The sequence below is a fragment of the Streptomyces sp. NPDC002004 genome (assembly GCF_053593975.1).
This window is the reverse complement of record NZ_JBSFDP010000012.1, coordinates 172,083-213,387: the sequence shown is the minus strand read 5'-3', so window position 1 is coordinate 213,387 and position 41,305 is coordinate 172,083. Positions and strand designations below refer to the sequence as shown.

Annotated in this window: 31 protein-coding genes and 4 pseudogenes; 26 read left to right on the top strand and 9 right to left on the bottom strand. The window is 69.7% G+C overall.

Translation table 11 applies throughout. From position 1 onward, the window contains the following. Window positions 1-181: 181 nt before the first annotated feature. On the bottom strand, window positions 182-1,786 hold the full coding sequence (locus tag ACWCP6_RS20520; protein ID WP_450933890.1) for a CocE/NonD family hydrolase: 1,605 nt from the start codon (window positions 1,784-1,786) through the stop codon (window positions 182-184). A gap of 176 nt (window positions 1,787-1,962) precedes the next feature. On the opposite strand from ACWCP6_RS20520, the gene ACWCP6_RS20515 reads away from it, so the two are divergent. Next, window positions 1,963-2,679, top strand: coding sequence for a TetR/AcrR family transcriptional regulator (locus ACWCP6_RS20515; protein ID WP_450933880.1), 717 nt, complete (start codon window positions 1,963-1,965; stop codon window positions 2,677-2,679). A gap of 109 nt (window positions 2,680-2,788) precedes the next feature. On the opposite strand, the gene ACWCP6_RS20510 is transcribed toward ACWCP6_RS20515, so the two are convergent. From ACWCP6_RS20510 to ACWCP6_RS20495, 4 genes and pseudogenes are all read right to left on the bottom strand, one after another. After that, entirely contained in the window at window positions 2,789-3,652 is an 864-nt protein-coding gene (locus ACWCP6_RS20510) for an LLM class flavin-dependent oxidoreductase (protein WP_450933879.1), read from the bottom strand. Window positions 3,653-3,856: 204 nt separating this feature from the next. Then, window positions 3,857-5,137, bottom strand: a complete 1,281-nt coding sequence (locus ACWCP6_RS20505; protein ID WP_450933878.1) for an FAD-dependent oxidoreductase — start codon at window positions 5,135-5,137, stop codon at window positions 3,857-3,859. Window positions 5,138-5,499: 362 nt separating this feature from the next. After that, on the bottom strand, window positions 5,500-6,333 hold the full coding sequence (locus ACWCP6_RS20500) for an alpha/beta fold hydrolase (protein WP_450933877.1): 834 nt from the start codon (window positions 6,331-6,333) through the stop codon (window positions 5,500-5,502). Window positions 6,334-6,553: 220 nt separating this feature from the next. Beyond that, window positions 6,554-7,085 (bottom strand): annotated as a pseudogene (locus ACWCP6_RS20495) (pyridoxamine 5'-phosphate oxidase family protein). A gap of 723 nt (window positions 7,086-7,808) precedes the next feature. Here ACWCP6_RS20495 and ACWCP6_RS20490 point away from each other — a divergent pair. From ACWCP6_RS20490 to ACWCP6_RS20470, 5 genes are all read left to right on the top strand, one after another. Next, the gene (locus ACWCP6_RS20490; protein ID WP_450933876.1) at window positions 7,809-8,894 is read left to right on the top strand and encodes an S-(hydroxymethyl)mycothiol dehydrogenase; all 1,086 of its coding nucleotides are present in this window, start codon (window positions 7,809-7,811) and stop codon (window positions 8,892-8,894) included. Beyond that, entirely contained in the window at window positions 8,894-9,526 is a 633-nt protein-coding gene (locus ACWCP6_RS20485; protein WP_450933875.1) for an MBL fold metallo-hydrolase, read from the top strand. Before ACWCP6_RS20490 ends, ACWCP6_RS20485 begins: the two co-directional genes overlap by 1 nt. Before the next feature lie 254 nt (window positions 9,527-9,780). Next, complete coding sequence (locus ACWCP6_RS20480; RefSeq protein WP_450933874.1) at window positions 9,781-10,143, top strand: bifunctional 3-phenylpropionate/cinnamic acid dioxygenase ferredoxin subunit; 363 nt, start codon at window positions 9,781-9,783, stop codon at window positions 10,141-10,143. Continuing rightward, window positions 10,140-11,303 carry an NAD(P)/FAD-dependent oxidoreductase gene (locus ACWCP6_RS20475; RefSeq protein WP_450933873.1) on the top strand — a complete coding sequence of 388 codons (1,164 nt, stop codon included), beginning with the start codon at window positions 10,140-10,142 and terminating at the stop codon, window positions 11,301-11,303. Before ACWCP6_RS20480 ends, ACWCP6_RS20475 begins: the two co-directional genes overlap by 4 nt. Before the next feature lie 130 nt (window positions 11,304-11,433). Then, entirely contained in the window at window positions 11,434-12,567 is a 1,134-nt protein-coding gene (locus ACWCP6_RS20470) for an aromatic ring-hydroxylating oxygenase subunit alpha (RefSeq protein WP_450933872.1), read from the top strand. Between the two features lie 15 nt (window positions 12,568-12,582). On the opposite strand, the gene ACWCP6_RS20465 is transcribed toward ACWCP6_RS20470, so the two are convergent. Further along, entirely contained in the window at window positions 12,583-13,329 is a 747-nt protein-coding gene (locus tag ACWCP6_RS20465) for an IclR family transcriptional regulator (protein WP_450933889.1), read from the bottom strand. Between the two features lie 203 nt (window positions 13,330-13,532). Between ACWCP6_RS20465 and betA the strand changes: the two genes are divergently transcribed. After that, window positions 13,533-15,203 carry a choline dehydrogenase gene (gene betA, locus ACWCP6_RS20460; protein ID WP_450933871.1) on the top strand — a complete coding sequence of 557 codons (1,671 nt, stop codon included), beginning with the start codon at window positions 13,533-13,535 and terminating at the stop codon, window positions 15,201-15,203. A gap of 3 nt (window positions 15,204-15,206) precedes the next feature. After that, window positions 15,207-16,043, top strand: a complete 837-nt coding sequence (locus ACWCP6_RS20455) for a 5,10-methylenetetrahydrofolate reductase (protein ID WP_450933870.1) — start codon at window positions 15,207-15,209, stop codon at window positions 16,041-16,043. A 68-nt stretch (window positions 16,044-16,111) separates the two neighbouring features. On the opposite strand, the gene purU is transcribed toward ACWCP6_RS20455, so the two are convergent. Continuing rightward, window positions 16,112-16,984, bottom strand: a complete 873-nt coding sequence (gene purU / locus ACWCP6_RS20450; protein ID WP_450933869.1) for a formyltetrahydrofolate deformylase — start codon at window positions 16,982-16,984, stop codon at window positions 16,112-16,114. Between the two features lie 219 nt (window positions 16,985-17,203). On the opposite strand from purU, the gene ACWCP6_RS20445 reads away from it, so the two are divergent. The 11 genes and pseudogenes from ACWCP6_RS20445 to ACWCP6_RS20395 all read left to right on the top strand — a co-directional run. After that, window positions 17,204-18,673: an aldehyde dehydrogenase family protein gene (locus ACWCP6_RS20445; protein ID WP_450933868.1), complete on the top strand. Its 1,470-nt coding sequence runs from the start codon at window positions 17,204-17,206 to the stop codon at window positions 18,671-18,673. Window positions 18,674-18,693: 20 nt separating this feature from the next. Next, window positions 18,694-19,782 (top strand): quaternary amine ABC transporter ATP-binding protein, encoded by a 1,089-nt coding sequence (locus tag ACWCP6_RS20440; RefSeq protein WP_450933867.1) that lies wholly within the window; start codon window positions 18,694-18,696, stop codon window positions 19,780-19,782. Further along, entirely contained in the window at window positions 19,782-21,800 is a 2,019-nt protein-coding gene (locus tag ACWCP6_RS20435; protein ID WP_450933866.1) for an ABC transporter permease, read from the top strand. The genes ACWCP6_RS20440 and ACWCP6_RS20435 overlap by 1 nt, the downstream gene beginning before the upstream one ends. Window positions 21,801-21,812: 12 nt before the next feature. After that, the gene (locus ACWCP6_RS20430) at window positions 21,813-22,775 is read left to right on the top strand and encodes an ABC transporter substrate-binding protein (protein ID WP_450933865.1); all 963 of its coding nucleotides are present in this window, start codon (window positions 21,813-21,815) and stop codon (window positions 22,773-22,775) included. A 214-nt stretch (window positions 22,776-22,989) separates the two neighbouring features. Further along, window positions 22,990-25,428: a GcvT family protein gene (locus tag ACWCP6_RS20425; protein ID WP_450933864.1), complete on the top strand. Its 2,439-nt coding sequence runs from the start codon at window positions 22,990-22,992 to the stop codon at window positions 25,426-25,428. 60 nt (window positions 25,429-25,488) lie between these two features. Next, window positions 25,489-26,349: a bifunctional methylenetetrahydrofolate dehydrogenase/methenyltetrahydrofolate cyclohydrolase gene (locus tag ACWCP6_RS20420; protein ID WP_450933863.1), complete on the top strand. Its 861-nt coding sequence runs from the start codon at window positions 25,489-25,491 to the stop codon at window positions 26,347-26,349. Further along, the gene (glyA, locus tag ACWCP6_RS20415) at window positions 26,346-27,632 is read left to right on the top strand and encodes a serine hydroxymethyltransferase (RefSeq protein ID WP_450933862.1); all 1,287 of its coding nucleotides are present in this window, start codon (window positions 26,346-26,348) and stop codon (window positions 27,630-27,632) included. Before ACWCP6_RS20420 ends, glyA begins: the two co-directional genes overlap by 4 nt. Then, complete coding sequence (locus ACWCP6_RS20410) at window positions 27,629-28,861, top strand: sarcosine oxidase subunit beta family protein (RefSeq protein ID WP_450933861.1); 1,233 nt, start codon at window positions 27,629-27,631, stop codon at window positions 28,859-28,861. Before glyA ends, ACWCP6_RS20410 begins: the two co-directional genes overlap by 4 nt. Window positions 28,862-28,872: 11 nt before the next feature. Then, the gene (locus tag ACWCP6_RS20405; RefSeq protein ID WP_450933860.1) at window positions 28,873-32,100 is read left to right on the top strand and encodes a sarcosine oxidase subunit delta family protein; all 3,228 of its coding nucleotides are present in this window, start codon (window positions 28,873-28,875) and stop codon (window positions 32,098-32,100) included. Beyond that, entirely contained in the window at window positions 32,093-32,695 is a 603-nt protein-coding gene (locus ACWCP6_RS20400; protein ID WP_450933859.1) for a sarcosine oxidase subunit gamma, read from the top strand. Before ACWCP6_RS20405 ends, ACWCP6_RS20400 begins: the two co-directional genes overlap by 8 nt. Window positions 32,696-32,961: 266 nt before the next feature. After that, a pseudogene (locus ACWCP6_RS20395) lies at window positions 32,962-33,789 on the top strand (phosphorothioated DNA-binding restriction endonuclease); the annotation flags it as partial. On the opposite strand, the gene ACWCP6_RS20390 reads toward ACWCP6_RS20395, so the two are convergent. Next, entirely contained in the window at window positions 33,745-34,263 is a 519-nt protein-coding gene (locus tag ACWCP6_RS20390) for a hypothetical protein (protein WP_450933891.1), read from the bottom strand. The pseudogene ACWCP6_RS20395 and the gene ACWCP6_RS20390 overlap by 45 nt on opposite strands. 211 nt (window positions 34,264-34,474) lie before the next feature. On the opposite strand from ACWCP6_RS20390, the gene ACWCP6_RS20385 reads away from it, so the two are divergent. From ACWCP6_RS20385 to ACWCP6_RS20365, 5 genes and pseudogenes are all read left to right on the top strand, one after another. Continuing rightward, window positions 34,475-34,714 (top strand): hypothetical protein, encoded by a 240-nt coding sequence (locus ACWCP6_RS20385; RefSeq protein ID WP_450933858.1) that lies wholly within the window; start codon window positions 34,475-34,477, stop codon window positions 34,712-34,714. A gap of 8 nt (window positions 34,715-34,722) precedes the next feature. Continuing rightward, window positions 34,723-35,472 carry a polysaccharide deacetylase family protein gene (locus ACWCP6_RS20380; protein ID WP_450933857.1) on the top strand — a complete coding sequence of 250 codons (750 nt, stop codon included), beginning with the start codon at window positions 34,723-34,725 and terminating at the stop codon, window positions 35,470-35,472. A gap of 190 nt (window positions 35,473-35,662) precedes the next feature. Continuing rightward, the gene (locus ACWCP6_RS20375) at window positions 35,663-36,250 is read left to right on the top strand and encodes a hypothetical protein (RefSeq protein ID WP_450933856.1); all 588 of its coding nucleotides are present in this window, start codon (window positions 35,663-35,665) and stop codon (window positions 36,248-36,250) included. Between the two features lie 298 nt (window positions 36,251-36,548). Next, window positions 36,549-37,487 (top strand): NAD-dependent epimerase/dehydratase family protein, encoded by a 939-nt coding sequence (locus ACWCP6_RS20370; protein WP_450933888.1) that lies wholly within the window; start codon window positions 36,549-36,551, stop codon window positions 37,485-37,487. Continuing rightward, window positions 37,484-37,805: pseudogene (locus ACWCP6_RS20365) on the top strand (sigma factor); the annotation flags it as partial. The gene ACWCP6_RS20370 and the pseudogene ACWCP6_RS20365, both read left to right, overlap by 4 nt. 210 nt (window positions 37,806-38,015) lie before the next feature. Here the strand turns inward: ACWCP6_RS20365 and ACWCP6_RS20360 are convergent. After that, window positions 38,016-38,675 carry a helix-turn-helix domain-containing protein gene (locus ACWCP6_RS20360; protein WP_450933855.1) on the bottom strand — a complete coding sequence of 220 codons (660 nt, stop codon included), beginning with the start codon at window positions 38,673-38,675 and terminating at the stop codon, window positions 38,016-38,018. A 198-nt stretch (window positions 38,676-38,873) separates the two neighbouring features. Between ACWCP6_RS20360 and ACWCP6_RS20355 the strand changes: the two genes are divergently transcribed. Together ACWCP6_RS20355 and ACWCP6_RS20350 are read left to right on the top strand one after the other, a co-directional pair. Continuing rightward, a complete protein-coding gene (locus ACWCP6_RS20355; RefSeq protein ID WP_450933854.1) occupies window positions 38,874-40,064 on the top strand; it encodes a cytochrome P450 in 1,191 nt (396 codons plus the stop codon). A 289-nt stretch (window positions 40,065-40,353) separates the two neighbouring features. Further along, a pseudogene (locus ACWCP6_RS20350) lies at window positions 40,354-41,305 on the top strand (hypothetical protein); the annotation flags it as partial.

Here is a 41,305-nt window from a genome sequence, read left to right as displayed (position 1 = left end):
TCACCCCCCCGGGGGGGCGCTTTTGTGCTGCCCCCCCCCCCCCCCCCCGGCCCGGATCGTTTTTTTTTTTACTCCCTATCCGGGGGGGGGGGGGGGGGCCGCCCGGCGGGGGGGGGGGGGGGGGAGAGAGAGCCGGGCCGTGCGGCCCGGCTCGTCAGCCGTTCCTCGCAGGGCAGAGGAATCACGTGAGCCCGGAACTGCGGGGAAGCATCAATGCCGAGTCCGTGTGGAGCGTGATCCGCACCGGTGCGAAGCTGGTGGCGTCCACCGGCGACTCTCCGGTGCCGGGGCTGCGGGCATAGCGCGGATGAGCTCCTCCGCTGATCTGCCAGCGAATGCGGTGGCCGGCGGGGAAGCGGTGGGCGGTGGAGCTCATCGGCACGGTGAGCTGTGAGGGTGCCTGTTCGGTCGTCCTCAGTCGGCCGAGTCCGTCGCAGACGTTGACGGAGCGGCCTTGCGGGTCCACGTCGCAGAGGCGGGTGAAGATGTCGGCGTACCCGGTGTCCGTGGAGATGCTCAGCTGTGCGGAGACCGGGCCGAGGGTGTCCACGGGTTCGGTCAGTGGGGCAGTGGTGAAGGTCAGGACGTCGTCCCGGGCTTCCAGAGTGCGGTTGTCGCGTGGGCCGGCGGTGCGGGAGAGCAGTGGGCCGCCGAGGGACGGGGTGGGGTCGGCCGGGTCGTAGCGGAACGTCGTCAGTGGTCCGGAGTCCGTGGGGCCCTGCTGGATGAGATGTCCGCCGGGGGCGGGGTACCACGAGGCGGCGGACGCGGACGGCGGCCAGTCGTCGAGGTCCCGCCAGGTGTTGTCGCCGCCGATGTGCACGCGCACCGCGGTGGGGCGCAGGCCGGAGGGGTCGGCGTACAGGTGGGCGCGCAGCCACGCGAGGCTCTCGGCGAACACCGCGGGCCATCCCTGTTGCAAGGCGGAGGTGTGGGTCCAGGGGCCGACGAGCAGGGACGTCTCACATCCGGCCTGACGCAGCCGGTGGTACTGCTCGAAGGTCTGGTCGGCCAGCGCGTCGTGCCATCCGGTGATCAGACTCGTCGGTACGTTGAGCCGCTTCGCCGGTTCCGCCAGCGATGCGCCGCGCCAGTACGCGTCCTTGGCGTCCGGGTGTGTCATCACGTCGTCCAGCCAGGGCACTTCGCTCCCGAGGGCGGGCAGGTACGCCCCACGCAGGGGCTGCGCGGTGGTGACGGCGCGCAGGCGGCGCTGCAGGCGCAGCGTCGCCCTCAGGAACGGTGCCATGCCCTGGTGCTGATAGGTCATGCCCATACCGACGGCGAGGGCGTTCTCAAGGCGCAGCGCACCGTCCGCGTGGAACAGGGCGTATGGATCGTGCAGGCCCACCTGCACCACCATTGCCTTGAGTTCTGGCGGCGGATCCAGGGCGAGGGCCCATTGCACATAGCCCAGGTAACTGGGGCCGACGGTCCCCAGCGTTCCGTTGAACCAGGGCTGCTCGCGCAGCCAGGACACCGTGGCCTGGCCGTCGGCGGCCTCGTTGCGCCACAGGTCGAACGCACCGCCCGATCCGCCGGTGCCGCGGCAGCTCTGCAGGATCACGTGGAAGCCCTGTTCGGCGAAGAGCAAGCCGTACATGGGAGACCACGGCAGGCCCCGGCCGTACGGCGAGCGGACCAGGAGGGTGGGGAAGTCGCCCTCCGCACGTGGGAAGTAGTGGTCAGTGATCAACGGGCTGCCGTCGGCCGCCGGCACCACCAGCCCCGGCTCCCATCCGACCTCATGCCGTCTGGCCGGGAGACCTCGCCAGATCGCCCTCATCATCCGTGAGGACAGCGGGGGCTTTCCAGCAGGTGGCACCCAGGTCGGCCCGGCCACGATGTCGGGCATATGTGATGGCATCGTTCCCCTCCTTCATTCCGTACGATGTACGAGAATAGAGGATGCTTGGATGGCCTACGCAAGAGCCGTCGACAATCAGGGAAGGAGCGCGGACCGTGCCTCATGACGCAGGGCCCGGCGCGGCAGGCGTCGACCCCGAACAGCTCTGGCTTCGTCCTGCCGAGCCCCGCAGGGGCCGCAAGCCCTCCTTCAGCCGTGAGGCGATCACCACGGCGGCCGTCACCCTTGCGGACGCAGAAGGAATCGAAGCGGTCACCATGCGCCGGGTCGCCGCCGAGGTCGGAGCCGGCGTCATGTCCCTGTACAGCTACGCCCCTGACAAGGAGACGCTGCTGGAACTGATGGTGGACCACGTCGCCGGCGAACTGACCGTCACGGACCCACCCACAGGCGACTGGCGTGCCGACATGAAGGCCATCGCCCACCTGCAGCGCGCCCACATGCTGCGCCACCCCTGGCTGCCCGCCGCCCTGTCCACCCGTCGCGTTCCTGGCCCCAACACGCTGGCCTTCCTGGAACACGCGCTCGCCGCCCTGCGGCCCGCCGGTCTGGACGGTGCCGCGAAGCTGGAGGTCTTCTCCCAGCTCACCGCATTCGTGGCCGGGCAGGTTGCCCACGAGATCGCACAGTCCGCGGCGTCACGCTCCCGGGACCGGGCCGCAGCCGAGGCCCGCTACCTCGCCGCTGTCGCCTCGGACGGCCACCACCCGGAACTCGCCGAAGCCCTCTCCGCCCCCGGCCGCCCCCTCACCCCGGAAGCCATCTTCACCCGGTTCCTCAACCGCCTGATCGACGGCCTCGACACGGACTGATCCCACTCCATCGGTCACGGCGTCGGTTCCGACAAGCGCGGCTCGAGCCGGAGAAGGCGCCGAAGCCGGCGTACGACATCAAGGAGGCCGCCCCTGGCCGGGAGGGTGGTCAGAGCACCGGCGGCCCCGCCTCGATGCGGCGTAGCACCGGGGCCAGACGATCCAGGTCGGGGCCGGTCTGCACCTGCCGCTCGTCCCACCATGTGGCGCCGGCGTCGTGCAGGGGACCGATCACGTCCTTGGCCTTGGCCGCGTCCGGGGGCGTGGCACCGCCGAGCACGAACTCGAAGGGGCGCGCGGCCCCGGACGTACGCTGCTTGCGCACGTAGCCGACCAACTCCCGTACCTCCGTCGCATCCGGCACATGGCCATGCCGGGCCGTTTCGAACAGCGGCACCGCGCCGTTCCACCGCGCTGCCCGTCGCATGGGCGCACGACGCGGCCAGAACCCGCCGATCCACACCGGGGGACCAGGCCGCTGCACGGTGGCGGGCTCCAGCGTCACGTCCCGGACCTCGTAGTGCCGACCGTGGTGGTTCACCGGCTCGCCGGACCAGAAGCGACCCAGCAGTTCCAGTCCCTCGTCCAGCCGCTCCGCGAGGAGGCGCGGCTCGGTCGTGTCGCCGAAACTGCGGTATTCGTCCTCGAGCGGACCGCCCAGGCCCGCGGCGAAGATCACCCGGCCGCCACTGAGGTGGTCCAAGGTGGCCACCTGGCGGGCGAGTTGCTGCGGGCGGTAACGCGGGACCGGCGTCAGCAGGGTGCCCAGTCGAATCCGGGAGGTTGCCAGCGCGGCGGCGGTCAGCAGCATCCAGGGGTCCCCGAAGGGGCGCCCCTGGTGCTGTCGGTGCAGTACGTGGTCCCAGACGAAGAGTCCGTCCCAGCCTGCCTGTTCGGCGGCTGCCGCTACGGTGGCGACGTTACGGGGGTCGGCGAAGTCGCCGAAGTTTGGGATGTTGATGGAGAAGCGCACCTCAGCAGGATGCACAGCGGGCCGTGAAGGGGCAATCGAGTTCGGAACCAGGCGGCTTCACGGCTGGTCGCCGACAGGCAGGCCCCCATCGAGGAAGGCTCGGCGGCCTCGACCATGCTCGCCGGACTGCTCGACGAGGCGAGCGGCATGGACGAGTTGTCCACGCGCCGTCGGACAGCCGTCCTCGGCGCGTGCTCGGGACGGTCAGGGCGTGTCGGCCCTTCGTGCGGCGTGCCGGGCGATGCGTGTGGCGGCGAAATCCGTGCCGGCCACGAACCGCATCATCGGGCCGAACGTCGGCGCGGCGAGCGATCCGGTGAAGTACAGGCCGGGCACGGACGACTCGAACCGCGCCGAGAGGCGGGGCGCTGTCGAGCCCGGCACACAGGCGAGAGCGTGGCGCAGGGAAGGGGACAGGAAGGGCACGGCGTTCAGATCGAGCCGGTAACCGGTGGCCGCGAGAACGTGGTCGACGGTCAGGGTCCTGGGTTCGCCGGGTCCGTCGAGTTCCAGGCGGACCGTGGACCCGGCCGTCTCGGCCCGGGTGACGCGGCACGACGTGCGCACCGGCACGATGCCGTCGACCCGGTCCCGCAGCCACCATCCGCCCGAGGGCCCCAATGCGCGCCGGAACAGCATCATCCGGGCCGGTGCGGGCAGCCACCGGACCGATCCCGGAGCCCTGCAGACCGCTGCCAGGACCCAGCCCGTGCCCAGGGGCGATGCGGGCTTGGCGAGACGCTGCCTCCAGGGGCGTGCCAGGTCTGGCACCGTTCCCCACAGCACATCCGGCTCCCGGACGAGGACCTGCACGTCGGCGCCGGCCTCGTGCAGCAGTGCTGCGCTCTCCAGGGCGGACTGGCCACCGCCGACCACGGCGACGCGCCGGCCCGCGTACGGCGACAGGTCGGTGTGGTGACTGGTGTGGGACACCAGGGCTCCGGCGCCGGCCCCCTGCGGGGCCAGGCTCCGCAACTCCTGTGGAATGTGGGCCAGGCCGTACAGTCCGGTGGCCACCACCACGGCCGCGGCCGCGAGTTCCTGCCCGTCGTCCAACCTGACGACGAACCCCGGGCCGGGCCCGGCCCGGTCGACGTTCACGACGCGCAGGGAGTCGACCGCGCCGACGTACCGCTTCTGGAACCACTGCCCGTAGCGGACGAACACGTCGCACGGGATCGGTGTCAGCTCGGTCAGCTCCGGTTCACCGTGCTCCCTGCGGAAGTCCGCCAGCCGTCCGCCGGGCTCCGGCGCGGACAGGTCGGTGGCCGCAGGGGTCGACTTGAGGAACATCCCGGTCGCCATGGCGTGCCGCCAGCTGCCCAGCACCGCGCCGAAGATGCGGACCGGCACCCCCGCCGCCCGCAGATGCGCCGTCACCGACAGTCCGTACGGCCCGGCACCGATCACGACCACCGGATGTCCCGCCCGCTCGGTGAACGCCTCCTCGTGGGCAGGGCGCTGCCCCGGAAACGACTGTGTCATCCATCCCCCTGCTGGTTCTCGCGCCGCCTTCCCCAAGGCGGCGCGACCGTTCGGGATGGCGCGCCGGCACAGCGCCGTCGCGCTCGTTCCCCCTCCGGCGCACAGTGTTACCCATTCGGCGGTACCGGAATGCGAGATCGATCCATCTTGCCCAAGAGATGGTCGAACCGAGTACGGGTGCCGCCGCTGTCGCCAGGTGAACGCCCACTGAGATCGGCTCGGGCCGTCGCCACCCGCCTCGACGAGCGTGCCGGCTGCCATGTCGCCGACCTCTCACTCACCCTCTGGCTCTGCGGACACTGTTCTTTCGTCGGACAGAACTGGTGCTGTGACCGCGAAGGTGCCCCATGCGGCCCTGGGTGTCAGCGCGGCTGCCGGAGGAAGGCCAGGAGTGCGGCGGTGAGCTCGGCAGGCGCGTCCTCTTGTACGAGGTGCCCCGCACCGACAATCGGCTCAAGTCGCGCGCCCGGGATACGAGCCACGAGCTCCCGTCCCTTCGCCGGGGGGATCCAGGTGTCGTCCTGGCCCCAGCACACCAGCGTGGGGAAGCCGATCTCGCCGTACCGATCCTGCACTTCGTCGGTGTGCAACTGGTCGGCATGGGCGATCTGCCGGTAGAAGGCCGCTTGACCGAGGTCGCCGAGCCATGGCTGCACGAGACGGTCGAGGACGACGGGGTGCAGTCCAGGGCTGCTGGCTGAGCTTATGTACTCGCGCACCAAAGCGTGGTGCAGTGCGGGCGGCAGCTGTTCGAAGACCTCGAAGTGCTCGCCGACCAGCCGGAAGAACGGTGAACCCCACGGGGCCAGCGCGACCGGGTCGACCAGCGCGAGCGCACGATAGCGGGCCCCGTGCAGCAGATGCGCCCGCAGGGAGACCGCACCACCGAAGTCGTGGGCGACCACCAGGGGTTCCTCAAGGCCCCAGTGCGCCAGCAACTCGGTGAAGACCCTGCCCTGGGCGGCCAGGGAGACGTCCTGGCCGACGGACTTCTCCGATGCCCCGTAACCGGGCATGTCCCACACGAACACCTGATGGCAGCGGGCAAGCGCGCGGGCCACCGCGCGCCAGACGTACGAGGAAAAGGGCGTGCCGTGCAGAAGCACGACCGGATCCTGGCCGGGCTGTCCGAGGCTGTCCCAGCGGACGCCGCCCGATGTGCTGCGAAATGTCTGGGGCAGCCGCCAATCACTCACGGGTGCTGGTCCTCTCCGTTGTGTCTGTGGTCCGAGCGGGTGATCAAGCCTCCTCATCAGCCTGGAGGTGCTGCGTGATCACCGAGAAGCGGTTCCCGCAGACGGACTCCGGCCGCACCATCGCCCGGCCATGGCGCACTGAGCTCGCACTGCCCTGGGCACACGCTCCGCTGCGCCTCCTGTCCTTCCGCGCCGGTCAGTCGGCGCACCCGCTCGGCCATCACACCTGCGTGCGGTGGGCGCGGATGTCCCGGCCCGTCCCCCCTTCTGCCCGGCGAACCTGTGCGGCCGCAGAGCCGTCGATGTCGAGCGCCGTTCCGTACAGCCGGTCCACCTTCAACCGGATGACCACCCGGCGCTCGGCAACCAGCTGCTCCAGGAACGCGCGTTCATCGTCGGGCCTCGCGGCCTGCGGGATCATCTCGAGCAGTTCCCGACCAACTGCGTCGCCCGGGACCGTCGTGATCTCCGAGACCTCGGCTTCGCCTTCGGCGACGGCGAACGACCACACATCGCCGCCCTGCATATGCAGGGCCGCCCGCGGGTCCCGTCGCAGATGCCCGATCTTGATGCGGTCGGCCGTCGTCGAGAACCGCACCATGCGGGCGTCGGGGTCCCAGCTGTACATCATGGCGGTCAGGGTGCGGGTGGCCACTGCGCTTGACGGTGGCGAGGGCTCCGAACCGTTGCTTGCCGAGCAGGCCGGGGAGGGCTTCGTCGGACAGTGGTCGAGGCGCGGGTCCCTGAGTCATGACGTGATCAACGTCGCTGGAGCCCCGACGATTTCCTGTACACAGGGCATCCTGCAGGGAATGGGGGCACCCTCTGGCGGCGGCCGCCCGGGTGCCTGGCAAGGCCCTACTGGTCCTGACCCGCCTGTGGGGCGGGAGCACCTCTACGGCCGCCTGGCGGCCGGGGCCGCCGGACACGGCCGGGCCGTTTGCCGCAGGTGAGGCCGTCCCACTGCATCCGGCAGCGGTCGCGAACCGGCCGGCGGCCGTCGAGCAGGACACGCGGATGACCTGATCAGCGCGGACAGCGAAGCTCGTCACCGGATCACGGCCCGCCTCTCGCGTGCCCATGGGCGAACACGCGACCGACATTGCCGCGCTCGGCGATCACCGGTCTGATGCCTCTCACCCACAGCAGGTGCCGGTCACCGTCGGATGCACGGTCGCGACGTGCCCGTGGAGCAGCGCCGCCGCTGGCGCGAGGTTCCGGCGTGCCGGCAGCCGGTCCACCGGGCCGGGAAGGGCGTCGGCGCAGCAGGCCCGCAGCGGCCCGGAGTGCCGCTGGCCTGCAGGGGGCGCTTCTCGGCCAAGGTGCGTGCCTGCCGTGTCCGGCCCCTGAGCAGGGTGCTGTGCGTGGAATCCTTGACCCCTAGTCGGCGCTCCAGGATGCTGTGTTGCGGCACATGAGATGTGTGCCGTAATGAGGAACGCCGACCCAGACCTCACACCAGCCGAGGAGTGGCCATGACGCACCAGGTCCGTGCAGTCGTCGCGCGGGGGAAGGGCGCCCCCGTCAGCCTGGAAACGATCATCGTGCCCGACCCGGGTCCGGGCGAGGCACTGGTGAAGGTCGAGGCTTGCGGTGTCTGCCACACCGATCTGCACTATCGCGAGGGCGGCATCAGCGACGAATTCCCCTTCCTGCTGGGTCACGAGGCCGCGGGCGTCGTGGAGTCGGTGGGAGAGGGCGTCACCGACGTCGCCCCGGGCGACTTCGTCATCCTCAACTGGCGTGCGGTGTGCGGGCAGTGCCGGGCTTGTCTGCGCGGACGGCCGTGGTACTGCTTCAATACCCACAACGCGAAGCAGAAGATGACCCTGCTCGACGGGACCGAGCTGTCTCCGGCGCTGGGAATCGGCGCGTTCGCGGAGAAGACGTTGGTGGCCGCGGGGCAGTGCACGAAGGTCGACCGGGCCGCTTCGGCTACGGCCGCAGGCCTGCTCGGGTGCGGGGTGATGGCGGGCCTCGGCGCCGCCATCAACACCGGCAACGTCGGACGCGGCGACAGTGTGGCGGTCATCGGCTGCGGCGGCGTCGGGGACGCGGCGGTCGTCGGGTCGAGCCTGGCGGGCGCGGGGAAGATCATCGCGGTGGACATCGACGACCGGAAGCTGGCCACCGCCAAGAAGCTGGGCGCGACTCACACCGTCAACTCCAAGGACAGCGATCCGGTGGAGGCGATCCGCGAGCTGACCGGCGGCTTCGGCGCTGACGTCGTCATCGAGGCGGTCGGCCGCCCCGAGACGTACAAGCAGGCCTTCTACGCCCGCGACCTGGCCGGCACGGTCGTCCTGGTCGGTGTACCGACCCCCGAGATGAAGCTCGAGCTGCCGCTGCTGGACGTGTTCGGCCGGGGTGGCGCGCTCAAGTCCTCCTGGTACGGGGACTGCCTGCCCTCCCGCGACTTCCCGATGCTCATCGACCTCTATCTGCAGCGCCGGCTGGACCTGGACGCCTTCGTCACGGAGACGATCGCGCTGGACGAGGTGGAGAAGGCTTTCGAGCGGATGCACGGCGGCGACGTCCTGCGCTCGGTGGTGGTCCTCTGATGGCCGTCGCCCGCATCGAACACCTCGTCACTTCGGGGACGTTCTCGCTGGACGGCGGCACCTGGGACGTCGACAACAACGTCTGGATCATCGGCGACGACACCGAGGCCGTCGTCGTCGACGCCGCGCATGACGCCGAGGCCATCGCCGAAGCCGTCGGCGAGCGTACCCTGCGGGCCATCGTGTGCACCCACGCCCACAATGACCACATTGACGCCGCACCCGAACTCGCGGCGCGCACGGGTGCCCCGATCCTGCTGCACGGCGACGACCTGCCGCTGTGGAAGCAGACCCACCCCGACCGGGCGCCCGACGGCGAACTGGCCGACGGCCAGGTGCTCGCGGTGGCGGGTGTCGAGCTGACCGTGCTGCACACGCCCGGCCACGCCCCCGGTGCGGTCTGCCTGTACGCGCCGGCCCTCACGGCGCTCTTCAGCGGTGACACGCTCTTCGCGGGCGGTCCGGGGGCGACGGGGAGGTCGTACAGCCACTTCCCCACCATCGTCGACTCGATCCGGCACCGGCTCCTCACTCTGCCGGGCGACACCGTCGTCCATACCGGACACGGGGAGGCGACCACGATCGCCGCCGAGGCTCCGCACCTTCAGGAGTGGATCGACCGAGGCTTCTGACGACCCGGCCTGCACAGGGCAGTACGCGCCCGTCTCCTCGTCCCTCGTGGGGCGAGGAGGCGGGCCGCCTTCATGTGCCCTGCAGCGGATCGGGTTTCCTTCTTGCTTCGTTGTTTATTACGCATGACGTTGCGTAAAGAGCAACTCCGATACTGGGCTGCCTCGGCTCGGGAATGCCTTGACAAGGGTCCGGGGCGACCCCAGACTGATGTTGCGCTTACCGCAATCCGTTTCGCTATACGCACCGAGGTGTCATGATGATTCCCGCGTGCCGTCTTGCGGATCTCCCGCGAGGCGAGGCCCTCCGGCTCGACATCGATCCGCCGGTCTCCGTGTTCCACACCGACGACGGCGAGCTCTTCGCCATCGACGACACCTGCACCCACCAGGACGCCTCGCTCGCCGACGGCTGGCTGGAGGGCTGCGAGGTGGAATGCCCGCTGCACGCCTCGAAGTTCGACCTGAGGACCGGCGCCGTCGACGCCCCGCCGGCCAGGCTTCCGGTCCGGACGCACGAGGTCGTCGTCGAGGACGGCACGATCTACGTCCGCGTGTCCACGGAGGCCCCCAACCTGCCGCCCTGCGTCGCTGCGCGGCTCGCCGCGGGTCCCGCGTGAGGACCGTGGCCGTGGTGGGCGCTTCGCTGGCCGGTCTGTCGGCGGCGCGCTCACTGCGGAAGCAGGGTTACGACGGGCGGCTGGTCGTCATCGGTGACGAGCTCCACCGCCCGTACGACAGGCCGCCGCTGTCCAAGGAGTTCCTGGCCGGAGCCGTCGGTGAACCGGACCTGGCGCTGGAGACGGACGACGAGGACCTGCAGGCGGAGTGGCTGCTCGGCACCCGCGCCACCGGACTCGACCGTACGGACCGCTCCGTCCGGCTCGCCGACGGACGAGGGGTCCGCGCCGACGGCATCGTCATCGCCACCGGCGCCGCCGCGCGCACCCTTCCGGGCACCGAGGGCCTCGCCGGAGTGCACGCCCTGCGCACCCTGGACGACGCCCGCGCCCTGCGCGACGAACTCGCCCTGGGCGGTCGGCTGGTCGTGATCGGCGGCGGATTCATCGGTGCCGAGGTGGCCTCCACCGCCTCCGCCCTCGGACTCGACGTGACGGTCGTCGAAGTGGCTCCGACGCCGCTCGCAGGACCGCTGGGCGAGACCATGGGCGGCATCGTCTCCGCCCTTCATGCGGACCACGGCGTACGGCTGTTGTGCGGCGTGGGCGTCAAGGGGTTGAGCGGGGAGGCCCGGGTGGACGCCGTCCTGCTCGAGGACGGCCGCAGCGTTCCCGCCGACATCGTCGTCGTCGGTGTGGGGGCACGCCCGTGCGTCGAGTGGCTGGAAGGTTCCGGCATCGCGCTCGACAACGGCGTGAAGTGCGGCGCGGACGGCCGCACCAGCCTGGCCGGCGTGGTCGCGGTCGGGGACTGCGCCAACTGGTACGACCCCCGAGCGGGCGCCCATCGCCGCGTCGAACACTGGACCGGTGCGCGGGAGCGTCCCGATGCCGCAGTCGCCACGCTGCTGGCGGGGGGTGCGGTGGAACCGGGTGTGCCCCGGCCGCCGTACTTCTGGTCGGACCAGTACGGCGTGAAGATCCAGTTCGCCGGCCACGCGGCCGGCGCCGACAGTGTGACGGTCGAGGAGGGCGCCCCGGGCGACCGCAACGTCCTGGCCGTCTACCGGCGTGCCGGTCACCCGGTCGCCGTGCTCGGGATGAACCAGCCGCGGCTGTTCACCCGGTGGCGCAAGCAGCTCACCGCCGCTATGTCTTGACACGGCCTCTGCGGCATCCCATGCTGCGGTTGCCCATGGCACGCAGCGTTGCTCCATACACAACGCCGTCCGGAGTCGCTCTTCCCGGCGCGTGAATGACCCCTCCACGACGTTCCCCGAGGAGTGCACCGTGACCTCGACCAGCCTGCCGGGCAGCCTGATCGCCACTCTCCCCGGCTCCTCCTACACCGATCCAGGGATCTTCGCCCAGGAGCAGGAGCGCATATTCGAGACCATGTGGTTCTGCGCCGCGCGCTCGTCCGACCTCGCGAAGCCCGGCGCCTTCCGCACCGTCGACGTGGGCCGCGAGAGCATCCTCCTCGCCCGCGCCCGCGACAACGCGATCCGCGCCTACTTCAACGTGTGCCGGCACCGCGGAGCCAAGCTCCGAACCGAGGAGAGCGGCGAGGTCAAGCGGGCCTTCCAGTGCCCGTACCACGCCTGGACGTACGACCTGAACGGCAAGCTGGTCGCGGCGCCCAACCTCACCAAGATGCCCGACGTGGGCCGCACCGAGTACGGCCTGGTGAGCGTCGCCGTCCGGGAATGGCTCGGCTACGTCTGGGTCTGCCTGGCGGAGAACCCGCCCTCCTTCGAGGAGGAGGTCATCGGAGAGGTCGTCGCGCGCCTCGGCGACGTGGAGTCGATCGAGCGCTACGGCATCGAGGACCTCGCGGTCGGCAAGCGGATCGTCTACGACGTCAAGGCGAACTGGAAGCTGATCATCGAGAACTTCATGGAGTGCTACCACTGCGCCACGATCCACCCCGAACTCACCGAGGTGCTCCCGGAGTTCGCCGACGGCTATGCCGCCCAGTACTACGTCGGGCACGGCGCCGAGTTCGGTGAGGAGGTCCAGGGCTTCACCGTCGACGGCTCCGAGGGCCTGGAGCGCATCCCAGGGGTCTCCGAGGACCAGGACCGCCGCTACTACGCGATCACCGTCAGGCCGCAGGTCTTCATCAACCTCGTCCCCGACCATGTGATCTTCCACCGGATGTACCCGGTGGCCGTGGACCGCACCATCGTCGAGTGCGACTGGCTCTATCTCCGGCAGGTCGTCGACGGCGGCAAGGACGTCAGCCGGTCCGTGGAGCTCTTCGACCGGGTCAACCGCCAGGACTTCGACGCCTGCGAGCGCACACAGCCAGCCATGAGCTCGCGGCTGTACGCCAAGGGCGGCGTGCTGGTCCCCAGCGAGCACCACATCGGTGCCTTCCACGACTGGGTGACCGAACGCCTGGGCACCCGGCAGCCGGAGTAGCGGCGCACGGGCCGCTCAGCCCAGGTAGCCCATCCGGTGGCTGATCTCCTCGGCGCCCTTGAGCAGCACCGGAGCGAGCTCGTGCAGGCGCTCCTCGGTGAGCCGGTACGAGGGCCCGGAGGCGCTCAGCGCCGCCACGACCTCGCCGTCCCGGTTGCGGACCGGTGCGGCCATGGCGTGCAGGCCGATCTCCAGCTCCTCCAGGGCCCAGGCGTACCCACGCTCCCGGGCCTCGGCGAGGTTCTTCTCGAGCTTCGTCTTCGCCGTGATGGTGTGCGGGGTGACCTTCTTGAGGCCGGCCTCGGCCAGCAGCGCCGCGCGCTCCTTGGCGGGCAGATGGGCCAGAAGGATCTTGCCGCTCGAGGTGGCGTGCAACGGGGTCAGCTGGCCGACCCAGTTCTGTGCGGTGACGGCCCCCGGACCGCGCACCTGGTAGAGGTTGACGGCGTAGCGCTCCTGCAGCACGGCGATGTTGACGGTTTCGCCGATCTCCTCGGCCAGGCCCTCGCAGACCGGGCGGCCCTGCTGGGTGATGTCGATGCGTCCCGTGACCGCGCCGGCCAGGCGTACGATGCCGAAACCGAGCCGGTACTTGCCGCGCTCGCCCGCCTGCTCCACCAGGCCGCGCGCCTCCAGGGCACCGAGAAGGCGGAATGCGGTGGACTTGTGGACATCGATCTCGGCGGCCACCTCACTGACGCCGGCCTCGCCCCGTTGGGCCAGAATCTCCAGGACGCTGATGGCTCGGTCGACCGACTGCACGCCGCCGGCCTGCTGATTTGACGTTTCGGTGTCTTGGCTGTGGTTGCTCACAACGAAACTATACGCGTAGTAAACAACATGAGCGCAAGCAACCGGGGTGGATCGAAGGCCCTGGAAGGTTGCGTGGCGCGCAACCTGGTGCGTATAGCGCTACTCGTACTAGCATGCCTCGCGTATCTACGGCGCGAGCGAGACGAGACACCATGGCTCCCCTGCAATACGACTTCGTCATCGTCGGCGGCGGATCGGCCGGCAGTGCACTGGCGAACAGGCTCTCCGCGGATCCGGCGAACCGGGTACTGGTCCTGGAGGCCGGCCGGTCCGACTACCCGTGGGACGTCTTCATCCACATGCCCGCGGCCCTGACCTATCCGATCGGCAGCCGCTTCTACGACTGGAAGTACGAGTCCGAGCCCGAGCCCCACATGGGGGGCCGGCGCGTCTACCACGCACGCGGCAAGGTGCTGGGCGGCTCCAGCAGCATCAACGGCATGATCTTCCAGCGCGGCAATCCCATGGACTACGAGCGCTGGGCGGCCGACCCGGGCATGGAGACCTGGGACTACGCGCACTGCCTGCCGTACTTCCGGCGGATGGAGAACTGCCTGGCGGCCGATCCGGACGACGAGTTCCGTGGCCATGACGGGCCCCTCGTCCTCGAACGCGGCCCGGCGACCAATCCGCTCTTCGGCGCCTTCCTGGAGGCCGTGCAGGAGGCCGGCTACGCCCGCACCGACGACGTCAACGGCTACCGGCAGGAGGGTTTCGCCCCCTTCGACCGCAACGTCCACCGAGGGCGGCGCCTGTCGGCCTCCAAGGCGTACCTCAAGCCCGCCAGGAAGCGGCCCAACCTCACGGTCAGGACCCGGGCCCTCGTCACCCGCGTCCTCTTCGAAGGCAAGCGCGCCGTCGGGGTCGAGTACCGGCGCGGCCGCGGTGCGCCCCAGCAGGTCCGCGCCAAAGAGGTCATCCTCTGCGGCGGTGCAATCAACTCCCCGCAGCTGCTGCAGCTCTCCGGCGTCGGCAACGCCGAGGAGCTGAGCGCACTCGGCATCGACGTCGTCCACGATCTCCCGGGCGTGGGCGAGAACATGCAGGACCATCTGGAGGTCTACGTCCAGTACGCCTGCAAGCAGCCGGTCTCCATGCAGCCGTACATGGCGAAGTGGCGCGCCCCCTTCATCGGGCTGCAGTGGCTCTTCCGCAAGGGCCCCGCCGCGACCAACCACTTCGAGGCCGGCGGCTTCGCCCGCAGCAACGAGGACGTCGAGTACCCCAACCTGATGTTCCACTTCCTGCCGGTCGCGGTCCGCTACGACGGCTCCTCGCCCGCAGGCGGCCACGGCTACCAGGTGCACGTCGGGCCCATGTACTCCGACGCCATCGGTTCGGTGAAGATCAAGAGCAGGGACCCGCGCGAGCGCCCGGCACTGCGCTTCAACTACCTCTCCACCGAGCAGGACCGCCGTGAATGGGTCGAGGCGATCCGCGTCGCCCGCCAGCTCCTCAACCAGCCCGCGCTCGCCCCGTACAACGGCGGGGAGGTCTCGCCCGGTCCGGCGGTGGAGACGGACGAGGAGATCCTCGACTGGGTCGCGAAGGAGGGCGAGACCGCCCTGCACCCCTCCTGCACCTGCAAGATGGGCACCGACGAGATGGCCGTCGTCGACCCGACCAGCATGCGTGTCCACGGGCTGGGAGGCCTGCGTGTGGTGGACGCCTCCGTCATGCCCTACGTCACCAACGGCAACATCTACGCACCGGTGATGATGATCGCCGAGAAGGCCGCCGACCTGATCCTCGGCAAGGAGCCGCAGGCGCCGTCGAAGGCCGTGTACTACCGCCACCGTGACGCCCAGAAGCAGGCCGGGTAGACCTTGGGCGCCGCAGGGCTCCGGGCGCTTCTCCACAGCGTCCGCTACGAGGTGCTGCCCGCGAAGTCGACCGAGGACAAGGTCCTCGCCCACGTCCCGCGCGACGTCGCCGTCACCGTGACGGCGTCGCCGGTGAAAGGCCTGGATCCCACGCTCGATCTCGCCGGGCGGCTTGCAGCGCACGGCTACCGCGTCGTCCCGCACGTACCTGCGCGGCTGCTCAGGGACGACGCGCACCTGAAGGAGGTCGTCGACCGGCTCCGTGCGGCAGGCGTGGAGGACCTCTTCGTCCCGGCGGGCGACGCCGACCCGCCCGCCGGGGTCTACGACGGGGCGTTGCCGGTGCTGCGCAGGCTGACAGAGCTGGGCAGGCCCTTCGCCCATGTCGGGGTCACCGGCTACCCCGAGAGCCATCCGCTCATCCACGACGACGTGACCGTCCAGGCGATGTGGGACAAGCGCGAGCACGCCACGTACATCGTGAGCAACCTCTGCTTCGATCCTCGTGTGCTGGGGGAGTGGGTCGCCCGGATCCGGCACCGGGACGTCACTCTGCCCGTGTACCTGGGCGTCGCCGGGCCCGTGCAGCGGGCGAAGCTGCTGGCCATGGCGACGAAGATCGGCGTGGGGGAGTCGGCCCGCTTCCTGACGAAGCACCCCTCATGGTTCCTGCGCTTCGCGACGCCCGGCGGATACTCGCCCGAGAGGCTGCTGACCAGCTCCCATGAGGCCCTCGGCGCGCCCGCGGCGGGCGTGGCCGGCCTGCACTTGTTCACCTTCAATCAGATCGCCGAGACGGAACGGTGGCGCCGCGCGCTGCTGGACCGATGGGGCGACTGAAGGCCGCTGAGGTCGTATACGGCGGTGGGCGGGCCGGAGATCCTGCCCGCCCACCGATTCCGTGCCGCTCAGCGGAAGACCACCGTGCGGTTGCCGTCCACCATGACGCGGCTCTCGCTGTGCCACTTCACCGCATGCGCGAGGACCTGTGCCTCCACGTCCCGGCCGACCGTGACCAGCTCCCCGGGGTCGAGCGAGTGGTCCACCCGGACCACGTCCTGCTCGATGATCTGCCCCTCGTCCAGGTCGGGCGTCACATAGTGCGCCGTCGCGCCGACGAGCTTCACTCCGCGGTCGTAGGCCTGCTCGTACGGTCGCGCGCCCTTGAAGCTGGGCAGGAAGGAGTGGTGGATGTTGATGGCTCGGCCCTCGAGCTGCTTGCACAGGTCGTCGGAGAGGATCTGCATGTAGCGGGCCAGCACCACCAGGTCGATGTCCAGTTCGTGCACCAGCTCCAGCAGCCGCGCCTCGGCCTCGGCCTTGGTGTCCTTGGTGACCGGGAGGTGGTGGAAGGGGATGCCGTAGGTTTCCGCCAGCCCCTCGAAGTCCCGGTGGTTGGAGACGATCGCGGGGACCTCGATGTTGAGGGAACCCGTGTGCCGGCGGAAGAGCAGATCGTTCAGGCAGTGGCCGAACCGGGACACCATGATGAGCGTCCGGGTCGGGGTCGAGGCGTCCCGCAGGGTCCAGGAGATCCGGTAGGCCTCCGCGACGGAGCCGAAGCGGTCACACAGGTGTTTCAGGCCGGTGTTCGGGTCGGAGACGTCGAAGTGGACCCTCATAAAGAAGCGGCCCTGGAGCCGGTCGTCGAACTGCTGGCTCTCCAGGATATTGCCCGAGTTCCTGACGAGAAAGCCGCTCACGGCATGAACCAGTCCCGCGCGGTCGGGACACGAGAGGGTGAGGACGTACTCACGGCCGGGTTGCGGACGAGGGGACATGGGCGGCCTCCGTCGGTGCGTATTGCACAACTCAGTGAGCGATACGCAACATGGTCGAGGTCGATGGGGTCGTGGGTCAAGAGTGGGGGGAGCGATGACCCCCGTGCGGAATCGTCATCCGTCAACCCCTTGACGTAGGTCTGCACATTCGCAAGGGTGTTCCACCACAAGCAATTGGATGCACGATGCGCAACGCATTTCGGCTGAAGGGCTTGGCGCGTGGCAGACCTGTATGTGGATGGAGAATGGCGGCATCCAGTGGCCGGAGGCCTACGGGAGATCCGCTGTCCCGCTGACGGCACGCTCTCCGCGACCGTATCGGAAGGGACGCGCCCCGATGCCGAGGCGGCGATCGCCGCGGCCCGCCGCGCCTTCGACGCGGGCCCCTGGCCGCGTACCCCCGAGCGGGAGCGTGGCGCGCTGCTCCTGCGGACCGCCGACCTGATCGAGCGCGACGCCAAGGAATTCGCCCGCGCCGAGTCGCTGGACACCGGCAAGCGACTCGTGGAGAGCGAGTACGACATCGCCGACGTCGTCTCCTGCCTCCGCCACTACGGAGGGCTCGGCGGCACCGACGCCGGCCGGGTGATCGACACCGGCCGCGACGACGCCGTCAGCCGCGTCGTGTACGAGCCGGTCGGCGTGTGCGGACTGATCACCCCCTGGAACTACCCGCTGCTCCAGGCGTCCTGGAAGGTCGCGCCCGCCCTCCTCGCGGGCAACACGATCGTCCTCAAGCCCAGTGAACTCACCCCCTCCACCTCGATCCTGCTGATGAGGGCACTGGAGGAGGCCGGGCTCCCGGCCGGCGCCGCCAACCTCGTCCTGGGGACCGGTCCCGAGGTGGGCGCACCGCTCGCCGAGGACCCCGCCGTCGACATGGTCTCCTTCACCGGCGGCCTGGACACCGGAAGACGGATCATGGCCACCGCCGCCAGGACGGTGAAAAAGGTGGCGCTGGAGCTCGGCGGCAAGAACCCCAATGTCGTATTCGCCGACGCCGACTTCGAGACGGCCGTGGACTTCGCGCTCACAGCCGTCTTTCTGCACTCGGGGCAGGTCTGCTCGGCCGGTGCTCGGCTGATCGTCGAGGACTCGCTGCACGACCGTTTCGTCGACGAGGTCGTCCGCCGCGCCCGGCAGATCCGCCTGGGCGGCCCCTTCGACCCCGAGGCCGAGACCGGAGCGTTGATCTCCGCCCAGCACCTGGAGAAGGTCGAGGCGTACGTCGCCGCGGGCCTCGCCGAGGGAGCCGTGCTGCGCTGCGGCGGCGAACGGCCCGGCGACCCCGCCCTCGCGAACGGTCACTACTACCCGCCGACCGTCCTCGACGAGTGCCGGCAGGACATGCGCGTGGTGCACGAGGAGTCCTTCGGACCCGTGCTCACCGTGGAGCGCTTCACCGACGAGGACGACGCCGTACGCATCGCCAACGACACCGAGTACGGACTCGCCGGAGCCGTGTGGACGCAGGACGCCGGAAGGGCCCAGCGGGTCGCCGGGCGGCTGCGCCACGGCACGGTGTGGATCAACGACTACCACCCCTATGTGCCGCAGGCGGAATGGGGTGGCTTCGGGCACTCGGGCGTGGGCCGGGAGCTGGGACCGACCGGCCTGGACGAGTACCGAGAGCCCAAGCACATCTGGCAGAACATCCAACCCCGGCCGCAGCGCTGGTTCCGCGGCTGAACGCCGAAAAGAGGTCGATCGTGACCCCCACACAGACCGAGGTGCCGCAGCGGCGCGGCACACCCCAGGACTCGGACGGCTCTCCGGTCATCTCCGTGCGCAATCTGTGGAAGGTGTTCGGGCCGAAGGCCGACCGGGTGCCGGGATCGAAGGAGCTGTGTGGCCTCACCCGCCGCGAGCTCATGGACCGTACGGGATGCACCGCCGCCGTACGCGACGTGAACTTCGACGTCGCGCCGGGCGAGGTCTTCGTCGTCATGGGCCTGTCCGGATCCGGCAAGTCCACGCTGGTGAGATGTCTGACTCGGCTGATCGAACCCACCGCAGGGGAGGTCGTCTTCGAGGGCCAGGACATCCGCGAGGCGGACGACAAACGCCTGCGCGAACTACGCCGCCGCAAGTTCTCCATGGTCTTCCAGCACTTCGGACTGCTGCCCCACCGCCGGGTGGTGGACAACGTGGCCTTCGGTCTGGAGATCCGTGGGATGAGCAAGGGCGAGCGCATGAAGCGGGCCCTGGATGTCGTCGAGCTGGTCGGCCTCGCCGGCTACGAGAACTCCTACCCCGACCAGCTCTCCGGCGGTATGCAGCAGCGGGTCGGCCTTGCCCGGGCGCTGGCCGGCGATCCGGACGTGCTCTTCTTCGACGAGCCGTTCTCGGCGCTCGACCCGCTGATCCGCCGCGACATGCAGAACGAGGTCATCCGGCTGCACCACGAGGTCGGCAAGACCATGGTGTTCATCACCCACGACCTCTCCGAGGCGCTCAAACTGGGCGACCGCATTCTGATCATGCGCGACGGAAAGATGGTCCAGTGCGGAACCGGCGACGAACTGGTCGGCGCCCCCGCCGACGACTACGTGCGCGAGTTCGTCAAGGACGTCCCGCGCGGCGACGTGCTCACCCTGCGGTGGATCATGCGTCCGCCGGAGGGTCATGACGCCCTGGACGGCCCCGAGCTGGGCCCGGACGTCGTGGTGCGGGAAGCCACCCGGGCCGTCCTCGCGGCCGAGAAGCCGGTCAAGGTCGTCGAGGGCGGCAAGCTGCTCGGCATCGTCGGCGACGAAGAGATCCTCGCGGTGGTCGCCGGGCAGGAAGGCGACATGTGATGACCGTCGCCATGGAGAAACCGGAGAAATCCCAGAAGGCGGCGAAGGCCGGGACGGTGAAGCAGACCGCTCCCGCCGCCCGCGTGCGCAAGGTCGGCCGGGCCATGGTGGTGGCCGCGATCCTGGTCGTCTGGCTGGTGCTCTTCGCCCTGCTGCGGGGGAAGCAGACCCTGTCCCTGGCCGCGGCGGACCTCACCGGTCTGCACCGCTGGCTCAACGACGTCAACGACTCAATCGGCGCCAACCGCAACTCCAACCCGCTCTTCCTGTACTTCTTCAACGAGATCCGGCTGGTCATCGACAACCTGGTGACGTTCGTGCAGGACCTGATCTCCCAGCCGTCCGGTACCCGTCCGGTCCCGCAGATCGGCTGGCTCGGAGTCGTCGGCCTCGCCGGGTACGTCTCCTGGGCGGTGGGCAATTGGCGGGTGGCGCTGCTGGCCGTGGCCGGCTTCACCTTTCTCGGGCTGCAGAACCTGTGGCAGGAGAGCATGGACACCCTGGCACTTACCCTCTCCGCGGTCTTCGTGGCGCTGCTGTTCGCGATCCCGCTGGGCGTGTGGGCAGGACTGTCCGACCGGGTCAACCGGATCATGACGCCCTTCCTGGACTTCATGCAGACGATGCCTACCTTCGTCTACCTGGCGCCGCTGACCCTGATCTTCCTCATCGGCGGGGCCTCCGCCACGATCGCCACCGTGATCTACGCGGCGCCGCCGGCGATCCGCATCACCGCGCACGCCATACGTTCCGTGCCGGAGACGACGGTCGAGGCGGCCGACTCGCTGGGCGCAACGCGCGGCCAGTCGCTGCGCAAGGTCCTGCTGCCGATGTCCAAGCGCACCGTGGTGATGGGCGTCAACCAGACCATCATGGCCGCCCTGGCCATGGTGACGATCGCGGCCCTGATCGACGCGCCCGGCCTCGGCAAGACCGTCGTCCAGGCCCTGCAGTCGCTCGACGTCGGTACTGCCTTCAATGCAGGCCTGGCCATCGTCGTCATGGCCATCGTCCTCGACCGGGTCACGACCGCGGCGAGCGCACGCGAGGAGGCGGCCCGGCGTTCGAAGAACCGCATCCTGAAGTGGCGTCGGCCGCTGCTGGGAGCGGGTGCGGCGGTCACGGCGGTACTGATCTACATGTCGCACACCTTCGTGTGGGCCGCGGAGTTCCCCGGCGACGGCGGCATGGGCAGCTCCATCGCGAGAGCGGCCGATGAAGTGACCACCTGGGCGCAGGACAACCTGTCGGGCCTGACGAACGCCTTCCGCGACGTGATCACCAACGGCCTGCTCAATCCCTTCCAGTCGCTGCTCACCGACTCCCCGTGGTGGCTCGTGGGTGCGGTCCTGATCGCACTCGGTGTGGTGCTCGGCGGCCCGCGTGCCGGGATCACCACGGCCGCGTGCGTGGGCCTGTTGGTCGGTACGGGCGTGTGGTCGGACGCCATGACGACGCTGGCGTCGACCGTCGTCGCGACGGTGCTCGTGTTGGTGCTCGGTGTCGTCTTCGGGGTGTGGATGGGGCGCAGCGTGCTCGTGGACCGGGTGCTGCGGCCCACGCTGGACGCGGCGCAGGTCATGCCGCCGTTCGTCTATCTCGTGCCGTTCCTCGCGCTGTTCGGCGCGACCCGCTTCACGGCCATCGTCGCCGCGATCGTCTACGCGGCGCCGGTCGCCATGAAGATCATCGCGGACGGGGTGCGGGACGTGCCCGGGACCACCGTCGAGGCGGCCACCTCCGCCGGGTGCAGCACCTGGCAGATCATCACCAAGGTTCAACTGCCGATGTCACGCAGTGCCCTGACGCTCGCAACCAACCAGGGCCTGATCTACGTGCTGTCGATGGTTGTTGTGGGCGGCCTGGTAGGCGCGGGCGCCCTCGGCTACGACGTCGTGGCCGGATTCTCGCAGGGAGAGCTGTACGGCAAGGGGCTGGCGGCGGGGCTCGCCATCGTACTGCTCGGAGTCATGTTCGACCGGATCACTCAGGCAGCGGCGAGACGCTCAGGCGCTTAAGGAGCACGAAACATGGCAAGACACTGGCGAGCCGGCGCGGCCGGCCTGGCCGTCCTCGGCCTCACCCTCACCGCGTGCGGCGGGGCGAAGGTCGGCGACAGCGCCTCCTCCGGTTCCAAGAGCTCCGGCAAGTGCGGCACCTTCAACCTTGCCGTCAACCCGTGGGTGGGCTACGAGGCGGACGCGGCGGTCGTCGCGTACGTCGCGCAGCACAACCTCGGCTGTACGGTCAACAAGAAGGACCTCAAGGAGGAGATCGCCTGGCAGGGCTTCGGCACGGGTGAGGTCGACGCCGTCCTGGAGAACTGGGGCCACGACGACCTGAAGAAGAAGTACATCACCGGGCAGAAGACCGCCGTCGAGGCCGGCCGGACCGGCAACAAGGGCATCATCGGCTGGTACGTGCCGCCGTGGCTGGCGAAGGCGCACCCGGACATCACCGACTGGAAGAACCTCAACAAGTACGCGTCCCACTTCAAGACCTCGGAGTCGGGCGGCAAGGGCCAGCTGCTGGACGGCGACCCGTCGTACGTCACCAATGACGCGGCGCTGGTGAAGAACCTGAAGCTGGACTTCAAGGTGGTGTACGCGGGCAGCGAGGCCGCGCTCATCCAGGCCTACCGGAAGGCCGAGAAGAACAAGGAATGGGTGATCGGCTACTTCTACGAGCCGCAGTGGTTCATGTCCGAGGTGCCGCTGGTCAAGGTCAAACTGCCCACGTACAAGACGGGTTGCGATGCCGACGCGGCCAAGGTCGCCTGCGACTATCCGGTCTACGACCTCGACAAGATCGTCAGTGCCAAGTTCGCCAAGTCGGGCAGTCCCGCCTATGACCTGGTGAAGAACTTCAACTGGACGAACGAGGACCAGAACACCGTGGCCAAGTACATCGCGGTGGACAAGATGTCGCCCGACGCGGCGGCGAAGAAGTGGGTCGAGGCCAACAAGGACAAGGTGGACGCCTGGCTGAAGTAGGCCAGGACCGAAAGCCGCTCGAACATGCCCGGCGGGCGGTGCGCATCCGTGCGCACCGCCCGCAGGGCATTGCCGTGTTTTCGGGCTTTTCTCCGACGCCACGGACCTCTTGACACCCCCTCCCCGGGACGGGCACATTGAGTTGCGCAACCTGAAGCATGTTGCGCAGACAGCAACTGAACCGGCTGGGCCGGTTCGATTCGGAGGTGCGGCGATGGCGGGACCCCGAGTGGTCATCATCGGAGCGGGCGTCGTGGGAGCGGCTCTCGCCGACGAGATCTCCGCCCGAGGCTGGACCGAAGTGACCGTGGTCGACCAGGGCCCGCTCCCTGCCACCGGGGGATCCTCGTCCCACGCCCCGGGCCTGGTCTTCCAGACGAACTCCTCCAAGACCATGACCGAACTGGCCCGTTACACCGTCGAGAAGTTCTGTTCCCTCGACGTGGACGGCAGTCCTTGCTTCCTGCAGGTCGGCGGCCTCGAAGTGGCCACCACCCCGGAGCGGCTGACCGAACTCCACCGTCGCCACGGCTGGATCACCGCCTGGGGCATCGAGGCCCGGCTGCTGAGCCCCGAGGATTGCGTCGCGCAGCACCCGCTGGTCAACCGGGACAGGGTCCTCGGCGGCCTCCTGGTCCCGACGGACGGCCTTGCCAAGGCCGTCCTCGCCGTCGAGGCGCAGATCCGTCGGGCCACCGAGCGCGGTGTGCGCTTCCTGGCCCGCCACGAGGTCCTCGACGTCCAGCAGAGCGAGGGCCGCGTCACCGGAGTGCTCACCGACCAGGGCGAGATCCCCGCGGAGATCGTCGTGTGCTGCGCCGGCATCTGGGGCCCGAAGATCGCCCGCATGGCCGGCATGAACCTCCCGCTCACACCGCTCGCCCACCAGCTCGCCTGGACCGGCCCGGTGCCGGCCCTCGCCGGCCAGACCGAGGAGGCGGTGCGCCCGATCCTGCGCCATCAGGACGCCGACCTCTACTACCGCGACCGCTTCGACACCCTGGGCATCGGCTACTACGGCCACCGCCCGATGCCCATCTCCGCCGACGACATCCTCTCCGTGGACGAGGCCGAGGCGATGCCGTCGGTCCTGAAGTTCACCGAGGACGACTTCGCGGACGCCTGGACCGAAACCCGGTCCCTGCTCCCCGCGACCAGGGACGCCAAGGTCGAGGAGGGCATCAACGGCCTGTTCTCCTTCACCACCGACAACTTTCCGCTGCTCGGCGAGTCCCCGGACCTCAAGGGCTTCTGGGTCGCCGAGGCCGTCTGGGTCACCCACTCCGCAGGCGTCGGGCGAGCCATGGCCGAATGGCTGGTCGACGGCCACTGCTCGTCCTTCGACCTGCACGAGTGCGACGTCAACCGCTTCGAGCCGCACCAGCTGGCCCCGGAGTACGTGCTGGCCCGCGACTGCCAGAATTTCGTCGAGGTCTACGACATCCTCCACCCCCTCCAGCCGTCCGGGAAGCCGCGCCCGATCCGCACCAGCCCCTTCCACGCCCGCCAACAGGAGCAGGGCGCCGTCTTCCTGGAGGCGGCCGGCTGGGAGCGCCCGCAGTGGTACGAGGCCAACGCCTCCCTCGTCGAGGGCCGCTCCATCCCGACCCCCAACGACTGGGCCGCCCAGTACTGGTCGCCGATCGTCGGCGCCGAGGCACAGGCCACCCGTGAGACCGTCGCGATGTACGACATGACGGCCCTGAAGCGGCTGGAGGTCAGCGGATCGGGCGCCGCCGCCTTCCTGGAGCGGCTGTGCACCGGCAAGGTCGCCAAGTCCGTCGGCTCGGTGACGTACACCCTCCTCCTCGACCACAACGGCGGCATCCGCAGTGATGTCACCGTCGCCCGACTCGCCCGCGACCTGTTCCAGGTCGGCGCCAACGGCAACCTGGACCTCGACTGGTTCGCCCGTCACCTCCCCGCCGACGGCTCGGTCCAGGTTCGCGACATCACCCCCGGCACCTGCTGCATCGGCCTGTGGGGCCCGCTCGCCCGCAAGGTCCTCCAGCCCCTCACGGACGCGGACTTCTCGGGGGACGGCCTGAAGTACTTCCGGGCCAAGCGCGCCCACGTCGGCAGCGTCCCGGTGACGGCGATGCGCCTGTCGTACGTCGGCGAGCTGGGCTGGGAGCTGTACACCACCGCCGACCTGGGCCGGAAACTGTGGGACACCCTGTGGCAGGCGGCCGAGCCGCTGGGCGGCATCGTCGCCGGCCGCGGCGCCTTCAACAGCCTCCGCCTGGAGAAGGGCTACCGCTCCTTCGGCACCGACATGACCTTCGAGCACGACCCCTACGAGGCCGGCGTCGGCTTCGCCGTCAAGCTCGACAAGGACGACTTCATCGGCAAGGCGGCGCTGGAGCGGCGCAGGGCCGACGTACGGCGCAGGCTCACCTGCCTCACCATCGACGACCCGCAGGCTGTCGTCATGGGCAAGGAACCGGTGTACGACGGCGACGACGCGGTCGGCTACGTCACCAGCGCCGCCTACGGCTACACGATCGGCAAGGGCATCGCCTACGCGTGGCTGCCCACGGAACTCACCACGCCCGGCACCACCGTGCACATCGGCTACTTCGGCCGACGCGTCGAGGCGGTCGTCGCCGCGGAGCCCCTGTTCGACCCCAGCATGTCCCGCCTCCGTGGCTAGGACACCATGTCCCGCCTCCGTGGCCAGGACACAGCGTCAACGACGGAAGGAGCACCGCCGATGACCGCAGAACTGCTCGACGGCAAGGCGACCGCCGCCGACGTCCGCCGCGAACTGGCCGAGCGCGTGGCCAAGTTGACCGCGAGCGGCGGCCGCCCGCCGGGACTCGGCACCGTCCTCGTCGGCGACGACCCGGGCAGCCGCGCCTACGTCGCAGGCAAGCACCGCGACTGCGCGCAGGTGGGCATAGCCTCCATCCGCCGCGAACTGCCCGCCGACGCCGGCCAGCAGCAGGTCGAGGACGTCATCGACGAACTCAACGCCGACCCGGCCTGCACCGGCTACATCGTCCAGCTCCCGCTTCCGCGCCACCTGGACGCCAACGCCGTACTGGAACGCATGGACCCGGCCAAGGACGCCGACGGGCTGCACCCCGTCAACCTCGGCCGGCTCGCCCTCGGCGTCGAGGCCCCGCTGCCCTGCACCCCGCGCGGCATCGTCGAACTGCTGCGCCGGTACGAGGTGCCGCTCGCCGGAGCCCGTGTGTGCGTGATCGGACGCGGCATCACCGTGGGACGGCCCATCGGCCTCCTGCTCACCCGCAGGTCGGAGAACGCCACCGTCACCCTTTGTCACACCGGAACCAAGGGCCTGGCCTGGCACCTGCGCGAGGCGGAGATCGTCATCGCGGCCGCCGGCTCGCCCGGACTGATCACCAAGGACATGCTGCGCCCCGGCGCGGCGGTCCTGGACGTCGGCATCACCCGCACCGAGCACGGGCTGGTCGGCGACGTGCACCCGGAGGCCGCCACGGTCGCCGGATGGCTCGCGCCCATGCCCGGGGGCGTGGGCCCCATGACCCGGGCCATGCTGCTCGCCAATGTCGTCGAGGCCGCCGAGAGGAACGCGAACGCCGTATGAACGCGCTGACCACACCCCTGGCGGACCTGGACCCCGAGGTCCACGCCGCGCTGCAGGCCGAACTGCACCGCCAGCAGTCCACCCTCGAAATGATCGCCTCCGAGAACTTCGCGCCCTCCGCGGTGATGGAGGCACAGGGCTCGGTCCTCACCAACAAGTACGCCGAGGGCTACCCGGGCCGTCGCTACTACGGCGGCTGCGAGCACGTCGATGTCACCGAGCGGCTCGCCATCGAGCGGATCAAGTACCTCTTCGGTGCGGGCTTCGCCAACGTTCAGCCGCACTCGGGTGCCCAGGCGAACACGGCTGTCTTCTTCGCACTGCTCCAGCCCGGCGACACCATCCTCGGCCTCGACCTCGCGCACGGCGGGCACCTCACCCACGGCATGCGCATCAACTACAGCGGCAGGATGCTCAACGTCGTGCCGTACCACGTGTCCGAGGCGGACAACCTCGTCGACCTGGACGAGGTGGAGCGGCTCGCCAAGGAACACCGTCCCAAGATGATCATCGCGGGCTGGTCGGCGTACCCCAGGCAGCTGGACTTCGCGGCCTTCCGGCGGATCGCCGACGAGGTGGGCGCCCTCCTCATGGTCGACATGGCGCACTTCGCGGGCCTGGTCGCCGCCGGGCTGCACCCCAACCCCGTCCCACACGCCCACGTCACCACCACGACGACCCACAAGACGCTCGGCGGCCCGCGTGGCGGGGTCATCCTCACCAACGATGCCGACCTCGCCAAGAAGATCAACTCAGCGGTGTTCCCCGGTATGCAGGGCGGTCCGCTGGAGCACGTCATCGCCGCGAAGGCCGTCTCCTTCAAGATCGCCGCCTCGCCCGCGTTCGCCGAGCGCCAGACCCGTACCCTCGCCGGCGCCCGTATCCTCGCCGAACGCCTCACCCGCCCGGACGCGGCCGCCGCCGGGGTGAAGGTGCTGACCGGCGGTACGGACGTCCATCTGGTCCTGGTCGACCTCCGCGACTCCGAACTGGACGGCAGGCAGGCCGAGGACCTGCTCCACGGGATCGGCATCACCGTCAACCGCAACGCCGTGCCCTTCGACCCGCGCCCGCCCATGGTCACTTCGGGCCTGCGCATCGGCACCCCGGCCCTGGCCACCCGAGGCTTCACCGACGAGGACTTCGCCGAGGTCGCCGATGTGATCGCGCTGGCGCTCCGGCCCGAGCCCGACATCGCCGCCCTGCGCGCCCGCACCGAGGCACTGGCGGCGAAGCACCCGCTCTACCCGCACCTCTCAGGTTCTTCAGGAGACACCCGATGAGCCCCCGCACCCCCGGCGCCGAACTCCCCGAACACCCCGACTGGCTGTGGCGCACGCCCGAACCGAAGCGGTCGTACGACGTGATCGTCGTCGGTGGCGGCGGACACGGCCTCGCCACCGCCCACTATCTGGCGAAGAACCACGGCATCACCAACGTCGCCGTGCTGGAGAAGGGCTGGCTGGCGGGCGGCAACATGGCCCGCAACACCACCATCATCCGCTCCAACTACCTCTGGGACGAAAGCGCCGGCATCTACGAGCACGCGCTCAAGCTGTGGGAGGGACTGGCGGAGGAGCTCGACTACCCGATCCTCTTCTCCCAGCGCGGGGTGCTCAACCTCGCCCACAGCCTTCAGGACGTCCGCGACAGCGTGCGCCGCGTCGAGGCGAACCGCCTGAACGGCGTGGACGCGGAATGGCTCGACGCCGAGCAGGTCAGGGAAGTCTGTCCGATCGTCAACATCTCTGCGGACGTGCGCTATCCGGTCATGGGCGGTACCTACCAGCCGCGGGCCGGCATCGCCAAGCACGACCACGTCGCCTGGGGCCTGGCCCGCTCGGCCGACGCCGCAGGCATCGACATCATCCAGAACTGCGAGGTCACCGGCCTGGACATCACCGGCGGCCGGGTGGTCGGAGTCCAGACCACACGGGGCCCGATCGCGGCGGGCAAGGTGGCGCTCTGCTCGGCCGGACACACCTCGGTGCTGGCGGCGATGGCGGGCATCGAACTCCCGCTGCAGAGCCACCCGTTGCAGGCACTCGTCTCCGAACTGCTGCAACCCGTGCACCCGACGGTCGTCATGTCCAACGCGGTCCATGTGTACGTCAGCCAGGCGCACAAGGGCGAGCTGGTGATGGGCGCGGGCATCGACTCGTACAACTCCTACACGCAGCGCGGCGCCTTCCACATCATCGAAGAGCAGATGTCCGCCGCCCTCGAACTCTTCCCCGTCTTCGCCCGCGCCCACGTGCTGCGCACCTGGGGCGGCATCGTCGACGTCAGCCCCGATGCCTCGCCCATCGTCGGACTCACCCCCGTCGACAACCTCTATGTCAACTGTGGCTGGGGCACGGGCGGGTTCAAGGCCACCCCGGGCGTCGGCTGGGTGTACGCCCACACCATCGCCCACGACACCCCTCACCCCCTCAACGCCCCCTTCTCGCTCGACCGTTTCACCACCGGCGCGCTCGTCGACGAGCACGGCGCGGCCGCGGTGGCCCACTAGGGAGCCGAACCATGCTGCTCATCCCCTGCCCGTGGTGCGGGCCGCGCGACGAGGCCGAGTTCCACTACGGCGGCCAGGCACACGTGCCTTATCCGGAGGACCCGGCGGCCCTGACCGACGAGGAGTGGGCCCGCTACCTCTTCTTCCGCGACAACCCGAAGGGCCCGTTCGCCGAGCGCTGGAGCCATGCGGCGGGCTGCCGCCGCTGGTTCAACGCGGTGCGGGACACGGCGACGAACGTGATCCTCGCCGTGTACCGGGCGGGGGATGAGCGTCCGGAAGCGGCTGAGCCGCGTCCGGTGATTCCAGCCCGTCTGGGGGTCCCCCCTCTGGGGGAGTTCGAGGCCGAGCCCGAAGGGCGGTCCACGACCACCGGCCCTCGGCCGGCATCGAAGCCGGTGTCCGCTGCGGTGGGCGTCCCGGGTCAACCGTTCCGGCTGTCGGCAGGTGGTCGGGTCGACCGCGGCCACCCTGTGCGCTTCACCTTCGACGGCACCGAATACCAGGGCTACCGAGGCGACACCCTCGCCTCCGCCCTCCTGGCCAACGGGGTCATCCAGGCCGGCACCAGCATCAAGCTCGGCCGCCCGCGCGGCATCTTCTCGGCCGGCGTGGAAGAGCCCAACGCCGTCGTCCAGATCGAGGCGCCCTTCCCGGAGCCCATGCTGCCCGCGACGACCGTCGAGCTCTACGACGGCCTGGCGGCGAGCAGCCTGCCCGGACAGGGACGCCTCGCCACCGAACCGGACCCGGCCCGCTACGACGCCGTACACGCCCACTGCGACCTGCTCGTGGTCGGCGCGGGACCGGCGGGCCTCGCCGCGGCGGCAGTCGCCGCCCGCAGCGGAGCACGCGTCATCGTCGCCGACGACCAGCCGGAACTCGGCGGCAGCCTCCTCGGCACAGGCGAACTCCTCGACTGGGTCGACGCGACCGGCGCGCAGCTCGACGCCGCTCCCGATGTGCGCGTGCTGCGCCGGACCACCGTCTTCGGCCACTACGACGACAACCACCTCCTCGCCGTCGAGCGCCGCACCAACCACCTCGGCACCGAGGCCCCGGACAATGTCTCCCGCGAGCGTGTCTGGCGCATCCGCGCCAGTCGCGTCGTCCTCGGCACCGGCGCCCACGAGCGGTCACTCGCCTTCGCGGACAACGACCGCCCCGGTGTGATGCTGGCTGCCTCGGCCCGCGCCTACGTCAACCGGTACGGTGTCCTGCCCGGCCGCCACGCCGTCGTCTTCACCACCAACGACAGCGCCTACGCGGCAGCACTGGACCTCACCGCGGCGGGCGTGGACATCACGGCGATCGTCGACACCCGCAGCAAGCCGGGGGAGTGGGCGGAGCGTGCCCGGGCGGCCGGCATCGAGGTGCTGACGGGGCATGCCGTCACCGGCACGGAGGGCGACACGCGACTGACCGCCGTGACCGTCGCGCCGTACGGACAGCCCACGGGGCAGCGGGAGTTCACCGCCGATCTGCTCCTGGTCTCCGGCGGCTGGAACCCGGTGGCGCATCTGTTCAGCCAGGCGGGCGGCAAACTGCGCTACGACGAGGAGCTCGGCTCCTTCATCCCCGACACCTGCCGCCAGGCGGTCGAGGTCGTGGGCGGCGCAAGCGGCGTCCTCGACCTGGCCCGGGTCCTCACGCAGGGGGCAGCCGCCGGCGCCCGCGCGATCGAGGCCGAGGGCTACACCCCCCGGACGCCCCACCTCCCGCAGGTGGCCGCGCAGCCGCAGACGCCACCCATGCAGGTCTTCGCCGTCCCGGGCCGGGAAGGCGCCCCGCGTTTCGTCGACCTCCAACGCGACGTCACCGTCGACGACTTGGCCCGGGCAACCGGCGCCGGTATGCGCTCGGTCGAGCACACCAAGCGCTACACCACGGCCGGCACGGCCAACGACCAGGGCAAGACCTCCGGCGTCCTGGCCAGTGGCGTCGTCGCCGAACTGCTCGGCGTGGACGTCTCGGCGCTCGGCACGACCACGTTCCGGCCGCCGTACACTCCGGTGTCCTTCGCCACGCTCGCGGGCCGCGACCGCGGGGCCCTGCACGACCCGGTCCGCACGACGGCCCTGCACGAGTGGCATCTCGCGCACGGCGCCCTGTTCGAAAACGTCGGTCAGTGGAAGCGGCCCTGGTACTACCCGCAGGACGGCGAGGACATGGAGGCCGCGGTGCTGCGCGAGTGCGCAGCCGCCCGCGAGGGCGTCGCGTTCATGGACGCCTCAACTCTCGGCAAGATCGACGTTCAGGGTCCGGACGCCGCCGTCTTCCTCGACCGGGTCTACACCAACATGATGAGCACCCTGAAGGTCGGCATGATCCGCTACGGCGTGATGTGCCGCCTCGACGGCATGGTCTTCGACGACGGCACCGTCATCCGCCTCGCCCAGGACCGCTTCCTGGTCACCACGACCACGGGCAACGCGGCCGCCGTACTGGACTGGATGGAGGAGTGGCTGCAGACGGAGTGGCCGGAACTGAGGGTCCACTGCACGTCCGTGACCGAGCAGTGGGCCACCGTTGCCCTGGTCGGCCCGCGCTCCCGCGATGTCCTCGGCGCACTCGCACCCCAACTGGCCGTGGCCAACGACGACTTCCCGTTCATGGCCTGGCGCGAGACGACCGTTGCCGACATCGACGCGCGGGTGTGCCGGATCAGCTTCTCCGGCGAACTGGCCTACGAAATCAACGTGTCGCCATGGGAGGCCCTCGCCCTCTGGGAGGCGCTGTACGAGACCGGTGCCCAGTACGGCATCACCCCCTACGGCACCGAGACGATGCACGTCCTGCGGGCGGAGAAGGGCTACCCGATCATCGGCCAGGACACCGACGGTACGGTGACGCCTCAGGACCTCGGCATGAGCTGGGCGGTGTCCAAGAAGAAGCCCGACTTCATCGGCAAGCGCTCCTACGCCCGCGCCGACACCGTCCGCCCCGACCGCAAGCACCTGGTCGGCCTGCTCCCCGAGGATCCGGTCGCCTTCCTCCCCGAGGGCACGCACCTGGTCACCGACAGCGTGCTTCCGGCCCCGCCCGTCCCGATGCTCGGCCATGTCACTTCCAGCTACCGCAGTGCGGCCCTCGGCCGGACGTTCGCGCTCGCCTTGGTCAAGGGCGGCCGGGAGCGCATCGGCGAGCGGTTGTACGCCCCCGTGGGCGACCGGCTGGTTCCGGTGACCGTCGCCAGCCCCGTCCTCTACGACCCCGAGGGAGCCCGCCGCGATGGCTGACACCGCCCTGACCGCACAGCGCCGCAGCCCCCTGGCGCGCGCCGCCCACCACATGGCCGCCGCGACGCGATCGTCCCGCGGCGCGGTCCGACTGGCCGAACTGCCCTTCCTGGCCCAGGTCAACGTCCGCCTGGACGCCAAGGGGGCGGCGGCGGACGCCGTCGGACTCGCCTTGGACCTCCCCCTGCCCCTCGAACCCAACACTGTCGTACAGGCCGGTGAGTTGACCGCGCTGTGGCTAGGCCCGGACGAATGGCTGTTGGTGGGCCGGCCCGGGACCCAGCGGGACCTGGAGAGCCGGATCCGCTCGGCCGCCGCGGACGAACCGGTGTCCGTCACCGACGTCTCGGCCCAGCGCACCACACTTCTCGTCGCGGGCCCCCGCGCCCGCGACCTGCTGTCCCACGGTTGCCCACTGGACCTGCACCCGCGCGTCTTCGGGGCCGGACGCTGCGCCCAGACCACCCTGGGCCGCGCCCAGATCGTGCTGGTCTCCCGTGACGAGCCCAGAGCCGGATTCTGGGTACTGGTCCGTTCGTCCTTCGCCGGCTACCTGACGGACTGGTTGCTGGACGCGGCGACGGAATACGTGTGAGCCAGCTCAACGGGGTGCGCATTCCCGCAGCTCAGCGGCGTTGACCTGGCCCGGGTCGGCCTCCACGCCGCGAAGGAACGGCACGCCGAGACGGTGGCGGCGCGCAGCAGCCGCAGCTCCGCACCGGCCGCTCGGCCGCCCGGCCGGGCGCGGCAGGCCTCTCGGCCACCACGTAGTCAGCGCCCGACCGCTTTCAATCGCCGCAGGACGGGGCTTACGGGCCTCGCCCACGTCAGACTCCTGGGAGGGCCTCTACGATCACGGCTATGGACTGGGTGCAGCGGGCCGCGAAGTTGAGGCAGTGGACCAGGAACGGGACCCGTGCTCCGCACAAGCCGCTGCTGCTCCTGTATGCGCTCGGCCGGTTCCAGGAGGATGCGGATGGTGGCCTGCGATACAGCGCGGTGGAGCAGGACCTGCAGCGGCTGCTGACCGAGTACGGCCCGCCGAACCCTACGACGCCTGCCTACCCCTTCCACCACCTGGTCAGCGACGGAGTTTGGGAGGTGCGCACCGATCGTGGGCCCGGCAGCCCCGGAAGCGGAGTGCGGGATCTGAGGGAGACGGGTGCCACGGGGAGACTTGCGGCGGACTTGAGAGCAGCGCTGCGACGCGAACCGCAGCTGCTCGGCAAGATCGCGCGATCGCTGCTCGATGTGCACTTTCCGCCTTCTCTCCACAGTGAGCTGTGCGAAGCCGTCGGCTTGCAACTGGAGCCGGCGGAGACCGAACAGCCTTCGACGGCGCGCAGGCAGCGGGACCGGCGGGTGCGGGAGCTGGTGCTGACTGCCTACGAGTACCAGTGCGCCTTTTGCGGTTACGACGGCAGGATCGGCGCGGTGCCGGTCGGACTTGAGGCCGCCCACGTGCGCTGGTGGGCGTTCGACGGGCCCGACGACGTCGAGAACGGCCTGTGCCTGTGCTCGCTGCACCACAAGCTCTTCGACAAGGGCGTCCTCGGTGTCGGAGACGGTCACCAGATCCTGGTCTCGCAGCTCTTCGTCGGCCACAGCCCCGCCGCCCGCGAGCACGTCATAGCGCATGCAGGATCACGCGTCGTGCAGCCCGCGCAGGAACAGTCCCCAGCCCACCGCGGCCCCGACCAGGACGCCGCCGGTCATCGTGGTGGCCAGCGTGTCCGGAGAAGGGGAGGCGTACAGAGCCGGATAGAGGGGCATCGGCAGCAGGGCCAGTGCCGTGACGGCCACGGTGGTCCGGGCCGGGCGCATGGAGGCGACGGTGAACAGGGCGGCCAGCGCAGCGGGAATGAGCGGCATCAGGGTTGCCGCGATGACCAGGACCACGGCGATTGCCACGGGCCACCTGCGGCGCCACAGAAGTAGCGCACTTCCGGCCGCCGGCACCATCCCTTCCCGCACGAAGCCCGCCATGCCCCAGGGGAGAAGGCCCTCCAGCCGCGGCGTGGGGACGAAAGGCGACGCGAGCCACGGATACACCGACAGACCGCGTGCCTGCGCGAAGTTCACCGTCACGCACAACGTCGCGCTCCCGGCCGCGACCAACAGGTCAACGGCCCGCCGGGCGTGCTCCGTCCTTCCCCATTCCATGGCGCGCCAGCATACGGCGCGGAAAACGCCCCCGACTGCACACGAACACGCAACCCCGCTGTCTGCGCCCACGTCTATACCAAAGTATAGGTACCCTCCGCGGCTCATCCTTTCGACACTTGCACGTCGCCTACTTTCTGCCGAAGGAAAGCGCTGCAGCGATTCCTAACGTGTTCCCTGACGCAGTCGTTCACCTCGTGAGGAAACAGATATGAACCGTACGCCCGTGATTCTGCGCCCGCTGCTCGCCGCGGCCGCACTCGTGATCGGCATCCTGACCATGGCCGGGAGCCTGCCGCTGGCCTCCCGCCTGACCGGCCTGCTCTCCTACGTCCTAGGTCCCACACCGAGTCAGATCGTCCTGCTGCTCGCGGGTGTCCTCGCTTTCGGGATCACACTGCACCGCAGCCTGCGACCCCTGCGCGTCACTGCCGACGCCACGGACCGGTGATCGGCACCATGAACCGCACCACCCTCGCCGTGGGCGCGGCCGCCGTCCTGGCCGTCGCCCTCACCGCCTGCAGCACCCTCACCGGCGTCACATCACCCGCGGATGCCCGCAACAAGGCTGCCGTGGGCAACAAGCACGGCAGTCCCATCGACTGCACCACGGCCAAGTGCGTGGCCCTCACCTTCGATGGCGGTCCCAGTGCCCCGACTCCCAAGCTCCTCGACATCCTGAAAAAGGAAAAGGTGCACGCCACGTTCTTCCTGCAAGGAAAGGGGCATACGGCCAAGTACCCCGAAACGGTGCGCCGCATGGCCAGGGAAGGACACGAGATTGCGAACCACACCTGGTCCCACAAGGATCTGACCAAGCTGAGCCCGGATGAAATCCGGGCCGAAATAAAGCCTGTTCAGGACGACATCCGGAAGGCTACCGGCAAGGCTCCCACTCTCATGCGCCCGCCGGGTGGGAGCACCAACGACGACGTTTCGAAGGTCATGAAGGGCCTGGGTCTCTCCCAGATCCTGTGGAGCGTCACCGCGAAGGACTTTGCGACCACCGACACAGCCCTGATCAAGAAGCGGGTCCTCGACCAGACCAAGCGCGACGGCATCATCCTGCTTCACGAGCGCTACGCCGGCACCATCCCCGCAGTGCCGGAGATCATCAGCGCACTACGACGCCAGGGCTACACCTTCGTGACCGTTCCCCAACTGATGTCACCGGCTCATCCCCAACCCGGCAAGGTCTATCGCCCCTGACCGCGGTCCGGCCTCATGCCGGCAGTTCTTGTCGGCGCAGGCCGCTGTCATGCGTCCACGGGGCTTGTGGGTGCATCCGCGTCAGCGGGCAGGGAGCCGGTGCGGGGCCTTCCGCCTGGCGCCGGGCCACGCGATGCTGTGTGCCGCTGCCGGAGGGAAGGCAGCGGCACACGTGGGGGAGGAGCACGACATGGACCGGGTGGAGCTGTCCGGGCTGTCTCGCACCGGCCGTGTCCACGTCGTACTGGCCTGGGCACTGTGCGTGTTGTCGCTGCTGCTCGCCGCGGCAACCTGGCTGCCCGGACCGGACAGCGTCCCCTTCGCGGCAGTGGGCGCCGTACTGGTCGCGGTCTTCCCGGTCTTCGGTGCCGCCCTGCCGCGGGCCTTGTTCTCCGAGGGAGCCAGGGCCTTGCTCGGGAGGGCGAACGGCCGCCGGATGTTCCGCTTCATATGGACCCTGCCGACCGGTCTGAAGTGTTTCTACGCGGTGGTCTTCGCCGCAATGCTGCTGGCCGTCGCGACTGGGGGTGTGGCGCAGGACGCCAAGGCAGACGGACATGGGGGCTACTACTACACCCGATGGAACAACACGGAGCTGCGCAGCGAGCGGGTTGCGCTCAGTGAGGACGAGTATCGCGCGGCCACCAAGGCCCAGGCTCGCGTCTTTGCCTCGGCGGCCGCGCTCTTCCACGCCATGGGTGGCTTTCTGGTCCTCGTGGCAGCATCGCCGTCCGCCACCGCCCGGCGCAATGCGACCCGACCGGAGCGGGTCGCATGAACCGGTTACGTCTCCTGCCGGCTTGCCCCGGAGGCCTGAGCGTCTCAGGGTGAGGGCGTCCGGGCAGCGGTCGCCACGGAAGGGCCAGTGACCCAGAGACACGTACCTCGGCTTCCGGGGTGAGCCGCGGTGACACCAGGGCCCGTTTCCCCGGCGCCGAGGGCGCGCACCGGGGCAGCCTGCTGGCGGCGTTGGCCCCAGGAGGGCGCTTTCCGCATACGGTCTTCCGATCCATGTCACAAATGGCCGGGCTGGCTTGTCTCGTGAGGTGAAGGAAGAAGTTCACGTCAGGAGGGTGATGGTCATGCGGGTGTTCGTGGCAGGCGGGACGGGGGTCCTGGGGCGGCGGCTGGTGCCGCAGCTCCTCGCGCGTGGCCATCAGGTGACGGCCACCACGACGAGCGCGGCGAAGCTGGGCCTGGTGGCGCGGCTGGGCGCGGACGGGGTGGTGATGAACGGGCTGGATGCGGCGTCGGTGGGGGAGGCGGTGGCCAAGGCCCGGCCGGAAGTGATCGTGCACCAGATGACCGCCATCTCCCTGGGACACGCCGGCAAGCCCGACATCAAGCACCCGGACCGTTGGTTCGCCCTCACCAACCGGCTGCGCAGGGAAGGCACGGACCACCTGCTGGCGGCGGCCGAGGCGACCGGGGTGTCCCATGTCGTCGCGCAGGGCTACGCCTCCTGGAACGGTATCCGCGAGGGCGGGTGGGTGAAGACGGAGCAGGACCCGCTGGACGTGCTGGAGGGTACGGCGGCGCAGGCGGGCCTGGAGACGTTGGGGTACGCCGAGGACAGGGTTCTGCGGGCCGGTGGCGCGTTCCTGCGGTACGGCGCGTTCTACGGTCCGGGCGCCATCGACGACCAGGTCGAGCTGGTCCGCAAGCGGCAGTACCCGCTCATCGGGCGGGGCACGGGCCACAGCTCGTGGGTGCATCTCGACGACGCGGCGAGCGCCACCGTGCTGGCCGTGGAGCAGAAGGCGGGAGGCGTGTACAACATCGTCGACGACGAACCGGCCCCGGCAAGTGAGTGGCTGCCCCATCTGGCGGCATGCGCGGGAGCGAAGCGGCCGATGCGTCTCCCGGTGTGGCTGGCCCGGCTGCTGGCCGGCGACCAGGCGGTGGTGATGATGACCGAGGGCCGCGGCTTCTCCAACGTCAAGGCCAAGCGCGAGCTCGGCTGGCAGTTGCGCCATCCGTCGTGGCGGCAGGGCTTCGCGGAGGAGCTGGCGTGACCGAGAAGACCGGGAAGGCCGAGGAGTTCGAGGGGGCTGCGGCCGCTGCTGTTCTCGATCGCGTACCGGATCCTGGGCAGCGTGACCGAGGCCGAGGACGTCGTCCAGGAGACCTGGCTGCGTTACGAGGCGTCCCCGACATCCCCCACGTCGGCCAAGGCGTTCCTGTCCGCCGTGGTCACCCGCATCTCGATCAACGTGCTGCACTCGGCCCGCGTCCGGCGTGAGGAGTACGTCGGGCCCTGGTTCCCCGAGCCGCTGCTTGCCGATCCGTACCAGGACCCCGAGCGCTCGGCCGAGCTGGCCGACTCGGTGTCGCAGCACCGTCGGCGTCATCACCACCGTCGACAACCCCACCCTGCTCCAGTGGATCCGGCGGGAAGCGCTCGCCACGAACTCGGCGGGTCCGTAGGAAATCGTCCCCGCGGTGCCACGCGGCCCGACCGGCCTGTCGGGTCCAGGGGTACCTGGCGCTGAGGTCATCGCGGCACCCACCGCCGGCTCTCCGGGTGGCTCGGCGGACACCCGTCACAACAGGAGGGTTCGCCAGCGGTCGGCCGACTCTGTCATGTCCTGGATGACCCGCTCCAGGAAAGTGCCTGCTTTGACCAGCCGCTGCCGCACGGGGCTGTCGGGCCCCAAGGCCTCCGCCGCCGCCGTCGCGGTCTTCGCCGTCCGGAGCGTCTGTTCCGAGCCGATCACGATCGAGTGGTACCAGGCCTCGTCGTCGAGTACGTAGACGTCGTGGCGCCGTTGCGGATTGCGCTCGCGGCGGACATACCCGTTCTGGACCAGGTAGTTCACGGCCGTGGAGATGGAGGCCGGGCTGACCTGCAACCTGCGGGTCAGCTCGGCTGCGGTGCGCCTGCCGTCCTCGGACAGCAACAGGTCGACGTGCACACGCGCTGTCATCCTCGGCAACCCCGTCCTGACCGCCACCTCGACGATCTCCTGCGCCGCCGCGTCGACCGGCGGTGTGGCCGCGTATGGGGGTGTCGGTGTGCTGCGCCGCGCCCGCTGGGATGTCGCCTGGTGCGCCTGCTGGGGCCGGTAGTCGGCGGGGCCGCCGTTGCGCGCGATCTCCCGGCTGATCGTCGAGGTCGGCCTCTCGAGCCGCCTGGCGATCTCGGCGTAGGAGAGCCCGTCGGCGAGTCCGGCCGCGATGCGCTGGCGGTCCTGCTGGGTCATGCGCCCTCCTGGCATGCCGTCAGTATTGCCTTCGGCGCCATTCATTGCAACGCGGCGTTGCATTCGCGTGCAGCGTCATTGCATCAATTGGCCTCCGGTGACCTGGGGATATGCACTTCCTCTGATTGACGTCAGGCTGAATGCAACGTAGCTTTCGAGTTGCTTCAAACGCCTGCAGTTGCGAGATGAGGAAGAGTCATGGGTGAATCCCTGCACACCGTCACGACGCTGCCGACGGCGCGTCAGCCCGGCTGCCCCTTCGATCCGCCGGCGGAGCTGATCGACGCCCGACGCCACGGCCCCATCAGCCGTTACACCCACCCCGGCGGGAAGCCCGGCTGGCTGATCACCGGATACGACCTGGTCAGGTCGATCCTGGCCGACTCGAGGTTCAGCTCGCGCAAAGAGCTCCTGAACGTGGTCGACTTCGAGATCCCTCCGGCGCCGCCCGGCGAGTTCCTCCTCATGGACGAACCACAGCACGGGCGTTACCGGAAACCGCTGGTGGGCAAGTTCACCGCACGGCGGATGCGACTGCTCACCGAACGCATCGAGCAGATCACCACCGACTGTCTGGACGCCATGGAGAAGACTGGGCCGCCGGCGGACCTGGTGACCGCGTTCGCCAAGCCCATTCCCACCATCATCATCTGTGAGCTGCTGGGGGTGCCGTATCAGGACCGGGACTCATTCCAGGAACAGATCGACAAGTTCATGAACGGGGAGACGACCGACGAGGACCTGATGGCGGCCTACACCGCGACCCAGAACTACCTCGCACAGCTGGTCGCCGCCAAGCGCGCGAACCCCACCGACGACGTGCTCAGCGAACTCACCGACAGCGACCTGACCGATGAGGAGCTGCAGGGGATCAGCCTGATCCTGCTGGCGGCCGGGTTCGACACCACCGCGAACATGCTGTCCCTCGGCACCTTCGCGCTGCTGCAGAACCCGACGCAACTGGCTGCACTGCGCGCCGACCCCGCGCTCACCGACCAGGCCGTGGAAGAGCTGCTGCGGTATCTGAGCGTCGCCAAGACGTTCATGAGGACGGCGCTGGTGGACGTCGAGGTGGGCGGCCAGACCATCGAGGCCGGCACGACGGTCGTCCTGTCGTACAACACCGCCAACCGCGACGCCGAGCGCTTCACCGATCCCCACGTCCTCGACCTCCACCGGCAGGACGGCGGACATCTCGCCTTCGGCCACGGCATCCACCTGTGCCTGGGCCAGCAACTGGCTCGCATCGAAATGCGGATCGCCCTCCGCGCTCTGATCAACCGCTTCCCCACGTTGCGCCTGGCTGTGCCGGCTGAAGAAGTTGGCCTGCGCCCGGAGACCGCGGACATCTACGGGGTGAAGAGCCTCCCGGTCACCTGGGACGTGTGACCACGCACAGATTTCTGCGGAATCTCCTGCACAGCCGCCGGTGGCCATGCCCACCAGGTGAGCGCAGTGAACGCCGGGCGCTGCTCGCCGGGTCCTGAGTCCGGGCCCTGTTCGTGTCTTATGGGCCGACTTGGGCCCAGGGTAGGCCCTGGGACCCTGTCCCTGGGCCCGGGGGCGGGCCTAGCGTGGCGGGTGCTCCCGGGGGACGCACTCGTGGCGTGTGAGCACCAGTCAGTTCACTCGCACTCACGAGAGGTTGGTGAGTCGCTTGTCGCGGCTCGGGCTTCACATGCTTACCGGCGTCACGCGCACCAGTGCCCCCAAATACACGGGCGACCACGACACTTGGCCATCCTCGCTCAAGGCTGTACGCGTTCTGCTGCACGTGCTGTTCGCCTTCACGGTGGTGGGCTCCTTAGGGGTGATCGGTGCGGCCGTCGCCGACCAGGCGATGGCTCCGGGGCTGTTCGCACTGGCGTTGTACGCGGCCGCGCCGGGCGTCCTGTCCTGGGTGCTGTTGTGGCGCATTCCCCGAGGTGGCAGACGTGTCTGGGGCGGTCTGATCGCTCTGCAGATGTGGTTGATCGCGGGCAGTCTGCTCAACCTCGCCGCCGGGTCGCTCCTCGGCCTGAGCCAGCTGCTGCTGCCGGTGCTGATCCTGGCGTTCCTCACCAGGCCGGAGAGCCGGATGTGGTTCGCAGTGCCGGTACGGACAGGGAACTGGCGCGGCCTTCGTGCGGCGCTTTCCCGGTTCTCCTTCTCGCGCATGCTCTACCGGCGGCGCGATCGGGGACAGACGGCCGTGGAGTACCTGGGCCTGATCGTGATCGTCGTACTGATCATCCTGGCTCTGGTGACCGGTGGGGTATCCCGCTACGTCGCCGACGGCCTCCACAACACGGTCTGCACCATCACCGACTCGTCATGCGGAAGGGGCGGCGGATCGGCCGGCGGGAGTGACGGGGGTACTGGGGGCAGGGCCGGCGGTGGCACCGGTTCGGGTGGTTCGACGGGCGGCGCCGACGGGGGCACGGACGGAGGTTCGAGTGCGGGCGGCACGGCTTCCGGCGGTACGAGCTCGGGTGGTCCGAGCTCCGGCGGGACGGACTCGGGTGGTGCTGCTTCGGGCGGCTCCACTTCCGGTGGTTCGGGTTCCGGTGGTTCGAGTGGTGGCGACTCGGGCGGAAGCAATGGCGGGGACGGCGGCGGCGGTACCGACGGTGGTTCCGGCTCAGGTGGTT

Excerpts from the sequence above, each read along its gene's own strand:
- ACWCP6_RS20370 (WP_450933888.1), top strand. The coding sequence starts at position 36,549 with ATGGTCATGCGGGTGTTCGTGGCAGGCGGGACGGGGGTCCTGGGGCGG.
- ACWCP6_RS20375 (WP_450933856.1), top strand. The coding sequence starts at position 35,663 with ATGGACCGGGTGGAGCTGTCCGGGCTGTCTCGCACCGGCCGTGTCCAC.
- ACWCP6_RS20380 (WP_450933857.1), top strand. The coding sequence starts at position 34,723 with ATGAACCGCACCACCCTCGCCGTGGGCGCGGCCGCCGTCCTGGCCGTC.
- ACWCP6_RS20485 (WP_450933875.1), top strand. The coding sequence starts at position 8,894 with ATGGCCGTCGCCCGCATCGAACACCTCGTCACTTCGGGGACGTTCTCG.
- ACWCP6_RS20355 (WP_450933854.1), top strand. The coding sequence starts at position 38,874 with ATGGGTGAATCCCTGCACACCGTCACGACGCTGCCGACGGCGCGTCAG.
- purU (WP_450933869.1), bottom strand. The coding sequence starts at position 16,984 with ATGTCCCCTCGTCCGCAACCCGGCCGTGAGTACGTCCTCACCCTCTCG.
- betA (WP_450933871.1), top strand. The coding sequence starts at position 13,533 with ATGGCTCCCCTGCAATACGACTTCGTCATCGTCGGCGGCGGATCGGCC.
- ACWCP6_RS20490 (WP_450933876.1), top strand. The coding sequence starts at position 7,809 with ATGACGCACCAGGTCCGTGCAGTCGTCGCGCGGGGGAAGGGCGCCCCC.
- ACWCP6_RS20410 (WP_450933861.1), top strand. The coding sequence starts at position 27,629 with ATGAGCCCCCGCACCCCCGGCGCCGAACTCCCCGAACACCCCGACTGG.
- ACWCP6_RS20520 (WP_450933890.1), bottom strand. The coding sequence starts at position 1,786 with ATGAGGGCGATCTGGCGAGGTCTCCCGGCCAGACGGCATGAGGTCGGA.
- ACWCP6_RS20400 (WP_450933859.1), top strand. The coding sequence starts at position 32,093 with ATGGCTGACACCGCCCTGACCGCACAGCGCCGCAGCCCCCTGGCGCGC.
- ACWCP6_RS20435 (WP_450933866.1), top strand. The coding sequence starts at position 19,782 with ATGACCGTCGCCATGGAGAAACCGGAGAAATCCCAGAAGGCGGCGAAG.
- ACWCP6_RS20425 (WP_450933864.1), top strand. The coding sequence starts at position 22,990 with ATGGCGGGACCCCGAGTGGTCATCATCGGAGCGGGCGTCGTGGGAGCG.
- ACWCP6_RS20405 (WP_450933860.1), top strand. The coding sequence starts at position 28,873 with ATGCTGCTCATCCCCTGCCCGTGGTGCGGGCCGCGCGACGAGGCCGAG.
- ACWCP6_RS20390 (WP_450933891.1), bottom strand. The coding sequence starts at position 34,263 with ATGGAATGGGGAAGGACGGAGCACGCCCGGCGGGCCGTTGACCTGTTG.
- ACWCP6_RS20430 (WP_450933865.1), top strand. The coding sequence starts at position 21,813 with ATGGCAAGACACTGGCGAGCCGGCGCGGCCGGCCTGGCCGTCCTCGGC.
- ACWCP6_RS20505 (WP_450933878.1), bottom strand. The coding sequence starts at position 5,137 with ATGACACAGTCGTTTCCGGGGCAGCGCCCTGCCCACGAGGAGGCGTTC.
- ACWCP6_RS20420 (WP_450933863.1), top strand. The coding sequence starts at position 25,489 with ATGACCGCAGAACTGCTCGACGGCAAGGCGACCGCCGCCGACGTCCGC.
- ACWCP6_RS20360 (WP_450933855.1), bottom strand. The coding sequence starts at position 38,675 with ATGACCCAGCAGGACCGCCAGCGCATCGCGGCCGGACTCGCCGACGGG.
- glyA (WP_450933862.1), top strand. The coding sequence starts at position 26,346 with ATGAACGCGCTGACCACACCCCTGGCGGACCTGGACCCCGAGGTCCAC.
- ACWCP6_RS20480 (WP_450933874.1), top strand. The coding sequence starts at position 9,781 with ATGATGATTCCCGCGTGCCGTCTTGCGGATCTCCCGCGAGGCGAGGCC.
- ACWCP6_RS20385 (WP_450933858.1), top strand. The coding sequence starts at position 34,475 with ATGAACCGTACGCCCGTGATTCTGCGCCCGCTGCTCGCCGCGGCCGCA.